The organism is Clostridiales bacterium (assembly GCA_014799665.1).
Taxonomy (GTDB): Bacteria; Bacillota; Clostridia; order Christensenellales; family Pumilibacteraceae; genus Anaerocaecibacter.
Genome location: JAAVHP010000010.1, coordinates 1 through 57,671 on the forward strand (window position 1 = coordinate 1; position 57,671 = coordinate 57,671).

The following is a 57,671-nucleotide window of genomic DNA, read 5'->3' on the forward strand; positions in this document are numbered from 1 at the left end:
CTCGTCGATTTTGAGTAGCGACGGGAACCGCTCGCCCGTTTCGTTGACTTGCTCTTGCTCGTCCGCTTCCTCATCCCCGTCTTTCAATAGATCTTCGGGCGCGCTGTCGGGCTTGTCGGTAGCTTCCGCATCGCCCACTTTCTTATCGATAATGATTTTAGACCGACTGTCCGCCACGAGCACGGACACAATCAAAAGCGCCACTAGCGCGATAATAACTATGGCGTAGATAAGAATGGCTATACCCGAGGTGATATACTCCCAAATCTCGTTTATGCCGTTCAAATATTCGTTTGTAACAAACCCGTAAGGCATATCCACCTCTAACCGTTAAATACGTTAAGCACCGTCAAGCAATGCCCGATATTATCGTCTCCGAAGCAGCTACCGAAGACCGCGGCAAGCTCGGGATCGTCCGCCGAAAGCTTACCTTTAAGCGCGTACGCGATATGCGGCGCAAGCTTCATGGCGACTGCGGTATCGAGCGCTTCCACACCGTCCGCGCCGCACTCCAAGCACACCGAGATTATCTTTTCCATCTGAACGCAAGCCTTGTTGCCGAGATTCAACGCAGTCCGCGCCGAAACGAAGCTTTCGAGCTTGTCGAGCCGCTTCCAAAGCTGCTCGTCTATATCGAACGCATTTTCGGTCGCCGCGCACGCCGCGCCGAACTGGTAATAGTTGGGCGAAGTCACCATGCCGCCCGCGGGCGCAACGCGCGAAACCTTGGGAATTATCACCGCCGCCATATCTGCTATGTACGCGGGATAACGCTTGTACGCGCGCTCGTCCAACCGCATGATAAACCAAAGATTAGGAGAAACGTTAAGCGCGCGCTTGTTCCTGCCGAATGTCACCGTCATGCTATCGGGCGCGGTCGCGTACCTAATGAACGGCACGAACACCTCGCCGAGAATATCTGTACTTACGTTGTCGAGCGAAACGAGCGTCATCACGTCGCGGTGCGTTTCGGCAAACCCGATCGCCGACGTGAGCGCCGTGTCGTTGCCGTTGATAAAAAGATTATCGCTGTTTACGTAGCTTGCGCTGTCGTCCTTACTCAGCGCGCATCCGCAAAACGCGCTTAGCGCTTCCGATAGCATAGCAAACTCGCTTTGCGAGCATTTAAAGAGCACCGCACGCGACGCCGAGAACGCGCCGACTATCTCACGCGCGGTTTTTTGGTCGATACCCACACCCTTGCTCTTGCCCGCCGATATAAGCCACCCGACGAGCGTTTTGGCGGTAACGCCGTCGTCGATATACATGGAGTAGTCATCCTGCCCGTCGTCCTCGAACTCGTCGTCCGCAATGTCGGGACTGTCGTCCTCGAACTCATCGGCGAACAGCTTTTCGAACGAGAACGATTCTGCGGGGCGCGCCGAGTTAAAGCCTTTTTTGTCGACGGCGGAAAAGTCAGGTGCTTCGTCGAAGCCCTCCAAATAGTCGCTCATATTTCCGCGTTTAGTGAATGTCGCGCCCGACACCTCAACCGCGCCGCGCAAACGAATATCGGTACACGACGCACCTACGTAAATTTCGTATCTGCCGCCCTCGGTCTTGCGCGTTCCCGTAGCCTCATCGAACGTGTCAAGCATAGCGGCGTTAATGGGGAAAGTTATGTGCACGGATGAGTTGGGCTGAATAAGCGTTTTGGCAAATCCCTTAAGCTCCTTAACGGGGCGCGGCACCGCCGAATCGGTCTTGCCCACATAGAGCTGCGCAACCTCGTACGCGGGAACGGAACCCACGTTCTTAACTGTCACCTCGATATTCTCTGGCGTAATGACAAGGTTGGAGTACTCGAACTTGGCGTACGAAAGCCCGTACCCGAAGGGATACTTGATCCTGCGGTTTTCGGTCGTGTACCGTCTGTACCCGACGAACTCGCCCATCTTGAACTTATTGTTCCTAACGCAATTTCTAAGATACGCCATAGCCTCGTCGGTATCGTCGTAAGCCGAGCACGCAAGCTTGCCCGACGGTGAAGCGCCGAAAATAATATCGAACAACGCATTAAGCGTACCCGAGCCGCCGAGCGGAACGGACAGCGATGCGTGGACGTTATTATCGAATTTCATATCGACTATCGCGCCGCAAACTACGGCTATTACCTTTTTCCCCGAACGCAAAAGCGTATCCAAAAGAACGAGCTGGTTTGCGGGCAGCTTGACCGACCGCGTATCTTGAAGCTTTTGCTCGCGCCGCGCGCCGAGCCCCAAAAACGCGACCACTATATCGCAATCCTTTGCAAGACTCGCCGCGCCCTGTAAAAGCTCGTCACTTCGGTCCTGGTCCAAGCGGTAGCCGTCGGCGTACCCGACGAAAGTCGAGCCGCTCGCTTCTACGGAAGATTTGATCGACTTTACGTGATCGGGGTAAGCGGAAAGGATCTCGCCCACCGCGCCGATACGAACATTCCTAACGGGCAGCACGTTATCGGCGTTTTTCAAAAGAACAATACTTTCGAGCGCCGCGCCATAAACCTGACGCTTGGAATAATCGCTTTGACCGTTGCCCGCCGCGTAATGTTTGCGCGCACGCTGTAATTTTTTACCGAACTCTATAACATTATCTACGGCGGTATCGAGCGTTTCGGTAGAGATCGCCGTACCGCGCTCGATCGCGGTTTTCAATTCTTCAAGAGATATAGAGCCGCGCTCCACGTCCTCTTTCATGCGCTTATAATTTTTGAGCGCAGACCGCACTGCAGCGGGCGACGACCCGATAAACAAAAGCTTATCCTTGCCTATGCCGCTGCGCAAGGCTTCTTCGTACGCGCCATCCACAATCACCGTTTTGGTAACGTTCTTTTCGAGGTTTCTGTTTACTATATTATCGTTTACTTCCTTGTAGCTTCCTTTCAGCTTGCCATACGAAAGCCTTACCGCGCTCGGCTCGCGGTTGCGCATGACCATGTCGAACGCTTTACCGTAAAGCTCATTGATTGCTCGTGGGTCGGGCTTTAAGTCGGAGTAGTCTGCGTCGATTTGTCTTACGCTTCCGCCGATAACGCACGCCGCCGCGCCCGTATCCTCGATAGCAGTCACCGCCGCCCCGCCGATTTTTGCCGAAAGGAAGGGATCCTCGGACAGTCCGCTTGAATACGCACTACTCTTAAAACTCACATCGGGCGCGAACACGAGGTTGTATTTCTCGGCGCCGCTGCGTTGCATAATATCGCTTACCACCTGCGTAATAAGCTTGGGGTTCCACGAGGAAGCGAGCGAGGACAGCGCGGGATAAACCGCGTCGCCGCCGAACAGAGCGCATACGTTTTCGAGCGTGGTGCTTTCTATGCGCGGCACGCCGAGCGAAGTCAACGCGTCGCTCGCTGTGGCATTTATATCAGTGGCAAACGCGATCTTTTGATCGTCCGTCAGCTTACTTATAATATCTCTGTTTTTAAGCATCATTCCCCCCGTAGTAGAAGGTTAAGTTGATAATATTTGCGGTGATATACCCGTAATTACCGAACGTGGTAAACGTAATCGTGATTTCCGTGTCGGCGACCAGCTCGCTCGAAAAATAGGTATAATAATAGTTATAGCCATTGCAAGACGAATACTCGACGCCGTCGATACTCACCGTAATTCTATCGTTATAGTTGCCGTTCACCATAAAACCGAACTCGACCCTAGCGTCTCTTTTAAGCGTAATAGTAAGCGTAGAGGCGCTACATGCGGAAATCGTGCCGTCATCGCTCACGGCGAACGCACCGTCGTTATCTACCGAAGCGCATGACAGCGTGCCGAAATTATCCTCGGTCACGACCTCACGTTTAAGCTTACAAAACCTGCACTCGTCGTTTACAAAGTCGTGCGCAATCGGCTCGATTTCTTCTGTAAGCTTCCTATTGCATTCGGGGCAAATTATTTCTTTCTCGCCCGCCGTCAAGCATGTCGGTTCTTTGGTTACTGTGTAATCACTCTCGTCAAAGCGGGTGAGCGAAACGGTAGGCTGACCATACTCGTACCGCCACAACCGCGTTCCGCTTTCATGAATACACGCCGAGTAAAGGTACGCGTAATAGTTTTCATTCCCCGCTACGCCGCCCCACTCTGCCTCGGTACCGAGGAAGAAAACGGTAGGCGCATAATATCCGAACGCTCGGATTGCAACGGAGCTTACGCTCTTTCCGAAAACTACGGAAGACAGCGAGCCGCCGTTCATTAAAGCATAGCCGCGCACCGCATAGCTTGTTACCTCGCTCCCGTTGAGCGTTGGTTTTTCGGGTAGCTTAGCCGAATCGTACGCGCTTTCTATATCGTAAAGAGTCCACGCCTTGCCGTCGCCGACAAACGAATAGGTAACGCCGTCCTCGGTAACCTTGTCGTATGTAAGCGATATTTCTTTATCACCCAAAACGACAGGCGCGACCGTGAAATGCTCAGCTGTGATTTGTCCGCTCTTGTCGACCACAGACAAAATACGGTAGTTATTGGAAAACGCCGTCGCGCTCACTCTTACAACGGTAGAAGGAAAGGAAACGAAGCCGAGCGACTGGCACGCCTCGAACGCGCTTTCGCCTATCGTCGTAAGCCCTTCTGGAAGAACAACACTTTCGAGCGTATAGCAGTTATAGAACGCATACCGCTCTATCTGTTGCACAGCGCCACCGAACGAAAGCGACTCTATAGCGTTGTTAAATGCGAATGCATACGCCCCGATCGTGCCGATATCGCCGTTGAATTGCAACGAAGCACGCAAATTTACAAACGCAAATCCGCCTATCTCGTCGACCCTACCGAGCGACAGACTCTTTAAACCGCTGCCGCTGAACGCATATTCGCCTATCGATCCGATATATCCGTCGTTGTCGAAACTTTCGAGATTGACGCACTCGCCGAACGCGTTATCGCCAATGCTTCCGACAGTCCCGAAATCGACGGCGGTCAGCTGACCGCAACCCTTAAACGCGTAATCGCCGACAGTCCCCACATCGCTTGCGACGAAGCTTTTAATAGAACTGTTCGAAAACGCGTTATCCCCGATAACGCCGACTTTGCCCGCATTAAAGGTAAACTCGCCGCTGTTCGAAAAAGCACTCTCGCCGATTTCGGTAATTGTTGCCGTCGCCGTAAACGATTTTAACCGCCACTTGCCGCTGAACGCTCTATCGCCTATGCGAATACCGTCATAGCCGCCCGAGGAAATCTCTACGCTTTCGAGCTGAGTGAACGTAGAAAACTCGTCGGTGATTTCTTCCGTGACCGCACCGAGGCGTAGCGCCGTTACTTCTCTCATGCCGTCGAATATACTCTCGTGCCAATAGGAAATGGGATTGCGGTAAATGCCGAACTTATCCACCCTTTCGCCGCCGTACGTAAACGGCAGGAGCGTAAGCGACGTCGCGTTCTCGTCTACGACGTCGACAGCCCACCACGACGTTTCGTCCATATTAAGCTTATAATACTCTACGCCGCTGACCGTGGTCTTATCGAGCCCGTCATTCGTATTTGCAAACACTGCGGAAGCGTACCGCGCAACGCCGCCGTTGTCGGTCGCACCCACCGTAATATCAAGCGAACCGAGGTCGTACACCTCGAAAAGCCTGTAACACCCGTAAAACGCGCTGTCCTGTATTTCGGTAACGGAGGACGGCAATGTAAAGCTTTTAAGCCTGTCGCACGAGCCGAACGCGTATTCGTAAATCGTATTCACTCCGTTTGCGAGGTTCGCGTTTTTCAAATTAGCGCAACCGTCGAACGCGTGCCCGCCGATAGCCGTAACGTTTTTCGGTATAGTCACCGACCTTAAATTACGGTTGCCGTACAAAAGCCCGCTGAACAGCGAATATCGGGTAAACTCGTGCTCGCCTACGCTGACGCTTGATTCGAAAACCAAATCTTCTTTATCCGTCGCACAGTCGATAAGGTAATACTCGCCGTCGGCAAGCACGTATTTATTGTCACCGCTTACGATCGTAGTAAGCGCTTTTTCATCTCTATCGGTATGTACGGCAAGGATATTATAGCCGTCTATCGCGAGCGAATTACCCGAATAGTCGAACACCTCGTAAAGCTTGTAGCTCCCGTCGAACGCGCTAGCATCGATACCCTTGATCTCGCAGTCCAATACGATTTGCTCCAAGTATCGGCAGTTCATAAATGCGGACGCCTGGATATACTCACTATCGGTAACGGTAACCTTTTTAAGCTCCGTAAGCTCGCGCGCACCGAGATAGTACATATCCATATTCCAATAATATTCGGTACCGATCGGGCGCTCCGTGCCCACAAACGGAACAGACAAGCTTTCGAGCGACGAACATCCGAAAAAAACATTCGTGCCGAAATAAGTAACGCTGTTTGGAATAACAAGCGAAGTAAGCGACGAACAGTCGTAAAACGCATAGTTACCGACGGAGGTAATACCCTTCTCGGGCAACGTTATATTCTCAACGCTCTCGCACCCGTAGAACGCGTCTTCGGGTAAGCTTGTTCCACCCGTCACCGTAATGTTTTTAAGCGCGGACGGTACGGCCTCGCTCGCGTTTCCGTTCCACCCGAACAAGTACCCGATCGTACCGTTCCCGTCGCTCATGCCGACGAACGGCAAAGTGAGCGAGGTTAGGTTATCACAAGCCGAAAACACGCCCCTGCCGAGCGATTTTATATTATCTTCGACTACGAACTCGGTAAAGCCCGTGCACCCGACGAACGCGTAATCGCCTATCGCCGTGACCGTGCTCGGTATATCGAGTTCGGTAATGCCGGTACAGCCGCCGAATGCGTGTTCGCCTATCGACGTAAGCCCGTCGGAAAGAACGAAGTCGGTTATGCTATCACATCCATAAAACGCGCCGTCACACAAAACCTCGCTGTCGGTAACGACCACGAGTTTGAGCGTGTCGGGCACCGTATCGTAGCCGATATGGCTAGGCTCGTCAAAGATATGCGAGAGCCCGCCGTCACCATCGCGCGACTCGCCTACGAACGGCGCGGTAAAGCTTATGAGCGGACAGCCCGCAAACGCACCCATACCGACCGACTTCACGGAATCGGGCAGCGTGATATCTACGACCGCGGTTTTTGCAAACGCGCAATCGCCTATATCGACTACGCCATCGGGCAAGTTGATACTTGTAACATTTTCGCAATTTTCAAACGCCGAGTCGCCTATCTCGATAAGCCGATTACAATCGAGTTCGATTTCGCTCAACCCCGAGCAATCGGTAAATGCGCCTTGCTGTATACGTACAAGCTCGGAACCTTGCTCGAAGTTCAATAATTTAAGTCCGCCGCAACCTTTAAAAGCATCTTGCTCAATCGACAAAACGGCAGAAGGTATCGTCACCCTTTCGAGCGCGGAACACTCGTAAAAAGCCGCCTCACCGATCGCCGTCAAAACGTCGTTATCGGTAAAGTCCACGGAAGCGAGCTTACCGTTTGCAGCAAAGCATTTTGTTCCCAGCCCTTCAACGGCGGTCAGATCGAACTCGGTAAGCGAGCTGTTCATAAACGCGCAATTGCCGATAGAGGTTATTGGCGTAGGGCTGACGAACTCAGCAAGGTTTATGCACCCGTTGAACGCGCTCTCGCCCACGGTAGCGCTTTCGAGCGAACCCACCTCGAACTTTTCTATATCGAGCGACGCGCAGAAATTATCGGGAATAAATTGCAGAGAATCGATAGTAAGCGAGCCGACCTTGCCGCTCGCACCGAACACATTGAAAATGTTTATTTCGCTCGCCCTACCCGAAACGTCGAAAGACAGTAAATGCAGTTCGTCGACAACGGAGCTCTCGAAATAATTACGCATGCCGTTACAGAACGAGAAATCGATCGGTCTGGCGAAATCCACACTATCGATAACACACTGTGAAAAAACGAGCCGACCTAGCTTTAACGGTGTTTCGCTTTCCTCGACTACAACCGATTTAAGATTTACGCAACCGTAAAACGCTCCGAGCGAAATGACGTCAATCTTATCGGTGATCGTCACGTTTTCAAGACTGATGCAGCTTCGGAACGCGCCCTCGCCTATCTGCGTGATATTGCCGAAGCCGACCGATTTCAAATTTTTGCACCCGTCGAACGCGTATTCGGAGATAGCAATCTCGCCCTCGAAATCAATACACGTAACCGCGGTGTTGCCCGCAAACGCACGCGCATCGAGGCTCTTAACCTCGTGTCCGTCTATATCGGCGGGAATAACCACACGCGCGGACTTGCCTCGATAGCCGACCACTTTTACATCGCCGTCCCTCGCTTCTTGATCAATAAACGCATACTCCACCCCTGCGTGAAGAAAGGTTTTTTCGGTCGCCTTAAAGTATACGAGAAAACCGAAAATCGCCGCTACGGCAAAAATAAGCGCCAATATGAGGACGACGGTAATCGCAACGGGCGTTTTATCTCGGCGCGCCGTTACAGAAATAACGTCCTTATCTGTTTTGTTATCCGTCGAAATCTGCTTTTGATTTACCTCTTTTTTCTCAGCAAAATCAACGGCAACCTTACCACCGCTCATTCGGTACGTATATTCTCCGTATGTTGCGGAAGAAACGGTAACCTTGCAATCGACCGTACCACTCGGCACAGGCAAACGCTTATCGCAAACGACAGTATTATTGGGAGGACAGATCGCGTCCGCTTTTTCTTTGGACTTGCCTATAACTCTCCCCGCCTCGTCGTACGCGACGATACCGAAAGTAACCGAATTAAGACGCTCGCCCCGCCCGTTGCACAGTTTAACAATGACAAACCGCTCGCCGTTTTCTTCAACGATCACGAGCTGTTTAACGTGGGCTATATCGGTCGGCTGAGAATAAGCGCACGACTTTTTGTTGATTACGCTTACGCTCATTTCTTCACCCCGTTCCTTTTACGCCGTACGGCAAATGTCGATACTACCGTGATAATATCAACAAGCACAAGCGCGGCGGCGACCAGGCCGGAAACAAGATTACTGCGCGAAACGTGCCAAAAACTTTCGGCGTACAGCCCGCCGAAGATATACCCCATGCACACGCGAATACCGTAAACTGCCGCGGCAAGAAGCACAGCGTTCACAATGCAAAATCCAAAGATGCGTTTTCCCGAAACATTTTCAACTATATTATGATCAAACTTAACGCCGTCCGCCTCGTTGATTACGAGAGACACGTTCACCGTGTCGAACGGTAGCTCTACGGCGTGCGTATAGTCGCCGCCGCCCACGTCGTCCTTAACGTTGAATACGCGCCTTACGTTGCTCTTGCCGTCGAACACGACCACGTCGTAGTCCAAACGGTCGATAGGCTTATTAAGCTTGCAAACTAGCACGCGCTTGCCGTCACGGTCGGATAAAGCGTAGCGGCTTATGTACTCGCTCGTTTCTTCCGTCGGATAAAACACCATGCCGCGATTATCTTTGCCATCGCCTGATTTTACGAAACGGTCGGAAGAAGCGGACACGGAATAGCGCGTGGAAAAAAACAGCTTTGGGAAAGCTCCCAAGGCAAGCGCTAAGTACGCGGCTATTATAACTATAAGTAAAGCAACAAAGCCCGCCATAAGAACCTCTTCACTGTTTTTTCGCAACAAAAAATTACGACGAAGGTCTCGTCGTAATTATAACATATATACGGTTAAATATCAAGTAATTTAAGAAATTAGGATACAGGTCATGAAAGCACTCTAATTATCCTTAATTCACAATTCACAAGTCTCAATTAAACCACAATATTCACAAGTCTATCGGGAATAACGATAACCTTTTTAGGCATAGCGCCGGCAAGTGCTGCTTTAACCTCATCGTTATCGAGCGCGAACGCCGAAACCTCGTCGCGGCTCATGCCCTGCGGCACGACTATCTTGCAGCGGATACGCGAATTGATCTGTACGGCGTATTCGGTCGTGGCTTTTACAAGCTTGCTCTCGTCGAACGTCGGGTAGCTTTCGAGGAACACCGATTTTTTGCCGCCCATCATCTGATTGAGTTCTTCGCAGAAATGCGGTGCGAGCGGCGCCATAAGCTTTACGAGCACCTGCAAAACGTATTTAAGATACGCGGGGCTGTAACCGCTCTCGCCTCGATACTTGTATGCGGCGTTCACAAGCTCCATGAGCCGAGCCACGGCGGTGTTAAACCCGAACTCGGGAATGTCTTGGAGCAGCTCTTTAATGCAGTAGTTAAGCTCGTAATCGAGCGCGCCCGCCTTTCCGTCCGCCTTTTCGTCCTTGACTTCCAAAACGAGCCGCTCTATCCTATCCATGAACTTGGCGCACGATACGATACCGCCGTCCGACCACGGACCGCCTTCCACGTAATCGAATCCGAACATCAAGTAAAGCCTGAGCGCGTCCGAGCCGTACTTTTCTATAAGCGGATCGGCGGACACAACGTTGCCGCGCGTCTTGCTCATGCGGTAGCCGTCGGGACCCAGGATAACGCCCTGGTGAACGAGCCTTTTAAACGGCTCGTCGAAATCGAGATATTTAAGGTCGTGCAAGACCTTGTTTATAAACCGAGAATACAACAAGTGCGTGCAAGCGTGCTCGGGTCCGCCCACGTAGCAGTCCACGGGCAGCATGGCGTTGACCGTTTTCTTATTGAACGGCTCGCGGTCGTTATGCGCGTCGGGATAGCGCAGATAGTACCAGCTCGAACAAACGAAGGTATCGAGCGTGTCCGTTTCGCGCTTGGCTTTTTTGCCGCAAACGGGGCAAACGGTTTCGACGAACTCGGGGCACTTTGTTAGCGGCGACTTTCCGTCGGGCGTAAAGTTCACGTCGTACGGCAGCGTTACGGGCAGATCCTTTTCGGGAACGGGCACCGCGCCGCAATGCTCGCAGTAAATAATGGGAATGGGCGCGCCCCAGTACCGCTGACGGGATACCGACCAGTCACGCATACGGTAATTGACCTTGCGCCCGCCGTGCCCGATCTTAGAAAGCTCGTCCAGAACGGCGAGCTTACCGTCCGCCGACTTCATACCGTCGAACTTGCCGCTGTTTACCATAACGCCGTACTCGGTATACGGTAATTCACACTCGCCCTTTTCGGCTTTGATGACCTGCTTAATGGGCATATTATTCTTTATAGCGAACCCGTAGTCGCGCGTGTCGTGCGCGGCAACGCCCATGACCGCACCCGTGCCGTAAGTGCCTATGCAGTAATCGGCAATATATACGGGCACTTTCTCGCCGTTAATGGGATTAATGCAGTAGCAACCGAGGAACACGCCCGTCTTTTCCTTGCTGGTGGACGAACGCTCGATCTCGGACTGTTTGGCTGTTGCAAGCTTGTACGCTTCGACCGCCGCGCGCTGCTCATCGCTTACCAGAATATCCACGTACTTATGCTCGGGCGCAAGCACCACGTAGCTTACGCCGAACAACGTATCGGCGCGAGTTGTGAACACGGTGATGCTCTTAACGTCGCCGATCGGCTTTTCTAGGTCGAAAACTACTTCACCGCCCACCGACTTACCTATCCAGTTGCGTTGCATGGTCTTGGTCTTTTCGGGCCAATCGAGCGCGTCGATACCCTCCAAAAGCTTTTCGGCGTAATCGGTAATCTTAAAGAACCACTGGGTCATTTCCTTATGAACGACCTCTGTCTTGCAACGCTCGCACTTGCCGTCCACTACCTGCTCGTTGGCTATTACCGTTTGGCAGGACGGACAATAATTGACAGGCGCTTTCTTTTGGTAAGCGAGCCCGTTCTTGTAAAGCTGTAAAAACAGCCACTGCGTCCACTTGTAGTAATCGGGCGCGCAGGTACGGAACTCATGCGCCCAATCGACCATCGTGCCCATGTCGGCGAGCTGACGCTCCATCGTGGAGATATTGACGTCCGTCGAGTCCTTGGGGTGAACGCCCGTCTTAATGGCGTAGTTCTCTGCGGGAAGCCCGAACGCGTCGAACCCCATCGGCTGAAAAACGTTATAGCCGCGCATACGCATAAACCGCGCGTACGAATCGGCAATGCCGTAGTTATACCAATGCCCCATGTGAAGCTTTGCGCCCGACGGGTACGGAAGCATTTCGAGAACGTATTGCTTTTCGCCCTTCGCCTTGGGATCGAACGTGTTTATACCCGTTTCGTTCCAAATGCCTTGCCATTTCTTTTCGATTTCGTTATGGTTCATTGTATCTCCGATTAATGCGTAATTCGTAATGCGTAATTCGTAATTACGGACCGCTTCGCGGTTAATTAATTATTTTGTGTCTTAGTTATTGCCATAAGTATTTTTATTAACTCTTGACATTCTGAATAAATGCCATTAAAAGCGCCGTCATCGACATAATCACATTCATGTAAAAGTTCCAACCAATACTCGGTTTCGCTTGCCTCTTTCAAAGAAATATTCAGTTTATTATAAAAATCCGATTTGCTTACGGCACGTATCGCTTCTTTTGCATTTGCACCGATACTTGTACCGCTACGCAAAAGCTGTTTTGACATTATAAATTCATGTTTTTCGTTTTGAATATCTTTAACGAAATTTACAATGTGTATTGCAAAAATTTTGCTCTTATCGACTATGGCGTTTCCCATACTCTAAAACCTCGATCATTGAATAATTCGCAATTACGCATTAACTTTAAATTGACCTTAATTACGCATTACGAATTACGCATTACGAATTATTATAAATACTGCCACGACGGACGCGTAAAGAAGTCTGTTTTAGGTTCGAGGAATTTAAGCGCGTGCGCTTTACCTACCAGCTCGCCCACGGGCTTGAATACGTTATCCCACGAATACAGCTGCGCGCTCGTAAGCCCCAAATATTCCCGCACCTTTTCGGTAGATACGGGCGCGATCGGGTGCGACAGCGCAGTAGCCGTTTTAATAAGGTGCAGCCCGTCGATTATCGTTTGCTTGAACTCCGCCTCGTTGAAGTCGTTTTGGAGTTTACTCATTCGCTCGGACAGCGTCTTATTAATATACTTGAAGAATTCTTCGAGCTCGATCATGACGTCCGCAAACTCGAATCTGTACATACGGTTTTCGTACCGAACGATTTGATCTTCGCACTTTTGCAAGATCTCGGCAGATACGGCGCCCTGCGGCACGGTATTGTCGCCGTTGTTGTATTTCTGGAACGAATAGAACAGCGTGCGCCCCGCGCGGTTGAGGAAGTTGGTGAACATCGACCATTCTTTATATACGGGGTCTCCCTGGTTGGTCGGGTTGGGGTTATACGGCTTGGGCTGGAACGGAACGCTCGCGTTGCCCAGACCCAACCCGAAAAAGTGCGCACGCAACTGCTCCGCCGAATAGTGCGTCAACAGCTCCTGCGCCATGGGCGGTTTTATCTTGCCGCTGCTGCTCGCCTTGGCGTTAAAGAACAGGATATGTTTATTGGGCACTATCGTCGGCATCTTGATATTCCAGTCGTTATCTGAGTTCAACGCCTCGAACAGCGCGCCCTCGGCGAGCGCATAGAAGTAAATATTATCCTCGCCGATAAACTGATAAACGCCCGCGTCGTCGCTGCACCAGTAATCGCGCCACGCGTCTTTCGGCTTGCCCACGCTTTCGAGATAGGCTTGCGTGAACGAAATAGGCGCCCACAGCGATTCGGGCCACACCCAGAACGTGAGGTCTTTCATATCGCCCTCGTCGGGAATTTTCACGCCCCACTCGATATTTCCCGAAATACGGAAAGGCACGAGCGTTTTCCCCGTGCGGAAGCGAATGCCGTTTTGAGCGAGCAACGTGCACGCGCTCTCGCGGTCTTTAAGTTTCTCGAATTCTACTTTGCAATTGTTCTTTTGCTCGTCCGCTTCGCAGGTATATTTAAGCTTGGACTTCGCCAAAATTTTCTCGACGGCTTCTTTGTTTTCGGTTTTGGTATACAGTGTCGGTTTATTAAGCGACTCTTTGCATACGTTGGTCAAGAACGCGCGGACCTTGGGATCGCCTTCCCATTTCTCTACAAGCTTTTTGAGGTACGGCGCGAATTTTTCTATATCCAAATACCAGTTTTTAACGTCTTTAAGCACGGGCGGTTTCCCGGAAAGCGTGCTGACCGGCGCTATCAATTCCTCGGGGAAATACTGATGCCCGAGCGAGCATTCGTCGGCGTAAGCCTGTTCGGACTTACAGCCGTTTATGGGGCACCTGCCCACCACTTGTCTGCCGTTGAGGAAGGTGCCGCGCTCCTCGTCGTAGAACTGCTTGGTGGAGAGCACGGACAACGCGCCGCTTTTGAGTAGCTTTTTAAACACCTCGCGCGACAGCTCGGCGTGCTTTCCGCCGCCTATCCCGAACGCCGAAGCGCCGAACAGCGACAAGCCTATAAGATAGTTATTGAGCGTATCGTTCTGGCTGTCGTGATTCTTTTTGACGAAATCTATTATCGATCCGTCGAACTCGCCCGCAGCCGTAAGCGTGCGGTATTTTTCCACTATCGGCGAGCCGTAGCAATCTGTGCCCGAAACGAATATTACGTTCTCCTCGCCTATCCTGTCCTTCATGAACCGCGCAAAGACATCGGCGTGAACGAACACACCGCCTATATGCCCGAAATGCAGTTCCTTACTGCCGTAAGGCATACCGCCGGTTATAACTACGCGTTTGGGAAATTTCGGTCTTTCCATAAGACTCCACCTTTTTATTACTGCTTTATTCCAGTACAGCTTTGATTCTTCTTACACCCGCACTGCTCGACTGTTCTTTAACTATTCTGAAATGCCCGAGCTCGCCCGTGTGCGAGGCGTGCGGTCCGCCGCATATCTCCATGGAATACTTGCCCATGGTGTACACCTTGACTTTCTCGCCGTACTTGGACGTGAACAAGCCGACCGCGCCTTTCGCCTTGGCTTCGTCGACCGTCATCTCGTCGCAGGTGATAGTAACGTCGGCTTTGATCGCCGCGTTGACTTTATCCTCTACCGCCTTGACTTCTTCGGGGGTCATTGCCCGACCGAACGAGAAGTCGAACCTCAGCCGCTCGGGCGTAATATTACTGCCGCGCTGGTTGACTGTGGGATCGTTGAGCACTTCTTTAAGCGCTTGATGCATAAGGTGGGTCGCGGTATGCAGCCGCGCCGTAAGCTCTCCCGTATCTGCAAGCCCGCCTTTAAAGCGCTGTTCCGCACCCGCGTGTGAAAGATTGCGGTGCTCCTCGAACCGAGCGTTGAACCCGTCCACGTCCACCTTGAACCCGCGCTCTTTTGCAAGCTCGACCGTCATTTCGAGCGGGAAGCCGTACGTGTCGTAAAGCCTGAACGCCGACTTGCCGGGAATGGTGTCCGTTTGAAGGAACTTGACGAGCTTTTCGAACTCCTTCATGCCGTTTTCGAGGGTGCGCTCGAACCGCGCCTGTTCCTCGTCGATTTCGTGCTTTATCTTGTCGCGCGAAGCCACTAGCTCGGGATAGACCTCGGCGTAAATATCAACTACCACTTCGGCGATCTTTGAGTAATCGCCCGCTTTAAGCCCGATGCCCGAGCCGAACCGAATAGCGCGGCGCAGAAGCCTGCGGAGAATATAGCCCTGGTCGACGTTGGACGGCGTAACGCCGCGCTCGTCGCCAATGATAAACGTGGAAGTTCTTATATGGTCGGCGACGACGCGAATGGCCTTTACTTTCGTTTCGTCGTTCACGCTCGCGCCCGAAAGCTCCTCTATCTTTTTGACGATAGGCACGAACACGTCGGTGTCGTATACCGACTTCAAGCCCTGAACGTTCATTATAGCGCGTTCCAAGCCCATGCCCGTATCTACGTTCTTTTGTTTGAGCGGAGTGAAGCTGCCGTCGGCGTTCTTGTTGAACTCCATGAACACGTCGTTCCAAACCTCGATATACTTGCCGCAATCGCACGCGGGCGAGCAGGTATCGCTGCACTTGGGCTTACCCGTGTCGAAGAACATTTCGGTGTCCGAGCCGCATGGACCGGTCTGACCTGCAGGGCCCCACCAGTTATGCTTTTTGCCGAGGAAGAAGATATTTTCTTTCTTGATCCCGCATTTTTCCCACAATGCTGCGGTCTTTTCGTCGCGCGGGCAGTCTTTATCGCCCTCGAACACAGTGACGGCGAGCCGATCGGGATCGAGCTTTAACACCTTAGTCAAGAACTCGTAGCTCCACGGCACCATCTCGTCCTTAAAGTAATCGCCGAGCGACCAGTTGCCGAGCATTTCGAAGAACGTGCAGTGCGCCGCGTCGCCTACCTCGTCGATATCGCCCGTGCGCACGCATTTCTGCGAATCGCAAAGCCTTTTACCCGCAGGGTGCGGCTGACCCAAAAGGTACGGAACGAGCGGGTGCATTCCCGCCGTCGTGAACAGAACGGTGGGGTCGTTTTCGGGAATGAGCGACGCCGACGAAATGGGCGTGTGTCCGCGCTCGATGAAAAAGTCCATCCATTTTTTTCTGAGCTCTTTGCTTGTAAGTTTCATGATTATTCTCCGAACTATTTTCTTCCTTCTTTGAAAAGAAGGAAGCGAAGAAACTTTTAAGTTGGGGTTAATGTGGTTTACGTTGCTTTTTCTTCCTGTCATTCTGAACGTTAGCGAAGAATCTCTGCCGCTTTTGAAAAGAAGTAAGCAAGAAAACTTTAAGTTATAATATTTTCAAAAAATTCGACCGCAACGTTCGGCAAAGCCGAACATATCACGCGGCGAACGCCGCATTTCACAACCGCAAACGGTTATATCATATACGCCTTAGCGTATATATCACTGCGCAACGCAACATTGCGCTTTACCACTTTCTCGAAGCGAAGTACAAACTCTTAACGCCGTTCTGTACGGGCGTGAGCTTCAAGTTAGGAAGAACGGACAAAAGTTTCTGATTGCTGCCGCTGTATTCGGCGAGCGGCTCGTCGTTCTTCACCACTATCTCAATATCGCCGTCGTCCTTGCGCACCAAACGCTTGACCTGTTTGGCAATTTCGAGATAGCTCGTTTTCTCGTTCGATACAAGGTTATAATCGCCACGCGGCAAATCCTTTTGCAGGAACTCGGCGAATACACGCAATGCGTCATCGATAGCAATCGTGCTGACAACGCGGTCGCGCTGAATAACGATCTGCTTCTTGCCGCGCGCACCCGCCTGCACGATCTTGTCGATAATACCCTTGCCGCCGTCCGCGCCGTAAACGGTAAAAAGTCTTAAAACGGTCGTGATCTTATCCTTGCCCGCGAGCATGGTTATAAGATACCGCCCCAAACCGTACGCGTCGTGCGGAATATGCTTACCTAACATTTCCTCGGTAAAGTCGACTATCGGCGTGCTCGAATCGAACTCCACGCCCTCGCCTACCGTGATAAGCTTTTTAACGCCGTACGCAATTGCCATGTACTGAACGTTCTTGAACATTATAAGGTTATCCGCTTCGAGCGTCGCGTTCGCGCCCCTATCGGGCAAGCACGCAAGGTGCAATACCGCATCAAACTTATTCTCTTGAAAAACCTTAGCGACCGAGCGCGCGTCCGTAAGATCCATTTGCTCGTGCGTAGGCGCGACTATGTCAAAAGTCTTTTTGTATTTCTTGACGAACGCCTTGCCGATAGAGCCGCTTCCGCCCGTAACGAGAATTTTCATACTATCCTCCAAATAACAATTAGGAATTAAGAATGATTGACCGCTTCGCAGTGATTCAATTATCCTTATTAATTCCTAATTACTAATTACTAATTCCTAATTAAAACAGTCCGCTTATCTTGCCGTCGTTATCTATCTTCATGCCGACGGCGTTGGGAACTCTCGGCAGTCCCGGCATGAGCAGTATATCGCCCGCAACGGCCACAACGAAGCCCGCGCCCGCGCGGTACTGTACGTCGCGTACCGTAATGGTAAAGCCCTCGGGACGGCCCAGCTTCTTGGCGTCGTCGGACAAAGAGTATTGCGTTTTTGCAATACACACGGGAAGCTTATCAACGCCGAGCGGCAGCATCTTTTCGAGGTTCTTCTTGGCTTTCGCCGTCCAAACCACGTTAGCCGCGCCGTATATCTTGGTCGCGACCTTTTGCACTTTTTCGACTATCGTGTCGTTATCGTCGTAAGTAAAGGTGAGCTTGGCTTTGCCGCTCGCCGCCTTGACGACGGCTTCGGCAAGCTCGGTCGAGCCCGTGCCGCCCTTAGCCCAGCACTCGCAGAGCACGGCGACCGCGCCAGCGGCGGCTACCGCTTTCTTTACGGTATCGATTTCTTCCGCCGTGTCGTCGGTGAACCTATTGATAGCAACGACAACGTTCTGCCCGAATACTTTGGTAAGGTTTTCTATATGCTTGATAAGATTGCCCATGCCGCCGACGAGATCTCCGCCGCCGCCGTATTTGAGCGCACGAACGGTCGCGACGAGCACGGTCGCCGACGGTACGATTCCCGACATACGGCACTTGATATCGTAGAACTTCTCCGCGCCGAGGTCTGCGCCGAAGCCCGCCTCGGTAACTACGTAATCGGCGTAGCTTGCCGCCGTCTTTGTCGCAATGACCGAGTTACAACCGTGCGCGATATTGGCGAACGGTCCGCCGTGAACGAACGCAGGCGTGCCTTCGAGCGTCTGTACGAGATTGGGTTTGGCTGCGTCCTTCAAAAGAACAGCCATAGCCTCGTTGGCTTGGAGATCGCCCGCCGTAACGGGTTTGCCCTCGTAATCGTAGCCTATGATAATGCGCCCGAGCCGAACTTTGAGATCGTCGAAGTTCGCGGCAAGACAGAGCGTAGCCATTACCTCGCTCGCGGCGGTGATGTTGAACCCGTCGTCGCGCGCGCCCGAGCCGGCGTTGACCACGATAGAACGAAGCGCGCGGTCGTTGCAGTCCATGCAGCGGTTAAAAGTGACCTTGGCGATCTTTAACGGATTGCCGAAGTACAGGCTATTATCTATCATCGCGCACAAAAGATTGTTCGCCGCGGTGATGGCGTGAAGGTCGCCCGTAAAATGCAGGTTGATATCGTCCATGGGCAGAATCTGCGCCATGCCGCCGCCCGTCGCACCGCCTTTCATACCGAAAACGGGTCCGAGCGACGGTTCGCGGAGCGCGAGCGCCGTCTTTTTGCCTATCTTGTTGAGCCCGTCCGCAAGCCCTATGGAAACGGTGGACTTGCCCTCGCCCGCGGGCGTCGGGTTGATAGCGGTAACGAGAATTATCTTCGCCTTGGGCTCGAACTTAGGCGTTACCTTGGCTACGTAATCGCCGTAACGGTAAACGTTATCGATACCGAGCTTTTTCGCTATCTTCTCGATAGGCTGAGGTTTAGCTTCGTAAGCTATTTCAATATCCGTTTTCATGTATTTCTCCTTGTCGCATTACTGCGAAAATGTAGTCGAATAATTTTATTCCTCGGTCTCGCTGCCTTCGTCGCCGTCCGCCTGTTCGTAGGCTTCGTTCGGCTCGCCTTCTGTGAATTCTTCGGCTTCCCTGTCTTGTTCCGTTTCTTCGGCTTCGCCGTCCGCTTGCGGGGGCGCGTCCAATTGCTCCTCGCCGAGTTCGAGTTCGGCGGGCTGCTCGTCGTCGCCGCTCGAAATCTTTTTAACGCTTATGGCAAGCGCGATCGTCGCGAGCACCGCCGCGACCGCAAACCCGCAAATGAACGAAGTCAGGTCGAACCAAATGGTAACGACGATCGCCGCGGCAAGGAGCGCAACGGCAAACGCCAAAAGCGTGACGAGCTCTGTCAGGATATACACAACCCCGCTAGTAATGTGCGGCTTGATCGCAACTACTCTAAGCTTGGTCAGCCGCACGCAAAGCGCGCCGCACGCGCCGACAATGACCGAGGTAACTATCACTATTGCGGTGAACCCCGCGATATTCATGGGAACGACGGAAGCTATTATCAGCAGCGCGGACGAAACCGCGAACCCGCCCGTCAGCACACCGAGCAAAACGTTATTGCACTTGGTAACGTATTTGGCGGACACCGACTGCATCGCGCCGTAGCCGCAAACAACGGCGAGCGCCACGAACACGGTCGTGTAGATCCAAATTCCGCGCACCGCCGTAAAAAACAATAACAGCGCCGCAATACACGCAAACGCCGCTTGGAACAGGAACGACGAAACAAACAGCCGAATATCGAGCCCCGTATAGAAAGTGCGGTACACGCTCTTAACGGTGAGCGCACGCCGCCCGACCAGCTTGGGAATGCCGTAGTGAGTAACAAGGTACTGCACCATGGCGAGCACCACGCAGGTAAGCGAGATCACGTACGCGCAGTTGATATACATAGTTTCGGGATCGGCGTACATAAAGCCTGCGTAGGACGCAAGCGCGCCGACGGCTCCCAGCACCGAGAAAACGCCCGACCACAACGAGTGCGAGGTAATGCCAAAGCCGCCCAACCTCGCGCGAACGGAGAAAGCGCAATACCGATATAGCGTAATGGAAACGGCAAACACGAGCGCGCCGATAAATACGAGCGCGATCGAGTTTTGATTGGTGAACATCATAACGAACGAAATCGCCGACACGAACGCCGAAATAGGCATAACGAGGTGATACCGCCCGAAGAGTAGCATATCCACGCGGTGAACGAGCAAATAGAACAGCGGCATTACCGCAAGCGGGATAAGGCAGCACAGCGGCAAAAACCATGTTATTATGCTCGCCTGGCTCGTCGCAATGAACGGCACGAACATCAACAAACACATGACGAAATAGCCCGTCGTGAACGAGTCGCTCGACAGCGCTATTGCCTGCAATTTTGTTTCGTATTTGTTCTTTATTTCCACCCGCCGCTCCAGTTAAATGGGTATATCGAAATTATATAGCAAACCCGAAGATTTGTCAATTATATTGGTTCAGAATTATCCTGCGGTTTAGCAAACAACTCGATAGATAGCGCGCCGTCATCCTGCACGCCGTCCACGGTAACACGTTTAAGCCTCTTGGATAGAGCGATTTTCTTTTCTATCTCGCGGTACTCGTCCATGCTCGAAAAGTCGGCAGTCGAGCGTATGACCGCGACCGATCCGCTCGACACTAAGTTGGAAAGCCGCAACGCCGCCGCGTTGCCGTCGCCGCCCGCAAGCAGTAACGCCTTGTACGCATTGTCGAGCGTTTTCACATTGGGAAGAGCCTGTGCGACGGTATCTACGCGCTCATCGAAAAGGCTGTCTACCGTCAAAAGATATCCACGGTTAAACTTTATGGGCATCGCCTTTTCCTCATCCTCGGCTAGGAATCGTGTAAACCCGTAACAGCACAGCGCGGCAAACACTATATACACGAGCACGCCGATAAGAATACGCACCGCCAAAATATCGTATACGGCTTTTATCATGACGTCGACGACGAACGCGAAAACACCCGCCGTCACGAGCCCGAGCACGACCGCCGCTACGCCCTTGCCGCCGAGCGCGGACAACTCAGAACCGACCACGCCGCGCACGCTAACGAACAGATTATAAAGCGGCTTAGCCGATAAGCCCAGGAGCGCCGCCAGGGCGAGCGCAGAAACTATTATAACGATTATGCGAAACTCCTCGCGCATCACCTGCGGATAGAAAACGAAATACTGCCATACCGCAGTACCGCCTACCGCCGCACCGAGCGCAATGAGCGCCGCGCGCAGGATTATCAGTTTCTTTTTGTCGTATTTATTGTCGGATTTCATATATCTCCTTTTTCGCCTTCCCCAATTGGGGAAGGTGCCCGAAGGGCGTCGGGCATTATTTAATTACGAGCGGAGCGAGTCCGTAATTCTTAATTCACATCTCCGTACAGCTTAGTCATTCCCGCCTTAGCGTCGTCTATAAACACATTAAGCGCGGAGAACCGCTCGGCTACGTAGTTATTATCGACCATGCGCTTGACCGCATACTCGTCGCCGACGAGTACCGCCATTTTCTTGGCGCGAGTGATAGCCGTGTACAAAAGATTGCGCGTCATAATTACGGGCGCCCCCACGATGACCGGCATTACCACCGCGTCGAACTCACAGCCCTGACTCTTATGCACAGTCACCGCGTAGGATAAAATAAGCTGACGGCGGTTTTCGCCCGCGTACAGTACGCGCCGCCCGTCCTCGAACTCAACTTCGATCTCGCCGGTATCGAACACATGCACCACTATTCCTATATCGCCGTTAAAAACGCCCACGCCGCTCGCGCTACCGCGCGACCATTCGAGCTCGTAGTTGTTCACGGTATGCATAACGCGGTCGCCTTCAATAAACGTGCAGTCGCCGACAACCACCTTTTTCTTCGCGCCGGCGTTGAGCGCGGCTTGAAGCCGAGTGTTAAGAGTATGCACGCCGCACACGCCGTTTTTGAGCGCCGCTATCACTTGGATACGGTGCGGCTCTATTCCGCAGAACCCCGTTATGCGCGTCGTGGCGAGCTGAACCGTCATGTCCGCAATCTCCTGCGCCGACCGCATACGGAAGAAAAAGAAATCGCCGTCGCGCGCCGTAAGGTCGGGGACCTTGCCGTCGTTTATCTCGTGCGCGCTTACCGCTATTCGGCTCGTGTTCGACTGACGGTAAATAAAGCTAAGCCGCGTTACGGGCACGAGCCCGCTCGCTATAAGATCGCGAAGCACATTGCCTGCCCCTACCGACGGGAGCTGATCGGCGTCGCCGACCACGATAAGTTTTGTTGCGTCGCTCATGTGGTCGAGCAAGTTTTTGTAGAGGAAAATATCGACCATGGAAAACTCGTCTACAATTACCGCGTTCGCGTCGAACTTGGCGCCGTCTTCGAGCATAAGCACCGCGCGGTGAATTGTAGATGCGTCTCTGCCGCAACCCTCTGTAATACGCTTGGCGGCTCTACCCGTCGGCGCGAGCAAAGTCGCAGTAAGAGAGAGCGCGTCGAGCACGAAAAGTATACAGTTGATAATAGTGGTCTTGCCCGTGCCCGGTCCGCCCGTAATCACGGACGCGCCGTGGGTCACGGCGTTAACGACCGCTTCGCGTTGCGCCGCATGCAGCGTTATATTCTCCGTCTTTTCGAACCTATCTATTACATCATTCACGTCGACGGGAACTATACCCGACGCATCCACGCGCCTGACCGTCTTAACCGCCGCCGCGCGTTCGGTGCGGTAATACAGCTCGCCCATAACGGCGCCCTCGAACGGAATAACGACCTTACGCGCGATCATGAGCGAATCGAGCGCACGCACAAGCCCGTCCTCGTCGTAGCGCACGAGCAGTTTTTTTGCCTCGTCGAACAGCTTATCTTTCGGCAGATAAGTATTGCCCTCTTTCTCGCACGACGAGCCCAGCGCGTGAACTATCCCCGCGCGCATACGGAAATCGCTAAGCGGGTCAATACCCATCGACTGCGCGATCTTATCGGCGGTGAGAAAGCCCACGCCGTCCACGTCCTCGACGAGAACGTACGGATTGCTCTTGACGGTGGAAACGGTAGAAGCGCCGTACACCGAATACAGTTTGAGCGCAAGATTGACCGACACGCCGTAGCCCGCGAGAAACATAATCGCCTCGCGCTGAGCACGGAGCGCGCCGAAGCTCTCCGCTATTTTGACCGCCTTCTTAGGGCTTATGCCGCGGATCTCGGAAAGTCTTTCGGGCGTTTTTTCTATTATTTCGATAGCGTCCACGCCGAACTTATCGACGATACGCGCAGCCGTTTTTTCGCCCACGCCCTCGATAAGCCCCGAGCCGAGAAACCGTATGATCCCGTACTCGCTGCGCGGCGCGGCAATGGACGCGCGTTCGGCTTTGAACTGCGTGCCGAACTTGGGATGAATGACAAACTCGCCTTCAAGCTCGATAAAATCGCCCGGCGTGACAGGCGGAAGCGTGCCCGCCACTGTAACGGGATCGCCGTCACTGTCGAGCACAAGCACTGTCCAGCCGTTTTCATCGTTGCGAAAACGTATTTCTTCAACCGAACCCGAAAGCCTGTCCAAAATCAATACACCGCTTTGATCTTCTGAACGCTGTCGAGCTGTTCCCAGGGCAAGTCGCGTTTGCCGAAATGCCCGTAGTTAGTCGTCTTTCTGTAAATGGGGTTCCTAAGCCCGAGCTTCTCTATGAACGCCGCTGGACGGAAGTCGAACACCTTTTCGACCGCCGCTTTTATCTTAGAGTCGTCGCCCGTGCCGAACGTGTCGACGAACAGCGAAACGGGCCGAGCCTTACCTATCGCGTACCCGACCTGGATCATCACGCGCGAGCACAACCCCGCCGCAACGAGGTTTTTGCACACGTACCGCGCGTAGTAGGACGCCGAGCGGTCGACCTTAGAAGCGTCCTTACCGCTGAACGCGCCGCCGCCGTGCGGGATCGCGCCGCCGTAGGTATCGACGATTATCTTTCTGCCGGTAACGCCGGTATCGCCCGCGGGCCCGCCCACTACGAACCGCCCCGTCGGGTTGATAAGTATCTCCGCGCCCTTCAACATTTTTTCGGGCACGACCTTTTTTATAACGCTTTCGTAAATGCCGTCTTTGAGCTTTTTATCGCTTACGTCGGGCGAATGCTGCGCCGACACGACTACCGTTTTTACGCCGACGGGAACGTTATCCTCGTAGGCAAGCGAAACCATCGCCTTGCCGTCAGGGCGCAGAAAATCAAGCTCGCCGCTCTTTCTCACCTCGGCGAGCCTACGGGTGAGCGAGTGCGCGAGCGTGAGCGGCATGGGCATGAGCTCGTCGGTCTCAGAGCACGCGTAGCCGAACATCATACCCTGATCGCCCGCGCCTACCGCGTCGTAGGGATCGGCGGAGCTGAGCGTTCGGGTTTCGAGCGAGTTTATAACGCCCTGCGCAATGTCGGGCGACTGACCGTTGATGCAGTTAAGCACGGCGCAGGTCGTAGCGTCGAAGCCAAGCTCGGGATGAGTATACCCCACCTCGGCAATGGTCGAGCGCGCTATCTTTTGCACGTCGATAAAATCGGTCTGAGTATCGAACTCGCCGAGTACTACGGCAAGCCCCGTCGCACAGCACACCTCGCACGCAATGCGGCTGTTCGCGTCCTTTTCGAGCGCCGCGTCGAGCACGGAGTCCGCTATATAATCGCAAACTTTATCGGGATGTCCTTCGGTCACGCTTTCCGACGATACTATTCTTTGCATAAGTAAACACTTCCTAAAATATTATTAACTATCATATAATACAATAATGCTATCCCTTTGTCAAGTCCGGAGCAAAGATACACGCTCTGAACCTAAATTAATTAAAGAATAGCTATTGACAAATACAATATAAAATGATATAATATCAAACAGCAAATAAAAACCACGGAGGAATTTGAAACAAACATGGAAGCATTTTTGGAAGCGCTCGATAATTTTTTCGGCAAGCTTTTTAAAAGCGGCGAAGCAGACCCCGCAAAGGCTTGGCGCGATTGGGGTTACGACTACATATCGGTAGTCATGCTCATTCTTGTCGTCGTCGCAGTCGTGCTTATTCTGACTATCATTATCGCGGCTATTGTCGGCGTTAAGAACAAGAAGAAGCGAAAAGCGTTGCAAGAGCAAAACGACAAGCTGTCGGCTGTCGAACCGCTACGCGACAGCGGCGAGCTTCGCGCCGAGATCCGTGCCGAAATGGAACCCATTATCCGCGAACAGGTCGACAGAGAGTACAGGGAACGCTACGCCAAGGAAGAACCCAAGGCTAAGGAAGTTAAAAAAGAACAGTCGAAAGAGCAACCCAAGGAGCAGCCGAAAGAGGATAAACAAACGGAAGAGCTTCGCTCTATGATAGTCGATATTCACTCGACCACTCAGGACCTTAAAGAACAGATCGAAACGCTCACCGCCGAAAACACCGCGCTCAAAAACGAGGTCGCGGCGCAAAACGAGCAAGCGGCAGAGGACGAAAAGCCCGCTAAAAAGACGGCTAAAAAGCCCGCACCCGCTCCTGTCGAAGACGAGGACGATTACGGCGAAGACGAATACGACAATGAGTACGGCGACGAAAATTCGGCATTGCAGGTATCCGTCCAGTACGACAGAATGAAAATGAACTGGGTGGTATTGCGCTCCGACTCGCCGAGAACGTACCGCCGTTGCGACACCAAGCAGGAAGCGCTGCCGCTCGCAAAAGACCTTGCAAAACGCCTTCACGCACAGCTCGTCGTCCACAAAAAAGACGGAAAGTTCCAAAAGATTTAATTCAATTAGGAATTGTGAATTAGGAATTAGAAATTATCACAAAACAAAAATTAGGAGTTCAATCGAGCTCCTAATTTTTTGTTTATTGACTTATTTAAATGAACGTATTATTGAGTGCGTAGTCGCGGCGCAGACGGGCAACAGTTAGCGAGCCGCCGACGGGAGTGTAGACCCACCTACATGACCAAGGCGGCGAGCTAAGCGTAGCCCGTATCCGCCGATGAATACGCGCTCAATACGCGCGCGCAAAGTAAATGCGCTTTTTCGCTTTCTTCCCGCAGCAAACGCATTTATGCTTTTCCACACCCGATTGATCGGCGTGCATAACGCGGCTTGTCGCAGAATAGGTCTGTTTGATTTTCTCCTCGCATTCCCTATCGCCGCACCAGTACGCGTCGGTAAAGTTGCCGCCGTCGAGCGCCGCGCCCATCTCGTCGAGGTTATTGACCTTTACGATATGATCTTGCGTGAATTTAGCCGCCTTGTCGAGCATATTCTTTCTTATGGTCTCTAAAAGCTCGGTCGCGCCATTAACCACGCCGTCCAAAGGCATAGTGAACTTCTCAGCAGTATCGCGGCGGCAAACGGTAACGACGCCTGCTTCTATATCTCGCCCGCCGAGTTCCATTCTTACGGGCACGCCGCGAAGCTCCCAATGGTTGAACTTAAACCCGGGCGACTGGTCGCGGTTATCCACCGTAACGCGCACGCCAGCCTTAACCAGATCGGCTTTAATCGCTTCTGCTTTATCGGCAACTGCGTGGTTCTTTACCGCGCCGATAGGAATAATAACGACCTGAACGGGCGCAACGGGCGGCGGCAGGCACAGTCCGCGCTCGTCGCCGTGCGCCATAATGATAGCGCCTATAAGCCGCGTGGAAATGCCCCAGCTCGCCTGGTACGCGTACTTATGCGTGCCGTCCTTGTCCAAGAACTTAATATCGAACGCCTTGGCGAAATTCTCGCCGAGGTAGTGCGTAGTGCCGGCTTGAAGGCTTTTGCCGTCTTTCATCATCGCTTCCATACCGTACGTAGCGACCGCACCCGCAAACTTCTCTTTTTCGGACTTCTGCCCGACAAGCACGGGCAAGCACAGAACGTCGTTGGCAAGCTCCTTGTACACGCCGAGCATAGTGAGCGCGTCGGCGTTCGCTTCCTCGGCGGAAGCAAACACGGTATGACCTTCCTGCCACAAAAACTCGCTCGTTCTGAGGAACGGGCGTGTGGTTTTCTCCCACCGCACAACGTTCGCCCACTGATTGAGTTTAAGCGGAAGATCGCGGTACGAGCTTATCCACTTAGAATACATATTGCCGATGATCGTCTCAGACGTAGGACGAAGCACGAGCTTTTCGCCGAGCTCGGTATCGCCTACGTGCGTGACAGTCGCAACCTCTGGCGCGAACCCTTCCACGTGCTCGGCTTCGCGCATAAGGAATGTTTGCGGTATGAGCATGGGGAAATACGCGTTCTCGACGCCCTGCGCCTTGAACCGTTTATCCGCTTCGGCTTGAATACGCTCCCAGATCGCGTAACCGTACGGGCGAAAAACCATAGTGCCCTTAACGGGACCGTAATCGCACAGCTCCGATTTAAGGCAAACGTCGGTATACCACTTAGTGTAGTCGGTATTGATGTCGGCTATCTGATTGACAAATCTGTCGTTCTTTTCTGCCATGATAAGCTCCGTATAATTTAATTATATAAGAGTTTATCACAATAATCGAAAACAGTCAAGCAATATAATTAATTAGGAATTGTGAATTAGGAATTAGAAATGATTGACCCCTACGGGGTAATTTTCTTAATTGTATCCTTATTTGCCTTCCCCAATTGGGGAAGGTGGCACGGCGTAAGCCGTGACGGATGAGGGCATAATTCATAATTACTAATTCCTAATTACAACAGCATCGCCGCGGCTACTACCACTCCCGCACCGGGCAAGCCCAAAACGCCGACCAAAAGCGCATTGAACGCATTGAACGGCAACACGATAATATTAAACGCCGAAAGGAACGCAATGAGCGCCCCGCCCGCGAATGAATTGATAAGCACGCGCATCACTCCGCGCGTTTTCAATCTCGTAACCCATGCAACGACGGCTACGAGCGCCGCCGCAGCAACGAATATGAGCACCGTTTCCCAACTGAATTCCATGCTACATTATATGCGCATAAAACAAAAAAATACGGACAAGCTATCCGTATTTTCATAAAACCTAATACAATTCGATAGTGAACGTACTGCCCTCGCCGAGCTCGCTGTCCACACGTATCTTGCCGCCCATCATCTCGACGATCTGCTTGCAAATGGTAAGCCCGAGCCCGCTCGACCCCGCTGCGCGACTACGCACCTTGTCGCAGCGGTAGAACCGCTCGAATATATGCTCTCTGTCCTCTTTGGCAATGCCAATGCCGTTATCGGCGACGGCTATCTCTATATGCTCGTCAACGTTATTGACGGATATGGCTATCTCGCCCGCTTCGGGCGGCGTGTACTTTATGGCGTTGTCCACGAGCGTGCGCACCGCTTCGGTTATAAGGTTCTTATCGGCGTTGAGCGTGATCGACGGATCGCCCGAAAGGCTGAGCGCGTGGCGGAGATTAACCATTTTGTACCCGTCCACTATGCCGTCTACCGTTTCGTAAAGATTGAACTCGGTATTGTTGAGCGTAAACTTGCCGAGCTTGGCGAGCCACAAAAGCTGTTCGACGATACGCTTCATATTCTCGGCTTCGCGCGAGATCGCTTCCACACTCTCGTCCAAAATCTTGGGATCGTCCTTGCCCCAACGCCGCAAAAGATTGGCGTAGCCCGCAATAACGGACAACGGCGTTTTGAGCTCGTGCGACGCGTCAGACACGAAGTTCTCCTGCCGCTCGAACGCTTCCTGCAAGCTGTCAAGCATGGCGTTAATTTGGTTTGTAAGCTCCATCAACTCGTCCTGCGTATCGACGGGCTCTAACCGTGCCGAGCTTATATTCTCGTCCGAAATCTGTTTAACGCGCTTTGTTATCTTGCGCACGGGATTGATCATGTACTGGCTCGAAAAACCACCTAGCGTCGCGCCGAGCACTATAAACAGCGCAACGAGCACCGTCGAGGTAATTACGAGCCGCCGCATATAATCGGCTGTCACCGTGCCGTCCACAAGGCTATCAAGGCTCGCAAGGATAAACGCGGCGTACCCGATTATCATAACGCCGAACACGACTGTGAACACCACCGTGGTCTTTACGGTGATGCCCACTCGAAACTTTTTAAAAAGAAACCTAACGCCCATTACAATGAGCGTTATCGGGAAAAACAAGATTTTAACGAGCAGAAGAATGCTGTCCTTGACCTCGCGTTTGGTCGGGGCTTTCTCGGCGTTCTGTGCGCTCTTGATTTCGGCGAGCGTTTGGCGCACCGCCTCTTTATTTTCGGGAAGCGCGTCCGCACGCACGGGCACGGTCAGCGTTTCGCTCTCGCCGACAGGACCGTCCACAGCCGCGTCGCCGCGCACGGGACCGAATTCCTCGCGTTCGTCGCGCTCGCTCATCTTATAACGTATCCCGAGCCGCGCACCGTCTCGATGAGCGTAACGCCGTAAACGTCGTCTATCTTAGACCGCAAGTACCGCACGTACACGTCGACGACGTTGGTACTGCCGTAAAAATCAAACCCCCAAACCGCGTCCAACAGCTGCTCGCGGCTGACTACAATATTGCGGTTCTGAATGAGATACAGCAAGAGATCGAATTCTTTTTTGGTAAGGTCAATGGTATGTCCGTCGTACGACGCGACGCGCGCTTCGGGATTGACGGACAGTTTGTTGCAAACGATATCCGCGCTCGCGTGCGCGCCGGAATGCTTTATGTGCAGGCGGATACGCGCAAGTAGCTCCTCTATTGCGAACGGCTTGGTCATGTAATCGTTGGCGCCGATGTCGAGCCCCGTCACCTTGTCCACGACCTGATCGCGCGCCGTAAGAATTATTACGGGCGTTTGCTTTTGCTGGCGCAGCCTGCGCAAAACTTCTATGCCGTTGAGCGAGGGCAGCATAACGTCGAGAACAATAAGATCGAAGTCACGCGCGAGCGCGAGATCGAGCGCTTCCCTGCCGTCCGCGCTGATAGTGCAGCCGTAGTTCTCGTGTTCGAGTTCGAGCTGCAAAAACCGTGAAATCTGTGCCTCGTCCTCGACTATAAGGATTTCTTTTTTATCGGACATGATAAAACCTTTTACTAGTGCTTTTTAACGTATTCTATCCGCATATTATTGGTGTTACCCGAAACGCCCACGGGCACGCCCGCGGCGATAACAACGAGATCGCCCTCTTGAACCATACCGGTCGACAGCGCACAGTTGATAACGTGACGGAACAAATCGTCGCTCGACTCCTGCATCTTGCTGAGCGTAGGCAGAACGCCCCAGTTCATGGCGAGCTGGTTATACGCCTTGACCGAGGTCGTGGGCGCGATAATAGGCGCGGACGGACGGAACCGCGAAATCTTGCGCGCGGTATAGCCCGACTGCGACACTGCGATTATCGCTTTCGCGTCGAGGTCGAACGCCGCCGCGCAGGTCGAGTGCGACACCGCGTCGGTTATCGACTTAATATCCGCTTCGAGCGAATTGAACCGTTTCTTGTAGTTTATACCGCTCTCGGCGCACTCGGCAATGCTCGCCATGGTGCGCACCGCTTCGACGGGATAATTGCCCGCGGCGGTCTCGCCCGAAAGCATGATAGCCGACGAACCGTCGTAAACGGCGTTGGCTACGTCCGATATCTCGGCACGCGTGGGGCGCGGATTAGTAATCATGGACTCCAACATCTGCGTAGCGGTGATAACCTTTTTGCCGCTACGGTAGCATCTGGAAATCATATCCTTTTGTATGCCGGGCAGCTCCTCGAACGGGATCTCAACGCCCATATCGCCGCGCGCGACCATAACGCCGTCGCACTCGGCAAGGATCGCGGGCATATTGTCAACGCCCTGACGGTTCTCGATTTTAGCAATAAGCTGAACGTTATCGGCGTCGTGCTCGGTAAGCAAACGCTTAATAATGCGCACGTCGTCAACAGTCCGCACAAACGACATAGCGATATAGTCCACGTCGTTCTCTATGCCGAACACTATATCCGCACGGTCGCTCTCGCTGAGGTACGGCATATCGATAAAGGTGTCGGGCATATTAATGCTCTTACGGTTGGACAGCACACCGTCGTTCATGACGGTAGTCACTATATCGGTCGAGCTGATCGACTGAACGCTGAGCTCGATAAGCCCGTCGTTCACGAGTATGCGCGCACCCTTTTTAACATAGCTGGGAAGCTCGGCGTACGAAACGGAAACGCATGTCTCGTCGCCTTCTACCTCGCGCGTGGTGAGCGTAAAGCTGTTCCCCTTTTTAAGATCGACCTTGCCGTCCTTGAACGTTTTGATACGGATCTCGGGACCCTTGGTATCGAGAAGAATAGCCACGGGCACGCCGAGCTCTTTACGCGCGCGCTTGACCGCGTCTATGCGCTTACGGTGTTCGTCGTGCGTGCCGTGCGAAAAGTTGAGCCGCGCCACGTTCATGCCCGCGCGTACCATGTTTTTAAGAACGGCGTAATCGTCGGTAGCCGGTCCGAGTGTGCAAACGATCTTTGTTCTGCGCATAGTTTACTCCCTATTAAGCAATTTTATAGCGATATTTTAGCTTAAAGAACTTCCTTGACCCTCTGAACAAGCATAGCCTTCTCGTCACCCTTCACCTTCTGAACGTAAGTCATAAGGAGATTAGCCTGCTTGCGGTTAAGCTCGACGCGGTGCGTCGAATTCTTCTTCATCATCTCGATAAAGTACTTATCGAGGAACTTGATCATGTACCCGCCGTACGAAACCTTCATAGCCTCGTTCTTGATAAGGTTCTTGAAAATACTCTCGACGGTATCGACCTTGCCAGCCACCAAAAGATTGACCGCAAGATCGAACAGCGCGCCTTCCGCCGCCGACGGAGCGAACGAGAACACTGCGCGGTGAATAACGGGCTTATCGATAACCGTTTTAAGCGCCTTGGCTTCTGCCGCGTTCAAGAACAGCGCGACCGCGCGGTCGAGATAGAGTTTAGCGACCGCGGGATTTTTAAGGTCGGCGTCGTTACGAATGAGCATATATTCCCAAAGATCCTCGGCGTAAGTGTAATCGAGTTTGAGCATTGCGCCGAAATACTTATCGACCGCCGCCTGTTTGAGAATGTCGGACGAGAAAAATTCGCTTAAAATTTCGTACTGTTTTACCTGTTTTGCGTTCATGAAAGGTCCTCTTTAAAACGTTTGTATTACATGAAAATTATACAACACAAAACCGCCAAAATCAAGTGTTTTGGCGATTTTAATATTAAAGTATGATTAAATTTAACGGAACGCTATATTTAATTCCGCTTTATCCCTTTATACCCCGTATTCGGTCTGCGGGTCGACGGGCGCGGCTCGGTCGGTTCGACCTTCTCGTCCTTGCTTTCGACGGCTTCGATCGGTCCTTCCTCTTTCTTTTCGGGAGCGGTCGGCTCGGGCGTTTTCTCGGGTTCACCCGTATCGCCCGCTTCGTCCTCGCGCTTAGCCATCGCCGAAAGCACTACCGCGAGTTCTTCACGCGCCGCAGTCACGTCGGCATCGGCTTTTTTCGGCTCGGGCTCTTTGGGATCGTCGGGCAAGCCCCAACGCTTTTCGTATTCTTCGGCGCGCTTTTGCAATTCTTCCATGCGCGCGTTCGCCTCGTCGCGCATGATCTCGTAATCGTCGAGCGGCTCGTCCTCGCCGTCGTCTATGATCTTGACCGTATCGAGCCGTTTATGCACGAGCAATTTTACCTTGTCGCCCTCGTCGTAGTACTCGCGGCTGTACGCGTTACGAAGCTTGCCGTCGACCTCGACCTGCACGCGATACACGATAGACGATATACGCGAGGTACTCCCGCTACCCGCCCCCACAGAGCTCGACAGCGTGCAATTTTTGACAATGCCCGTTTTGCGGTCGTAGTCCGCCCTATCGTAGTTGCCCGACATGGAGCGGTGCTCTATAATCTTAGTTATAATAAGCGCGCCGAAAATAATAAGGAACGCACAGCCGAAAACGATACCGCCCGCCAAATTGTAGCCGAGTCCAAACAATATCATTGCGCCGAACAGACACGAAATAAAGCATATAACGAACAGGCAGCCCTTTACCTTGTCGCCCCTGCTCGCTCCCTTCCAGGTCTTTGCGGCGTGCGACAGCTGATACTCCGCGTTCGCCATCTTATTGGCTTCCCCGCGCGTAGAATTGATCTTTTCGATCATCTCGCGCTCTTTGTCGCTCCCGCTCTTTTCTTTAACGGCTTCGTCTTTTACGATGCCTATATCTTCCTCGTCTATATCTTCCTCGTCAATATCTTCGTCGTCTATATCATCGTCGATTTCATCGTCGATATCCGTATCGTCGTCGACGCTCGAAGAAGTCGAACTACTCGTATCGCTTGTACCGCTTCCGCGCACCGCCCTGACTATAACGACTATTGCGGTGATCATCGCAACGAGAAAGCTACCGCCGAACAGCACTGCGATACCGGCATACGTCATGATCGACGAACCCGTCACCATGCCGATGATCAAAAGCGCGATACCGATAACTATCGGTAAAAAAACAATCAACTTAAACTTATTTTCCGTTTTCATCGTCTTAGCATAACCTCTTATATAATAAGTATATACCGCACGTATAACTTTGTCAACACCTATTCGCCCTTATAGCTCAGCGGGCGCACGCAAACGGTTATGATCTCGCAAATAAAAAGAATATCGTCCTCGCAATCGTTTCTCACCCACTCGTTTATAATAGCGTCGATACCTTTGAGAAAGAACTTTTGCATATAGTAAATAAGCTTCTTATCGGTCACGCCGTGCTTGAATAATATAGGCACGAAAATATTTTCGATAAGCATATCGTCCGCCTTATTCACTTCGAACGAATGAGCGTTTTCGGCATAGATCCTAAAAAGCCGTTTATGGTTTTTTATGTATTTCAAGTACGGCAATAAATATTTGGGCGAAATCAAATTAAGATCGTCTTTGCTTAGATTACTCATATTCGACAGATCGACGGGGTTATCGAACTCGCACTCGTTAAAGAAATCGCCTACCATGCCCGCGTGCGCTTCTCTCAAAAGCTCGTACGTGTTGTCGTAGTGCGCGTAAAAAGTCGAACGGTTCACGCCCGCCGCCACGCAAATATCCATAATGCTTATATCGCCGAACTCCTTGGTTTCGAGCAACGTAACGAGCGCCCGCCGCATCTTGCCCGCCGTATTATTGAACTTCGATTCCGACCTATTCATATCCACCGCCTAAAAAATCGCACTTGTATTGTAGCAGAACAATTTAAAAAAATCAATCAGAAACCGACACTTTTCGGTTTTTGTGTTGTGGTGTTTTACCGAAAAAGAATTTAAAATATACGTGTAACCGAACGGTTACAAATTTTCAGAGGAAGACGAAAACATGGAACAAGACGAAACCAAGCAAGACGAAACGCTCGATTTGACCGAGGACGACTTCAACGAATTTTTGGCGGCTACTGGCGAAGCGCAGTGGAAGATATTGCTCGCCCACGCCGAAAGAAACAATAAAACAATTCAAATAAGGAGATTACAAACCATGGAACAACACGCAATCAACCAAGAGGAAATCGCTAAGCAGTTCGAGGAATTCTGCCACACCAAAGGCATAGCGGCAAAATTCAAAGTCGCATTTGCGAACATAGCGGAGAACACCCGCAAGCAAAAGGAAGCCGATAAAGCTCAACTCGAAGAAGTCAAGCGTCGCTCGGCGGAGAACAACCCCGAGTTCACCGAGCTTCTGCACACCAAGGGCTTTAAAGCAAAAGTCAAGCTTATAATCGAAAATATCAAAAAAGGCGCGAAAGAAAGCAACAAAAAAGTGCGCAAGCAAATAGAGCAATCCAAGCACGGCGTGCCGCACGTATCGCCCGCCGCCTACTCCGTCGAAACGCTCACGCGCGAATTCAACGCATTTCTCAAAGCCAAAGGTCTCGACGATAAATACGCAGTAGAAATAACAGATAAAAAAGAAACCGAATAACGAGGTTACAATGAACGCAATAGAAATAAGAAACCTATCCAAAAGCTTCCGCGGAATGTACGCAGTGGATAATCTCGATATGACAGTTCCCGTAGGCAGTATATACGGCTTTATCGGCGAGAACGGCTCGGGCAAGTCCACTACCGAAAAGCTTATCTGCGGGCACCTCGTTCCCGACGGCGGCGAGATAAAGCTGTTCGGCAAGGACTATACCGACGCAGGCGTTCGCGCCAAGGTGGGTGCGCTTATAGAGAGCGCGGGGTGCTTCCCCAATTCGAGCGTATGGGCGAACCTCATGATGCAAGCGCTCAATCTCGGAATAGTAAACCGCGCCGAAGAAATCAACCGCGTACTTAAAATCGTGCGTATGGAAGACAACGCCAAGATCAAGTTCAAGAGCTGCTCGCTCGGCATGAAACAGCGTATCGGCATCGCAATGGCGCTTCTCGGCGACCCTGCCCTGCTCATTCTCGACGAGCCTATAAACGGCTTGGATACCGACGGTATGCGCATCATGCGCGACATTCTCGTCGACATTACGCAAAACCTCGGTTGCACCGTTCTCATCTCGTCGCATATCCTCGGCGAGCTCGAAAAGATAGCCACGCACTACGGCATCATCCGTCAAGGCAAAATGATACAAGAGCTATCCGCCGCCGAAATGGACGCACGCTCCCGTACGTTCGTATCGATAAAGACGAGGGATATGCCGAGCGCGGCGACGATGCTCAAAAGCAGCTTTACGGACGTTCGGTGCGAGGACGGATATATCCGCGTTTACGACGTTGACTATACCGAGCAAATAGTCAAGCGCCTTTTGGATAAGGGGCACGCCGTGACCGAGATAACGAAGAACAAGGTCGGGCTCGAAGAATACTATATCGAGCTTATGAGCAAAAAGGAGGAGGCTTAACCATGGAAGCGACGCAATTGACCTTCGAACAGCCGAGCTTTTTCAAACGGTTAAAGGGTATGCTCGGCGTGGACTTTTACAGGCTGTTCCACACCCCGCTGTTCTATATCTTTTTGGGCATATCCGCTATCATTCCCGCGCTCGTGTCGATGGGCGCAATGGGCGACGACGGCGCGACCGCTTCCCTATTCACCAACGCGTGGCAGATAATCGCCGCCGACAGCCCGCTGTACGTAGTAAACAATATCGGCGAGTACGCGAATATGAACATGGTGTTCATCTTCGGCGGCATAATGATTTCCATATTCATCGGTCACGACTACAAGAGCGGATACGTCAAACAGCTGTTCACAACCCACCCGAAGAAGCAAGACTACATGATGAGTAAAAGCCTTCTCGGCGCGTTCTCTATGGCGTGTATGTGCGTGACCTATCTTATCGGCGGGCTCGCTTCGGGCGTGTTTACGGGCTTATCCTTCGCCGTCAACGCAGACTCGCTTATATGCGCCATACTCGGCAAAATGATCATGAGCCTCGGCTGGGCGAGCCTTTACACGTTTATAAACGTGATCTTCCGCTCCAAGTTCGGTATATCGATCGCGCTGTGCTTCATACTCGGCACGGGCATTCCCGTCATAGGCGCGGCGGCGGTCGTGGGCAACTCCCCCGCACTAAATATTTTCCTGTACGGCTCGTCGGTGTACGCCTGCCTTAGCGCAAACTTCGTATCGGTCATTATCTGTCTTGTCGTTTCGATAGCGTGGGCGGTCATCTACAACGTTCTCGGCTCGTGGATACTGAATAAGCGCGACTGCTATTAAGAGGTGAAAAATGAACGCAATAGAAATAAGAAATCTATCCAAAAACTTCGGGCAAAAGCAAGCGCTGAACGGCTTGAACATGACCGTGCCGGCAGGTTCGATTTACGGCTTTATCGGCGAGAACGGCTCGGGCAAGTCGACTACCGAAAAGCTCGTTTGCGGACTGCTCGTGCCGAGCGGCGGAGAGATCAAGCTGTTCGGCAAGGACTACCGCGATCCCGACGTGAGAGCGAAAATAGGCGTGCTTATCGAAGCACCGGGGTGCTTTCCCAATTACAGCGTGTGGAATAACATGATGCTGCAAGCGGCTAACCTCGGCATAAAGAACGCCGAAGAAGAAGTGCGAAAAGTGCTCAAAACTGTGCGCATGGAAGGCTCGGCTTCCAACAAATTCAAGAACTGCTCGCTCGGCATGAAACAGCGCATAGGCATCGCTTTCGCACTCTTGGGCAGTCCCGCTCTGCTCGTCCTCGACGAACCCATAAACGGTCTCGACGCCGACGGCATGAGGATAATGCGCGAGGTGTTCGTCGATATAACGACGAACTATAATTGCACGGTAGTCATTTCGTCGCATATCCTCGGCGAGCTCGAAAAAATAGCAACGCACTACGGCATCGTGCGCGGCGGCAAGATGATAAAGGAAATGACCGCCGAGGAGCTCAACGCCGATTACCCTACCTTCATCGCGCTCAAAGCAAAGGATACGGCGGCGACGAAAGCTGTTCTCGAACGCAAGTATTCACGTGTCGAAACGGACGAGCAAGAATATATCCGCGTTTACGACAATGCAAAGCCCGAGGATATAGTTTCGTTCCTGTATGGTCAAAATATCATAGTCACCGAAATAAAAACGGACAAAATAAACCTCGAAGAATACTATATCGACTTAATGAAGGAGGCGCGGTAAATGGAAGCAACGTTTGAAAAATCGACCTTTACGAAAAGGCTGAAAACAATGCTCAAAGTTGACTTTAAGCGAATGTTCACAATGCCGCTCGTGTACATTATGGCAGGCGTGAGTTTGGTCATTCCCATACTCATGCTAGTAATGACTTCCATGATGAGCGGCACTACGATCGATCCCGCAACGGGCGTGGAAACGACGATAGAAACGTTCACAAACGTTTGGCAATCGATAGGTGCTATGAGCGGCAGCGGCGCGGGCATGAGCATGGATATAACGGGAATGTGCAATATCAATCTTATGTACTTCTTGATAGCCGTCCTCGTCTGTCTTTTCGTCGCACAGGATTTCAGGAGCGGCTACGCCAAAAACCTGTTCACCGTCCGCGCCAAGAAAAGCGACTACGTAATATCCAAAAGTCTTGTGTGCTACGCAAGCGGCGTGATAATGATACTCGCCTACTTTATCGGCGCAATGATAGGCGGCGCGATCGCGGGGCTCCCGTTCACCGCCGAAGCGGGCGCAGGCGGGATAATCGCCTGTATGTTCTGCAAGGTGTTCCTGGTCGCGATATACGTCGGCATTGCTCTTACGTTAGCGACCGTCGCCAAACAAAAGACCTGGCTGTCGATAGTCTGCTCGATCGCCGCGGGCGCGCTGTTATTCACCATGCTTCCCATGATCTCCCCGCTCGACGCAAGCGCGCTCAACGTAATAATGTGCCTTGCCGGCGGCATCCTGTTCGCTGCGGGTCTCGGCGCAGTAAGCAACGTAATACTCAATATGACAAGCTTGGTGTAAACGGATTAAACCAAAAAGCCGATAACGCAATAATCTTGCGCCGTCGGCTTTTTATTTTTTCGAACGGGACAAAATACGAACTTACGTTGTTGTTATTATATGAGGTGCGCTATGAAAATGAAAAAGTATTTAATCATGCCGCTGTTGCTTTACATAGCCCTTTCCGTCATTGTGGGATGTACGCCTAAAACGGAGTACGACGATTTGGAAATAATCAAAATCGAAACGTCGTGGCACGAAGGGTTCGCACCGTTTTCGGGCGAATACGTGCGCACATTCGACTTCAAAAACGGGAGCGTTTACGACACCTTGGCAACCGATGCGGATATTTCCGAAATTCTCGAACATACGCCTGGGCTCACCGCCGAAGACCTCAATACTCCCAAGCTTGTATCAACGTTCACCGAAGAACAAGCGTCAAAGCTGTATGATAAAATCAAGTCGTTGGGCTTCCTCGCATGGAAGGACAAATACATTTCCGACGATCAAATATGCGACGGCGGAAGCGAAAGCGTGACCGTATACTTCGCCGACGGCACGGAAAAGCATACGAGAATATATTTTAAAGATCCCCCGAAGTACGATAAGATCCGCGAAGCCTTCGAGGAGTACCTCGGCGTGAGCTTCTATTCGGGACGGTAATATAAAAACAAAAAAAATTTATAATTCCTATACCGCTTAGTTAATAATAATTTTCTTCGCCGCGCTACTCACTCATGGAGTGCACCACCACAAAACCCCGCTACTATTGTAGCGGGGTTTTGTGGTGGTGCACCGCTTTGCCGATAAAAAGAACATAGTAATCTACAAGGTAAACAGACGGGAATATTATTGCAGTGTTGACTTGCCGCTGTCGGACTATTTGTTATTAGGTAAACAGTCAGTCGTGCGGAGTTGACGGCTCACGGCTTGCAAGGGCTGTCATAGCGTTTTTATAGATACGCTTTGACAGCTTTTTTGCTTGCTCTTTATCGGGCGGCAGTTCGGCGTAAATGTTTTTGTTTTCGTTGTTGAAATAGATAACGCTTATTCCGAGCGGAATTTTCTTTTCCATATTTGATACTCCTTAAATTTTTGATAAGCCCACCCATACCCACCCTAAATGGTACAACAAGGCATAAAGAGCATTTTGTCATTTTTTATTAGATAATAGCCGATTTTATAATAATCGCCACTAAATGTGTTACACGTTACGGGGTGGCGTGGTAATACTATACGCCACAGTGCGGGCGGCTTCGCCGCCCGCACATATTGCCGTTTACATCAAAAGTGTGACAGTGTGACATAGTGGCGTATAAAGTAATACTAATAATTATTTATTATCGTTTGCCTTTTGCACGATAACTTTACCGTCTTTTACAGCTATTAACATTTTGCCCTTACATTTCGGGCAATAGATTTCTATTGTAGAGCCGTCGCCAGCCTTTAATAGTTTATACCCACATTCGGGGCATACAACGTAATAAGTCATTGATGTGTTACCTTTATTTTTGTTGTAACGGTATCATTCCGAATAACGATATGAATATATTCGCCACATTTAGAGCATTTCGTATAGCCCTCTAAACCGTTCTTTGCTTGTAACAATACACTTTTGCAGTTAGGACAGCAAGCATAAAAGTACGGCACTTTTTCTTTTTTAATTTCGTCCACTTATTTTTCTTTTATGTCCTCTTGTTGTATTTCTTGTAAATGCTTATTCATTTTCTTTATTTTTGCTTTGATTGAAAAAAATATGGAGCACCACATAATTACGTATACCGCAATAAATCCGCCAACGTAACCCAATGCGCCGTATAAGTAATGCGGCATCCAATTCATTATATAGCCTATTCCGAAGAACGGAACGGAAATAATAGCCAAATGCACTAATGTTTGCTTTAATAAACTCCATTTTTCGATTTCCCAAATCACGGACGAGCCGCCGCCGATAGCACCAATAAGAAGCGAACAAATCATTTGTACGATTACTGCGGTTGTTTCGTTGCCGCCACACCAATCTATAAGTTCGTGTGGAGCAGGAAAATATTCGCCGTGCCCCATACAAAGCGAAAAAATAATTGTTATAATTAAACTGACTAATACGCCGATAGGCGCACCCATAAGACTGCGAAATAAAATTTTCTTTTTCATAGTATCACCTCATATACCTAATGTTTTTTTGATTTTTGTAACGTATCGCCTCGAAACAAAACTAACATTTCCGTTTGACAACGATACGCAAATTGTTCCGACTGTGCTTAAATCGAATTTCTTTGCTTTTTTAATATTGATTATTTCCGAATTTGAAATACGCACAAAGCCCTTACTACTTAACCTTTCTTCAATTTCATATAAGCGTAAACGTAAGACAAACTCTTTTTTTTCTGTAACAGCAAATACTTTTCCGACCGCTGCGTATATTCTGACTATATCTGTCGGTTCTAAAATCTGAACGACATCACCGTCAAAACCAACAATTCCTTGCGGAGCTTCTTCCGATAGGCGTTGCATTAAAGCAGTAATTTCATCCGTCATTTTTTCGGTAATGATTATTACCTTTGTTTCCGAACAGTTTTCGTCAAGTTTGATTTCAACTTTCAAATTAAAACCTCCTTATGTAAAGCGCGCTTTTACGAATAAAGTATACTAAATTTATAGATACATTTCAATTCTTTTACAATAGTCGGTCGATTTGAACATACAAGTGGTATTCGCCAAATAATAGGCGGCAATATTGCTTTTTAGTCGATTACAGTATTAGACATAATTTACTATATAATGATAAATTTAGTTGTTCTATTTTTGATAAAATCATTGTGAGCTATTATTTATTTTTCGGTAAGAATTTTATAGTTTTTGTGTCGCTTGTGCTTACCGTCTGGGGACGGAATACGCCGCCTTGCCAAATTGTAAAGGGCGACGATTTATCTCCCGTTAGGCATAAAATCGTCGTCCCCTACGGGGCAAACCCTTGACAATTTGACTGCGACGGCATTTTTTGCTGGTTAAGACGGTAAGCACCAAAGCGAACACAAAATTTTTAAGCCGCAGTCCACAACGGACGGCGCAAAGGAGCAAACACTATGAAAAACGCAGTAATCTACGCACGTTTTAGCTGTCATGGACAAAACGAACAGTCTATCGAGGGACAATTAGCCGAGTGCCACGCATTTGCACAGCGGAGCGAATTGCGCATAGTCCACGAGTACATAGACCGCGCTTTGACGGGTACAACGGACAAACGCCCCGAATTTTTACAAATGATTGAGGACAGCAAGCGCAAAGGCTTTCAGTACGTTATCGTTTACCAGCTTGACCGCTTTGCCCGTAACCGCTACGACAGCGCAACGTACAAAGCAAAGCTGAAAAAGAACGGCGTGCGCGTGCTATCGGCAAAAGAGAATATCACGGACGACGCGAGCGGTATTTTAATCGAGGGCGTTTTGGAAAGTATGGCGGAATACTATTCGGCGGAGCTATCGCAAAAGATAAAACGCGGTATGGCTTTAACCGCGTCAAAGTGCAAGTTTTTCGGCGGGTTTATTCCCTACGGCTACAAGGTGGACGAGAACAAGCATTTTGCAATAAATGAGGGCACCGCGCCCGTAGTCAAGAAAATGTTTGAAATGCTTGCCAGCGGCTACAATTACGCCGATATTGCGCGCTATTTGAACGGGCGAGGAATACCGCCAGTGAGGGGCGAAAAGTGGAACAAAAACAGCTTTCACAGCATATTTGCAAACCGCAAATATTTGGGCAAATACATTTATCACGGCGAGGAAATAGACGGCGGTATGCCGCGCATTATCGACGACAAACTGTTTGACGAGGTGCAAGAGGTGTTGCGGAAATACGCCGCCGCTCCGTCGAGGGGCAAAGCCGTTGAGGAATACATATTATCGGAAAAATTGATATGCGGCAAGTGCGGCAATAAAATGACGGGTGTAAGCGGTAAAAGCAAGAATAAAGAATTGTATTTTTATTATGCTTGTAACGGACACGTTAAAGGCAAATGCGACAAAAAAGCCGTCCGCAAACAGTTTATCGAGGACGAGGTTATTGCCGCCATAGTGGGCGAAAAAGGCATATTAAACGACGAGTATATAGACCTAATCGCCGCCGAAACTTATTTACTGATACAAGCCGAGCGGAACGACAGCGAGATAAAACGGCTTGAAAAGGTTATTGCGGAAAATCAAGCGGCTATCAATAACTTAATGCAAGCACTAATGCGCGGTAAGATTGCCGACACGATTTTAGCGCAAATCGAAAAGTTAGAGAACGAGAACGCCGAGCTGAACGCAACTATTGAGAGCGAAAAGGCTTTACAAATCAATTACAGCTATGAAGACATACGCAAGTGGTTATTACATTTCAGAACGCTGGACTATTCCAAGAACAAAAACCGCAAAGCCCTTGTCGATACGTTCATTTATAGAGTTGTGCTTTACGACGATAAAATGAAAGTATTATTCCACTTAAAAGACGGGCAAAAGAACGAGTTGCTTATGAACTTGATTTTCCCCGATTACCCCGACGGCAACGGCGAAAGCGGGAGCGAGGACGAAAACGGCGCAAAAGAAAAAGAAACCGATAAATCGGTTTCTTTTTCGGGGTGTTCTTATACCCCCGTAATGGTGCACCCAAAGAGACTCGAACTCCCAACCTTCTGGTCCGTAGCCAGACGCTCTATCCAATTGCGCTATGAGTGCATATTATCTTCAAGCGTATTACCGCTTGCAACAAGTATTATATATTAAAAGGTTTGTTTTGTCAAGCAATTACGCCGCGTAAATTTCAAAAACCCGAAATGTTTTACAAAGCAGGAATTTCTTGGCTTGTTCAATCGTTTGCTCCCCAACTTCACCGTCATCGCTTTTGGGCGGTATATTCTTTTTAACCGCTTTCCTGAATATTACGAAGTACGCTATAAGCATTGCTCCGCCCGTTATCGTCCACGACAACGGATAAACGACGAGCAGCACCCAATACAGCGGGTACGCCGCGAACACGGTGTATATCCAAATAAGCCGCAGCACGCACGACCCGACTATGGTAAACACGGCGGGCAAAAGCGAATGCCCCATGCCGCGCAACGCGCCGCCCGCGATTTCGTAAAGGCACGGGATCATAGAGCCTATGCAAACACACCAAAGCCGCATGACCGCATACTCGATCGCGACCTCGTCAGTCGTATAAATTCTTATAAACAATCTGCCGCCCGCAACGAATACCACGCTTAGCACGGTGGACACGACAAGTCCCGACAGCATATTTATCTTGAACGCTCGCCTACACCTATCGAACTCGCCCGCCGCGTAGTTCTGCCCAAAGAATGTAACAGTCGTTTGCGCAAACGCATTGACGAAGAAATACACGTAGCTTTCGAAGTTCACCGCGTCGCCGCTGCCCGCCACCGCCTGCGCGCCGAACCCGTTTATAGAGGTCTGAATAAACACGTTGGCAATGGAAAATACCACGCCTTGGAGTCCCGCGGGCAAGCCGATCACGCAAATGCGGATAAGGTATTCCTTGCGGAACTTCGCACCGCGCTTCACTTTAAGCGATTCGTCCTTCATAATAAAAACAATGACGATAGCCGCGCTCAAATAGTTGGCTATGACGGTCGCCGTCGCAACGCCTGCAACGCTCATCTTGAACGCCGCCACAAACAGAATGTTACACCCCACGTTGACTATACCCGTCACGACGAGGATAAACAACGGCTTGCGCGTATCGCCCACACTGCGAAGTATCGCCGCGCCGAAGTTATACACCATTAGCGCAGGCATACCGATAAAGTAAATCCGTAGATACTCAATAGCAAGCGGCAACGCCTCGGGCGGAGTGTCCATGATCTTCAACAGCGGCGCGGAAACACCGATACCCAGCCCCACAAGTATTACCCCGCTCACGAGCGCAATGATAAACGAAGTGAACACAACGCTATGAAGATCGTCGGTACTGCTCTTGCCGACAAGCTCGGCGATAACGACCGTCGCACCGACCGACAGCCCCGTAAAAAGATTTATAATAAGATTGACGAGCGCGCCGTTGCTGTTCACCGCGCTCTGCGCCACACTGCCCTCGAACCAGAAAATTACAGCCATATCCGCGGAAGTAAAAAGCTGCTGTAAAATTCCCGCGAGCGCGAGCGGCAACGCGAACAACAGCACGTTCTTAAACATAGGACCGTGCAGCATATCCATTTGCTTGCCCGCTGCGGCGCGATTGTGTTTTTTAAAGCCGAATAACATGGTTAATATTACCGAAATATGGTATAGCACTTTACGCAAATAAAAGCAATCGAATAAAGGCGGTTTATGCAGAAATATCAAATGTTTTTATTGAACCGACAAATACCGTTTCACTTTAAAAACAAACGTAAGGTTTTCTTGCCCACTTCTATCCAAAAAGAAGTGTGGGTTATGTAAAAAATCCAATGTTTTTATTCAACCAACGAATACTGTTCCCCCGAAAAAATAAACGTAAGGTTTTCTTGCCTACTTCTTTCCAAAAAGAAGTAGGTGGTAAAAATTTTCAAATATCGATTGACAAAGATGTCGAATTATGCTATAAATATTTTAACCACAAAACACTACAAAAAGAGAGGTAAAAAACTATGAAAAGATGTGCAGTTTGCGGCGAGATCTTAGAGGACGGCGTTGACGTTTGCCCCGTATGCGGCGCTAAGAAATTCGAACCAGTAGGCGAAGCGAAATTCGCTTGCGAACACCATGTCGGCGACGGCAAGGTCGAAGATAAGGAAGTTACGGACGGGCTTAAAGCCAACTTCATGGGCGAATGCACCGAGGTCGGTATGTACCTTGCAATGGCGCGCGTCGCCGAGCGCGAGGGCTATCCCGAGATCGCCGAAGCATACAAGCGCTACGCTTACGAAGAAGCCGAGCACGCTTCCAAGTTCGCCGAGCTCTTGGGCGAAGTCGTGACCAATTCCACCAAAAAGAACCTCGAACTCCGTGCCGCCGCGGAAGCGGGCGCGTGCGAAGGCAAGCTCAAACTCGCTAAGCGCGCTAAGGAACTCGGCTACGACGCCATTCACGACACCGTTCACGAAATGGCTAAGGACGAGGCACGTCACGGCGCAGGCTTCGCGGGAATGCTCAAACGCTACTTCGGCAAATAAGTAGCCGAATGCTACGCGATTGTCATGTGTAGGCGTGAGTAAATAATCGAGCGTTTCACCCGAATAATTACAGCAAAGCAAAAGACGGTTCGAACTTAGAACCGTCTTTTTATTTTCCGTTATTTTAATTATTAGTTGTCGTCGCCGCCGACGTAATCTTTTTCGAGCGCATCTGCGGTGCGACCGACGAGTTCTACGATATTGCCGAGCGCCGACAGCGGAACGTAGTTCATATCGAGCGAAACTCTTACGTAGTAAAGGTCGCCCATTTTTTCAAGCGCGACGAAATACTTTTTGCCGATCAATTCAAGCGCCTTAGGCAAGCGGCTCGTCGCAATGTCGCCGACGCGCGAGAGAACCTCAACGACAAGGCGGTTTTGTTGTTGCTCGTGGTCGACGAGAACAAGCTGCGACCTCCGGTTGTCGTCGGGATAAACGAAAGTAATTTTAACTACGTCGCCGTTACCTCTATCGGTCTTGTACGTTGTGTCAAGATGTTTTTTTACGTCATCCCACGTGATTTTAGCCATTGTCATTCTCCTTGTATTTATATTTTAATATGTTGAAAGTATATCATACCACCACCCCGTTGTCAAGGGGGATAGCCGAAATAAACAAACAAAATGGACAGGTCTTATGTTGCCTGTCCATTTACCTAAATACTGTTAAGGATATCGTTGCGCTTAGCGTCGTATTCTTCCTGAGTGATCAAGCCCTCGTCGAGTAGCGCGCGGAGCTTTTTCATTCTTTCGAGCGCGCTCTCGCCCGTAGCGTCGTCGGACCGTTTTTCGCCGTCGGCGGCGCCGCTATCGTCCTTGGTCTTACCCGAATTTTCGAGCGCGGTGTTTGCGGTGATGATCAGCCTGCGCCTATCGGTGCGCCAGAACACTATGCCCGACAGCGACAGCGTAACTACGGCAATACCGAAGAACGCGGCTACCCAGCCGTTCGAAATGATATGCAACGCGTACGGCACGGATTCCATACCGTGCGGCGTAATAGTAAAAGCAGTGAGCAACAGCGAGATATAAAAATCGATATAGAATGAAGATACGCCCGACATGATTTGGTACGGCAAAAGCGTTTTGCGGTATTTAATGTAGTTCATCACTATATTCGATACCATGCCGAACTGTAACGAAACGATAAGCGACGCGCGAATAACGTTGAGCGAATTTATTACGCTCTGCTCCACCGCTTCCGCTTCACCGTAAACTACGTTATTGAAAATGCTTATAATTTGCCAGACGCAGGTTATCCACAAAACCGCGCATAGCCCGATTATCGCCAGGAACACTATCGCGATTATAAAGAACTTTTTGTCCTTGACCCGTTCGATAACACGCACCCACGGAAGCGCGGCAAGCGCGGTGAACCCGACTATACATATCGAAAAAACGATCCCGTAGCCCGTGGAATTAAGCTTGATCAATCGGAACGTCGAGAACATGAGAATTGCGGCGGATATGATAATAACGCAAATTCCGGCAAGCTGAACGTAACGGTACAGCCTGCCCTCGTTATTCTTCGCCCCGACGTCGAACTCGTCGTGACCTACGAAATTGAAATTGAAAAAACCCATGTTATTATCCCTACAATATATCTACGCCCGTCGATAATTTTTACTTCGATAATTTTTAATTATTAATTTTTAATTGTTAATTGGTCAAAACTCTATCTCTTTGATTTCGTCGGGAACGTAGATATCGAGCTCCTCGTCGATACTCGCGTCGGTTATTTTCTCGGCGGGAAGCACGAGGTATTTCGCGTCACCCTCGGCAAGCAGGTTGCCGTCCATATCGAAAATATCGCAGTGCGCAGAGTACGCGCGCGAAAGCTTTTTGGTGTAGTATCCCCTGCCTTTGAGCGGCGTATCGTACGGCACGGGCTTGTGGTACTTGACCGCTATATCCATAGTCACGCCAATCTTGGTCGGCTCGTCCACCCACAAAACTCTGCCCGCGAGCTCGTCGATCATGGTAGCTAACATACCGCCGTGGACGCGACCGGGATAGCTCTGGTGTTCGGGACGGAAAGTGAACAGTCCGCCGCACGAGCCGTCTTCCATATTATAGAACTGACCGCGAACGCCCGCCTCGTTGTTCATACCGCAAATAAGGCACATATGCGAATTGTTTTGCTTAGATACTACTTTCATATTCTCATCCTCTTGTTTTTCAATATTATATACCCGCCGAGAAATATTGTCAAATGCAAAATCGCTTCACTCTAATTCTAATCAAATTCTAATCAATATAATATCCTAATCTAATAATCGCGTACTATAATAAAACCATAAAATCGTTTGGAGGAACCCATGTCAAGCAAGGAAAGAAAAATCGACCAATTCTTATCGATCATCATACTGTTACTGTACGCAGTGATCATAGCGATCAAGTGGGCAATGGTCTATACCGACGTACCGGCAACGGCGATACAGGCGATCGACATCATACGCACGATCGTGCTGTGCCTGATATTCCTGGTCGTGCTGTACAACGCGTGCGGCTGGACGAACAACCTCATACTCAAACTGTTATTCCTCGTTATCGCGCTGTTCCTTATCGCGTCGGCGATAGCGGTGCAGGTCCCGGTGGTGCAGGAGTATTTCGTCGCCAACGGCATACCGCTCATACTGTAAACTGGCTTAGAACCCAAAAAACAGGGCAAAATCGGGTGCAAACTTAGTGTTTGCGCCCTTTTTTTATCAATAAAAATTGACAATCTCGCGGGGTTGTGGTACAATATTATGAGTACCCGATGTCAACCCTCGATAGGATACTTTTGAGGTGCTCGTTTTGGCTCTTTTCCGCCTTATCTCGCTCGAAGTAGCACATAGGCTACGACTTCGCTCGATAAGTCGACAAATAGCTCGAAACGAGCTACCGCAAAAGCGAGCATTTTTAGAATGCAAATCGTAGGCTTAGACAAGGAAACGCCCGCAGTATAAGCCTTATTTCGGCTATACAAGGGCGGTGACGCAGTATAAGTCACGATTTGCCTCTAAAAATGTGTTCAATCGGGGTTGGCATCGGGTAACAAACAAAAGGAAGTAGCTATGTCACAGGAACTTTGTTCTACTATGGAAAAAGCGCCGCAGCGCGCACTGTTCAAGGCGTTGGGCTTGACCGACAACGAACTCAAAAAACCTATCGTTGCCGTCGTGTCTGCGCAGTCGGGTATCGACCCCGCAACCGATAGGCTCTACGCCCTCACCGACGCCGTCAAGGCGGGTATCTACGCAGGAGGCTGCACGCCCGTAGTCATGCCGGTATCGGGCGTTTGCGACGGGCTTACCGCGGGCACGGGCGGTATGCGTTACAGCCTGCCCTCGCGCGAGCTCGTAGCCGACAGTGTGGAAACGCTGCTTACCGCGCACGCGTTCGACGCGGCGGTGTTCGTATCGAACAGCGATATGACAACGGCGGGTATGCTCATGGGCGCAATGCGCGTCAATATCCCCGCCATATTCCTGACGGGCGGAGCGCAGAACAGCGGCAGAGTCAACGGCAAAGCCGTCGGGCTGTCGGACGTTATAAGCGGCGTCGGCAAGGTCAAGGACGGCAGCGTCAATATCGACGAGCTGACCGCGCTCGAAAACTTCGCCTGCCCGAGCTATGGCAGTTACAGCGGGCTTTCGACCGCTAACGCGCTCGCCTGCGCGCTCGAAGCGGCGGGGCTTGCGCTTATAGGCAACGGCACGGTGCCCGCAACGCACAGCGAGCGCATAAGGCTTGCCAAGCGCACGGGTCTTACCGTGTGCGAGCTTGTGCGCGACGCGATCACGCCCAAGATGATACTGACAAAGCGCGCCATATCCAACGCGCTGACTTTGTGTTTTGCGATCGGCGCGTCGACCGATATTATTCTGCATATTCTCGCGGTTGCCGCCGAGTGCGGCGTATCGCTCGATCTCGACGGCGTGGCTGCGATCGCGGCTAAGACGCCCGTACTCGTCAAGCTCGCGCCGAACGGCGACAAGCTGATCGAGGATCTGTATACCGCAGGTGGGGTCATGGCTGTGCTTCACGAACTCGCAAAAGCTAAGATCATAGACGGCTCGGCGCACACCGTCGAGGGCAATGCGCTTGCCGACGGCTACGACCACGCGCACGTGCTCGATACCGAGGTCATTCACAAGATAGACGATCCGTACTCGCCTGCCGCGCTTGTTACCGTCGTGAAAGGCAATCTTGCCGAGGACGGCGCGGTCGCCAAGTACAATTTCGAAACCAAGCCCAATGCGTTCGTGGGCAAAGCCAAGTGCTTTAACTGCGAGGAGGACGCCGTTGCGGCTGTCGGCTCGGGCAAGATAAAGAAAGGCGACGTTATAGTCGTGCGCTACGAGGGACCTATGGGCGCGCCCGGAATGCGCGAAATGCAGTCCGTTATTTCCGCGCTTATCGGCGCGGGCTTGCAGTCGGACGTTGCGCTCGTTACCGATGGACGGCTGCCCGTGGCTACGCGGTGCATTGCGGTCGGGCACGTTGCGCCGGAAGCTGCCGAGGGCGGCAAGATCGCGCTCGTCAAGGACGGCGACAGCGTTAAGATCGATCTCGGCGCGGGGCGTATCGCGCTCGACGTGCCGGCAAAGGAGCTTCAAGCGCGCGCCAAAAAGCTTCGTCCCAAGGACGACAGTATCGGCGGCTGGCTGCTCAGATATCGCTATCTCACCACTTCCGCCGCGAACGGCTGCGTGCTCAAAAAGAAATTCTAGTTCCTACTTCTTTAAAAAGAAGTAGGCAAGAAATTTTTGCTGTCGTGTGTTTGCTTAGGTGGTTCGTTGGTTGTTACACCCGAATAGATTCGTGTCGTTATAAATTACTCCACGCCACTCTGTAATTCCAATCGTAAAAGCAAAATGTCTAACTTATCCTTATTCTCGCCTTTCCTAATTGGGGAAGGTGGCACGAGCGAAACGAGTGACGGATGAGGGCATTATTAAATTAATCTTTATTCCTATCTCCCCCGGAGGTCTTATGAACTTCAAGATAACCCTATTGCCGGGCGACGGCATAGGTCCGGAAGTAATCGACGCAGCGGCGACCGTACTCGGCGCAGTCGGGCAAAAGTACGGACACGATTTCAAAATGACGTCCATGCCCATAGGCGGCGCGGCGATCGACCAGACGGGCGTACCGCTGCCTAACGAAACGCTCGAAGAATGCAACAGCTCCGACGCCGTGCTTTTGGGCGCGGTCGGCGGCGCGCAGTGGGACGACCTCAAACCGCACCTGCGGCCCGAGCGCGGACTGCTGGGACTGCGCGCGGGGCTTAAACTGTTCGCAATGCTCTGCCCTATCGTCAGCCACGAAACGCTCGCGTCGTCGAGCGCGCTCAAACCCGCAACGCTCAAAAAGGGCGTCGACATTATGCTCGTTCGAGAAATCTCGGGCGGCACGTACTACGGCGAGCACGGCTACCGTGACGGCGTGTTCGGGCAAGAAGCGTTCGACAGCGAGGTGTACTCGATAAGCGAGGTCGAGCGCGTTGCCAAGATCGCGTTCGAGCTTGCCGCGGCGCGTAAGAAGAAGCTTGTAAGCGTCGATCATGCCGACCTGCTCACAACGGGCAAGCTGTGGCGCGCTACCGTCGAGAAAACGGCTAAGTCGTATCCCGACGTTAAGACCAGAAGTTTACTCATAAGCGACTGCACGGGGCGGATGCTCACCCATCCCGACGAGTACGACGTGGTGCTGTCCTCTAACGTTTACGGCGGGATACTCGCGGGCGCGTTCGCTGCGGTGTCTGGGTCTATCGGTATGCTGCCGAGCGCGGGCGTGGGCGCGGGAATCAATCTTTACGAACCCGTACACGGCGCGGCGCACGATATAGCGGGCAAGAATATAGCAAACCCGATCGGCGCGATACTGTCGGTTGCAATGATGCTGTCTATGTCGTTCGAGCTCGGTAAGGAAGCTGCGGCTGTCGATAAAGCGGTGCAGCGCGTTCTTTCCAGGGGCATACGCACGCGAGATATCGCCAAGGGCAAGAAGTTCGTGTCCTGCTCCAAGCTCGCCGAGGAAATCGCTTTGGCAATTATTGACGAATAGTATACTTCACACCACTTTATCAATTAAATAAAAAACACCTATTAAGGAGAATAAAAAATGTTCGAACAAATCAAACAACAGCTTGCGGAATACTTCGCAATCGATCCCGCGACTATCACCCGCGACACCTCGTTCGCAGACGACCTTAAAGCCGACTCGCTCGCTATCATGGAACTTGTGTTCAACCTTGAATCGGCGACAGGCAAAACGCTCGACGACGACGCTATGGAAAAGGTCAAGACCGTCGGCGATCTCTGCGACTATATGGAACAAGAATAACACAATTAAAAACGCCCCGAGGGGCGTTTTTAATTGTGTTAATTTTTATCCTTTTTAATTTTCTCTACCTATATATCAAAAACAAATACACACCGTTGGGATACCTAAAATACGGCAAAGAGTTGCCGTCGATTTTAAACTCCGCGTTTTTAACCTTGTCGTATGCCGCGCGTATCTCGGTTGCGTACATATCGGCAGCGTTGACCTGTGCCTTGCCGTCAAAATCAAGCATGACCTCTAACTTACCTATCTCGCCTTTCGCGGCGCTCACCGCCTTGAACAATTCGTTAAGCTCCTCCGCGCTTTCAATAACACGCGAGTATTCCTTGCCGCCTATAACAAGCTTATCGCCCGAAGTCGCATAATAATCGTAATCGCGCTCGGCAATATAAGGCTGCGCCTCGAACACGTGTCCATTCGGCGAGAACGCGCCGAGCGTTTTATCGCTTACCAAAAAATACCCGTGCGACAATTGCTTATCGTACCGCCCGCCCGCGCCCATGTAGTACGCGCTGTCCGCCGTCACGTCAACGTTAAACCACTCACCGCCAAGCCTGACCTTGTTCCAAGCGTGCGGACCCGCGCCGTACGAGCCCGTAACGCGTATCGAGCTTATCCCCTCGATAGCGCACAGAAAATCAAACGCGCGGCTCAGCCCGTCGCATACAGCTTTTTTGCCCAAAAACACGCCGTCCATATAGAACGCGGGATCGTTCATCAGATCGCTGTCGCCTTGCCAATACATGTCGTACAGTTCAAAGTCGTAATCGATATTGCACACGAGCCAATCGTGAATAACGTGAACTATTTCGTACTCGCCGTTTGGATCGGCGTGCCACTCGTTCAAAACGTATTTATCGAGTATCGCCCGCGCCGAAGCATATATCTCCGCTACGGGATCGTCGTCTTCGAAGATCGGGCGCTTGCCGTCGTACACGACCACCGAATACAGTTCGTCCACGCGCGCGCGGTACTGCTCGGTCGTGAGCTGCGCGCCGGAAGTAGCAGACAAAGCCACGCCTTCCGCTTCGTCTATCGGGCGCACGGGCGCAGCCGACGGCGAAGCGATCAAGTGCGGCGAAATATCGGGCGTGTCATAACCGCCGCCGCACCCTATAAAAGATAGGGGGGCACACACTGCCACCGCTACCGATAAAATTTGCTTTAAGTTAAATCGCATAAAACGTATTTTCAATAGTAACGGTTTGCGTTCCGCCACCGCTCTGCCGCACGGTGAACGTTAGCGCTTTGCCCGTACCGCTGCGGTGATAGCTTATGATCGCGCCGATAGTATCGCTTATGTTCGGCGTAACGGTGTAATCTCCTATCTTCTCGATAACGTCGCCAACCGAAATATTTTTTGCGGGAGAGTTTTGGTCGAGCGATGCAACGGTGAGCTTGCCGTTCCTGTATTCGCAATTGAACCCGAACGGAAGCCCCAGCCACCCGATAGCCGAGCTACTTGCGCTCTTGGCGGTCACTGAGATCATCGAAGCCTCGCCGCCGTTGGCGGTAGCCATAATGCGCTTGTAAACAGGATAAAGCACCGACATAGGCACAATGAATCCGGTATTCTCAACGTCGGTATCCGAGCCGCCGTCCACATCGACGCCAACTGAATTACTCATGCGGTACGTACCGAGTCCGACGAGCTTGCCGCTCATATCGAACACACCGCCGCCGCTCATACCGGCGTTGATGACCGCCGTCGTGCGCATTACGGGCACAAACTTCTTTCCACCCTCGTTAAACAGGTTATTGCACTCCAACAGCTCGTACTCGCGCGAAATAACGCCTTCGTACACGGCTACGCCCAAACCCATGGCGTTACCGATCGACACCACGTAATCGCCTTCTGCGACCTTAATATCGGGCGAGAAATACTCGCTGCCTTCGAGATCGTAAACGGTAAACTGCGTGTCGTGCGAAACAGTCAGCACCGCAACGTCGTTAAGACTGTCGTAGCCGACGACCGTCGACTCGTAGAAAGTATCCTCGCCGTAGAACCGCACCGCGGGCAGACGGTGCAGAGAAACGTAGTTTGCAAGCATATGCGCGTTAGTTAGAATATACACGTCGCTGCCGACGCGCTTCATAACGATACCGCTGCCCTTGGAAGTGCCGCACGATACCTCGACTATACCGCTTTTGCGCGCCGACACCACCGCCGAAACATTTTGCTGGACCTCGCCATTCACGTCGATAACGGGCGGAGTCTCGCCCTTGCGCATAAAGTGCGCGGTGATCACCGCCGAGCATATCCCGACGGCTATACACATAATGCACATAACGATGAGCACTATCCACACCATTCGGTTTTCGGTATAGCGTACCGGCTTACCATTGACCGACGCATACCCGCCGTGCATACTGTCATCGCGCGGCGTTTCGATAGTACGCACTTCGGGCGCTACTTCGGGAAGCTTGCTCGCCGTCTCTGCGGGCGAATAATTAATATCGCCGTCCGTCGGAACGATTTTATTTTCGTCGTCCGCGCTTACGGGCACGAGAACGTTGTTATCTTGAATATCACTCATACCGATTATTATACAACAATAAAACCGAATTGTCAACACCGACCTTTGTCGAATACGCTTAGTATTATAATTTTTCGCGTTGTTGTCGAAAACAACGACTATTATACCGTTTTCGCACTTTGTCGAAAATTTATAATACTCGCCTTTTTCGACGAAACTCACAAAATAAAAGCGGCTATGCCGATATCCTCGGCACAACCGCTATTTACTTATTCACCTTTTACCTATTAACTTTTCACTATTACTTCTTACTTCAATCTACGCTCTGTTTATTCTATGCACGTACTTATAATACTCGGCGGGCTCGTAACGGTCGGTGCACTGCCAATGCACAGGCGGCATACCGTTCTTTGATAGCCAATCGTTCACCTTGGAGAACGGCTTTGAGCCGAAGAACCCGCGGTACGCGGAGAGCGGACTGGGATGCGCCGAAGTGACTATAAAATTCCTATTGTCTATGAGCGGCATTTTTTGGCGCGCACTCATGCCCCAAAGGATATACGCGATCGGCTTCTTTCTGAGGTTTAGCGCGGAGATGACCGCGTCGGTAAGCGACTGCCAGCCGAGCGACGAATGAGACTGCGCCTCGCCCGCACGCACCGTCAACGACGCATTGAGCAGCAACACGCCCTGGTTCGCCCAACCGATAAGCGAAGTATCGTTATGCGGCTCAACGCCGAGGTCGGATTTGATCTCTGTAAATATATTGACAAGCGACGGCGGCGCGTCCACACCCTTATTGACGGCGAACGCCAAACCGTTTGCCTGACCCGCGCCGTGGTAGGGATCCTGACCGAGAATGACCACGCGAACTGCGTCGTAATCGACGAGTTTGAGCGCTGCGTATATTTTATCGCGCGGCGGATAAACCTCGTAGCGCGAATATTCGCGGTCTACGGCGGCCATAAGCTCGGCGAAGTACGGTTTATCGTATTCGGCGGCGAGCATTTCGTCCCATTTTTCGGTGATTATCATTATCGGTTTTTCCCCTTTAAATTTCGTAAAAATTATTCGCTGGGCGTCATGACCGCGCTTACGGCGGCGTTCATGATCCGCGGGATCGCGCGCTCGCTGAGCGAGTAAAACATGACCTTGCCTTGGCGCACGCTCTCAACGATATGAGCCGTGCGCAGTATGCGCAGTTGATGCGAAACAGTCGTTTGATTGAGCGCAGTGAGCGTAGAAAGATCGGTCACGCACATAGGCGACACGGACAGCGCGGACACTATTTTAAGCCGCGTAACGTCCGAGAGCGCGTCGAAAAACGCCGCAAGAAGCCCCAAGCTGTTGCCGCTCGGAATACTTTTTTCGACCTTATCCGCAGTGTAACTATCCAACAGCATTGTGTTCATATGTACAATATAACATATATTAAAACGATTGTCAACGGCGATATTTCAAGTAATCGAGCGCAGCTCTACGAAAAATGTCGAAAAGTTATAGCAGTCAAACGGTAAACTTTTCGGCATATTTCGCATATATTATTGTAATTGATTTTTACGGGTAAATTGCATTTAGATACCCGTATAAGCGAGGTCGGCCATGCAAGACGAAATTTTCAATCTGTTAATGATGATACTCATGCTCGAAAACGGCGGTAGCACCGGCAATATCAATCAGCTTGTGCTCATGTTCCTGCTCATGAACTCGCGCTCGCAAAACACCTCTTCACAGCAAAACTCGCGCCACGTATGCTCCTGCGACCGCGACGACGGTTTTACTTTTTAATGAATAAAAAGAACGGCTATACCGAAACATTCGATACAGCCGCCCTTAATTTTTAATTATTAATTGATTTACATTTTTTCGGGTGCGTCCAAAAGCAAAAGCTTCAACCCGTATTTGAGCGTATCCGCAACTCGGCTTGTAAGGAACAGCCGAGCGTTTTGCATTTCCCCGCCGCACATGATTCTGTCCGCGTTGTAGAACCTGTTAAACGCCTGACAGATCTTGACGAGCCTGCGCGACACGATCGACGGCTCGTATTTTTCCGCCGCCGACAGCACGACGTCGTTAAAGTCGGCAAGGAGCTTTACCACCTCGTACGCCGCGTCGTCGGTGAGCAGCTTATGATCGGGCTTGACCGCTTTATACTCGGCTTTACCGAGCACCGAGCGGCAGCGCGCGTGCGTATATTGAACGTACGGTCCGGTCTCGCCGTCGAAGTTGAGCGCGTCTTGTAACGAGAAATTCTTGTCTTTAAGCCGACCGTCGTAAAGCGCGTCGAACACGACCGCGCCCACACCCACACTTTCTGCGACCTGCGCTTTGTCTTTAAGATCGGGGTTGCGCTCGGCGATAATGCCGCTCGCCTTTTCGACCGCCGCATCGAGCACGTCGCTCAAATACAAAATGTTGCCGTGGCGGGTGGAGAGCGCCATGCCCTCGACGGACACCATGCCGTAGCTGACGTGGACCATGTTCTGCGCAAAGTCCTCGCCGGCAAGCTCTAACACCTTGAAAAGCTGTTTAAAGTGCAGCGCCTGATGGCTCGCCACTACGTATAAGCATTTATCGAAGTTATAATTTTCATGCCGATAGTACGCCGCGGCAAGGTCGCGCGCAATGTACAGCGACGCGCCGTCGCTGCGCCGAACGAGCGCGGGCGGCATATCGTCGCCGAGCTCGACCACTTCCGCGCCCTCGCTGATTTTGAGCAGGTTTTTGCTTTTGAGCCTTTCCTCTACGCCCGACACCTTGTCCACGTAAAAGCTTTCGCCGAGGTAGCTGTCGAACTCGATATTGAGCCGCTTATATACCTTTTTCGCCTGTTCGAGCGTGATCGCCTTGAACTTTTCGAACAGCCCGACCGCGTACTCGTCGCCGCTTTCTATCTTCTTCGACCATTCGAGCGCCTCGTTATGCAGGCTTGCGTCTTTTTCTTCCTCGTTGTGGAATTTAACGTACAATTCGAGTAGCTCGTCCAGTCCGCGCTCGTCGAGCTTTTCCGCGCTGCCCCATTTGCGGTACGCCGAGATCAGCTTGCCGAACTGTGTTCCCCAATCGCCGAGGTGATTTATACCGACCACGCTCGCGCCGCACGCCTTGTAAATATTATAGAGCGCGCCGCCTATGACAGTCGTCATCAAGTGCCCGATATGGAAGGGCTTGGCGATATTGACCGACGAGTAGTCT

General features: G+C 51.4%; 48 protein-coding genes, 1 tRNA gene and 2 pseudogenes (1 of these 51 running past the window's edge). 15 read left to right on the forward strand and 36 right to left on the reverse strand.

Going from position 1 to position 57,671, the window contains the following annotated elements; all coding sequences use genetic code 11:
• The 14 genes from HDT28_04305 to metK form a co-directional block, all read right to left on the reverse strand.
• Positions 1-315 (reverse strand): hypothetical protein (locus HDT28_04305; GenBank protein ID MBD5131800.1); only part of this gene is annotated, 315 nt, incomplete at its 3' end.
• 8 nt (positions 316-323) lie between these two features.
• Complete coding sequence (locus HDT28_04310) at positions 324-3,413, reverse strand: hypothetical protein (GenBank protein MBD5131801.1); 3,090 nt, start codon at positions 3,411-3,413, stop codon at positions 324-326.
• Positions 3,406-8,811: a leucine-rich repeat domain-containing protein gene (locus HDT28_04315; protein MBD5131802.1), complete on the reverse strand. Its 5,406-nt coding sequence runs from the start codon at positions 8,809-8,811 to the stop codon at positions 3,406-3,408. Before HDT28_04315 ends, HDT28_04310 begins: the two co-directional genes overlap by 8 nt.
• Positions 8,808-9,500, reverse strand: a complete 693-nt coding sequence (locus tag HDT28_04320; protein MBD5131803.1) for a hypothetical protein — start codon at positions 9,498-9,500, stop codon at positions 8,808-8,810. Before HDT28_04320 ends, HDT28_04315 begins: the two co-directional genes overlap by 4 nt.
• Before the next feature lie 158 nt (positions 9,501-9,658).
• Positions 9,659-12,079, reverse strand: coding sequence for a leucine--tRNA ligase (locus tag HDT28_04325; protein MBD5131804.1), 2,421 nt, complete (start codon positions 12,077-12,079; stop codon positions 9,659-9,661).
• A 65-nt stretch (positions 12,080-12,144) separates the two neighbouring features.
• Positions 12,145-12,489, reverse strand: a complete 345-nt coding sequence (locus HDT28_04330) for a four helix bundle protein (protein ID MBD5131805.1) — start codon at positions 12,487-12,489, stop codon at positions 12,145-12,147.
• A gap of 92 nt (positions 12,490-12,581) precedes the next feature.
• A complete protein-coding gene (locus HDT28_04335) occupies positions 12,582-14,540 on the reverse strand; it encodes a class I tRNA ligase family protein (GenBank protein ID MBD5131806.1) in 1,959 nt (652 codons plus the stop codon).
• Between the two features lie 25 nt (positions 14,541-14,565).
• On the reverse strand, positions 14,566-16,344 hold the full coding sequence (locus HDT28_04340) for an alanine--tRNA ligase (GenBank protein MBD5131807.1): 1,779 nt from the start codon (positions 16,342-16,344) through the stop codon (positions 14,566-14,568).
• A 304-nt stretch (positions 16,345-16,648) separates the two neighbouring features.
• Positions 16,649-17,491 (reverse strand): NAD(P)-dependent oxidoreductase, encoded by an 843-nt coding sequence (locus tag HDT28_04345; GenBank protein ID MBD5131808.1) that lies wholly within the window; start codon positions 17,489-17,491, stop codon positions 16,649-16,651.
• 100 nt (positions 17,492-17,591) lie between these two features.
• On the reverse strand, positions 17,592-19,187 hold the full coding sequence (locus tag HDT28_04350; protein ID MBD5131809.1) for a formate--tetrahydrofolate ligase: 1,596 nt from the start codon (positions 19,185-19,187) through the stop codon (positions 17,592-17,594).
• Between the two features lie 45 nt (positions 19,188-19,232).
• Positions 19,233-20,630, reverse strand: a complete 1,398-nt coding sequence (locus tag HDT28_04355; protein ID MBD5131810.1) for a hypothetical protein — start codon at positions 20,628-20,630, stop codon at positions 19,233-19,235.
• 59 nt (positions 20,631-20,689) lie between these two features.
• A complete protein-coding gene (locus HDT28_04360) occupies positions 20,690-21,514 on the reverse strand; it encodes a hypothetical protein (GenBank protein ID MBD5131811.1) in 825 nt (274 codons plus the stop codon).
• A gap of 89 nt (positions 21,515-21,603) precedes the next feature.
• Positions 21,604-23,778 (reverse strand): ATP-dependent RecD-like DNA helicase, encoded by a 2,175-nt coding sequence (locus HDT28_04365; GenBank protein MBD5131812.1) that lies wholly within the window; start codon positions 23,776-23,778, stop codon positions 21,604-21,606.
• A gap of 2 nt (positions 23,779-23,780) precedes the next feature.
• On the reverse strand, positions 23,781-24,947 hold the full coding sequence (gene metK / locus HDT28_04370) for a methionine adenosyltransferase (protein MBD5131813.1): 1,167 nt from the start codon (positions 24,945-24,947) through the stop codon (positions 23,781-23,783).
• A 186-nt stretch (positions 24,948-25,133) separates the two neighbouring features.
• Here metK and HDT28_04375 point away from each other — a divergent pair, with 186 nt between their 5' ends.
• Complete coding sequence (locus tag HDT28_04375) at positions 25,134-25,991, forward strand: DUF2188 domain-containing protein (protein ID MBD5131814.1); 858 nt, start codon at positions 25,134-25,136, stop codon at positions 25,989-25,991.
• Positions 25,992-26,223: 232 nt separating this feature from the next.
• Here the strand turns inward: HDT28_04375 and HDT28_04380 are convergent, their stop codons facing one another.
• From HDT28_04380 to HDT28_04415, 8 genes are all read right to left on the reverse strand, one after another.
• A complete protein-coding gene (locus tag HDT28_04380) occupies positions 26,224-27,669 on the reverse strand; it encodes a proline--tRNA ligase (protein ID MBD5131815.1) in 1,446 nt (481 codons plus the stop codon).
• Between the two features lie 221 nt (positions 27,670-27,890).
• Positions 27,891-28,148, reverse strand: coding sequence for a hypothetical protein (locus HDT28_04385; protein MBD5131816.1), 258 nt, complete (start codon positions 28,146-28,148; stop codon positions 27,891-27,893).
• A gap of 61 nt (positions 28,149-28,209) precedes the next feature.
• Positions 28,210-29,532 carry a HAMP domain-containing histidine kinase gene (locus HDT28_04390; protein ID MBD5131817.1) on the reverse strand — a complete coding sequence of 441 codons (1,323 nt, stop codon included), beginning with the start codon at positions 29,530-29,532 and terminating at the stop codon, positions 28,210-28,212.
• Positions 29,529-30,203 carry a response regulator transcription factor gene (locus HDT28_04395; GenBank protein MBD5131818.1) on the reverse strand — a complete coding sequence of 225 codons (675 nt, stop codon included), beginning with the start codon at positions 30,201-30,203 and terminating at the stop codon, positions 29,529-29,531. Before HDT28_04395 ends, HDT28_04390 begins: the two co-directional genes overlap by 4 nt.
• 14 nt (positions 30,204-30,217) lie before the next feature.
• The gene (pyk, locus tag HDT28_04400; GenBank protein MBD5131819.1) at positions 30,218-31,639 is read right to left on the reverse strand and encodes a pyruvate kinase; all 1,422 of its coding nucleotides are present in this window, start codon (positions 31,637-31,639) and stop codon (positions 30,218-30,220) included.
• Positions 31,640-31,680: 41 nt separating this feature from the next.
• Entirely contained in the window at positions 31,681-32,274 is a 594-nt protein-coding gene (locus HDT28_04405) for a hypothetical protein (GenBank protein MBD5131820.1), read from the reverse strand.
• Positions 32,275-32,393: 119 nt separating this feature from the next.
• Positions 32,394-33,674, reverse strand: a complete 1,281-nt coding sequence (locus tag HDT28_04410; protein MBD5131821.1) for a hypothetical protein — start codon at positions 33,672-33,674, stop codon at positions 32,394-32,396.
• A gap of 59 nt (positions 33,675-33,733) precedes the next feature.
• The gene (locus HDT28_04415) at positions 33,734-34,333 is read right to left on the reverse strand and encodes a TetR/AcrR family transcriptional regulator (protein ID MBD5131822.1); all 600 of its coding nucleotides are present in this window, start codon (positions 34,331-34,333) and stop codon (positions 33,734-33,736) included.
• 163 nt (positions 34,334-34,496) lie between these two features.
• Between HDT28_04415 and HDT28_04420 the strand changes: the two genes are divergently transcribed.
• From HDT28_04420 to HDT28_04445, 6 genes are all read left to right on the forward strand, one after another.
• Positions 34,497-35,096 carry a hypothetical protein gene (locus HDT28_04420; protein MBD5131823.1) on the forward strand — a complete coding sequence of 200 codons (600 nt, stop codon included), beginning with the start codon at positions 34,497-34,499 and terminating at the stop codon, positions 35,094-35,096.
• A 10-nt stretch (positions 35,097-35,106) separates the two neighbouring features.
• Positions 35,107-36,009 (forward strand): ATP-binding cassette domain-containing protein, encoded by a 903-nt coding sequence (locus HDT28_04425; GenBank protein ID MBD5131824.1) that lies wholly within the window; start codon positions 35,107-35,109, stop codon positions 36,007-36,009.
• Between the two features lie 2 nt (positions 36,010-36,011).
• Positions 36,012-36,830 (forward strand): ABC transporter permease subunit, encoded by an 819-nt coding sequence (locus HDT28_04430; GenBank protein ID MBD5131825.1) that lies wholly within the window; start codon positions 36,012-36,014, stop codon positions 36,828-36,830.
• A 10-nt stretch (positions 36,831-36,840) separates the two neighbouring features.
• Positions 36,841-37,740 (forward strand): ATP-binding cassette domain-containing protein, encoded by a 900-nt coding sequence (locus tag HDT28_04435; protein ID MBD5131826.1) that lies wholly within the window; start codon positions 36,841-36,843, stop codon positions 37,738-37,740.
• Complete coding sequence (locus tag HDT28_04440) at positions 37,741-38,538, forward strand: hypothetical protein (protein MBD5131827.1); 798 nt, start codon at positions 37,741-37,743, stop codon at positions 38,536-38,538.
• A gap of 117 nt (positions 38,539-38,655) precedes the next feature.
• Positions 38,656-39,180: a hypothetical protein gene (locus tag HDT28_04445; GenBank protein ID MBD5131828.1), complete on the forward strand. Its 525-nt coding sequence runs from the start codon at positions 38,656-38,658 to the stop codon at positions 39,178-39,180.
• 238 nt (positions 39,181-39,418) lie between these two features.
• On the opposite strand, the gene HDT28_04450 is transcribed toward HDT28_04445, so the two are convergent.
• The 4 genes from HDT28_04450 to HDT28_04465 all read right to left on the reverse strand — a co-directional run bounded on the left by HDT28_04450 (position 39,419) and on the right by HDT28_04465 (position 41,121).
• Positions 39,419-39,592, reverse strand: coding sequence for a hypothetical protein (locus HDT28_04450; protein MBD5131829.1), 174 nt, complete (start codon positions 39,590-39,592; stop codon positions 39,419-39,421).
• A 258-nt stretch (positions 39,593-39,850) separates the two neighbouring features.
• On the reverse strand, positions 39,851-40,009 hold the full coding sequence (locus HDT28_04455; protein ID MBD5131830.1) for a hypothetical protein: 159 nt from the start codon (positions 40,007-40,009) through the stop codon (positions 39,851-39,853).
• Between the two features lie 182 nt (positions 40,010-40,191).
• Positions 40,192-40,671: a DUF3021 domain-containing protein gene (locus HDT28_04460; GenBank protein MBD5131831.1), complete on the reverse strand. Its 480-nt coding sequence runs from the start codon at positions 40,669-40,671 to the stop codon at positions 40,192-40,194.
• A 9-nt stretch (positions 40,672-40,680) separates the two neighbouring features.
• Positions 40,681-41,121: a LytTR family transcriptional regulator gene (locus tag HDT28_04465; GenBank protein ID MBD5131832.1), complete on the reverse strand. Its 441-nt coding sequence runs from the start codon at positions 41,119-41,121 to the stop codon at positions 40,681-40,683.
• Between the two features lie 482 nt (positions 41,122-41,603).
• Between HDT28_04465 and HDT28_04470 the strand changes: the two are divergent.
• Positions 41,604-42,035, forward strand: a pseudogene (locus HDT28_04470) (recombinase family protein).
• A 279-nt stretch (positions 42,036-42,314) separates the two neighbouring features.
• Positions 42,315-42,590 (forward strand): annotated as a pseudogene (locus tag HDT28_04475) (recombinase family protein).
• 565 nt (positions 42,591-43,155) lie between these two features.
• On the opposite strand, the gene HDT28_04480 reads toward HDT28_04475, so the two are convergent.
• Together HDT28_04480 and HDT28_04485 are read right to left on the reverse strand one after the other, a co-directional pair.
• Positions 43,156-43,232 (reverse strand) — tRNA-Arg (locus tag HDT28_04480).
• Positions 43,233-43,301: 69 nt separating this feature from the next.
• Positions 43,302-44,777, reverse strand: a complete 1,476-nt coding sequence (locus HDT28_04485) for an MATE family efflux transporter (GenBank protein MBD5131833.1) — start codon at positions 44,775-44,777, stop codon at positions 43,302-43,304.
• A gap of 365 nt (positions 44,778-45,142) precedes the next feature.
• On the opposite strand from HDT28_04485, the gene HDT28_04490 reads away from it, so the two are divergent.
• On the forward strand, positions 45,143-45,667 hold the full coding sequence (locus tag HDT28_04490) for an NADH peroxidase (protein MBD5131834.1): 525 nt from the start codon (positions 45,143-45,145) through the stop codon (positions 45,665-45,667).
• Between the two features lie 131 nt (positions 45,668-45,798).
• On the opposite strand, the gene HDT28_04495 is transcribed toward HDT28_04490, so the two are convergent.
• The 3 genes from HDT28_04495 to HDT28_04505 all read right to left on the reverse strand — a co-directional run bounded on the left by HDT28_04495 (position 45,799) and on the right by HDT28_04505 (position 47,825).
• Positions 45,799-46,197: a hypothetical protein gene (locus tag HDT28_04495; protein MBD5131835.1), complete on the reverse strand. Its 399-nt coding sequence runs from the start codon at positions 46,195-46,197 to the stop codon at positions 45,799-45,801.
• A 125-nt stretch (positions 46,198-46,322) separates the two neighbouring features.
• On the reverse strand, positions 46,323-47,249 hold the full coding sequence (locus HDT28_04500; protein ID MBD5131836.1) for an SHOCT domain-containing protein: 927 nt from the start codon (positions 47,247-47,249) through the stop codon (positions 46,323-46,325).
• Positions 47,250-47,333: 84 nt separating this feature from the next.
• Complete coding sequence (locus tag HDT28_04505) at positions 47,334-47,825, reverse strand: PaaI family thioesterase (protein MBD5131837.1); 492 nt, start codon at positions 47,823-47,825, stop codon at positions 47,334-47,336.
• 159 nt (positions 47,826-47,984) lie between these two features.
• Here HDT28_04505 and HDT28_04510 point away from each other — a divergent pair, with 159 nt between their 5' ends.
• From HDT28_04510 to HDT28_04525, 4 genes are all read left to right on the forward strand, one after another.
• Positions 47,985-48,308 carry a hypothetical protein gene (locus HDT28_04510; protein MBD5131838.1) on the forward strand — a complete coding sequence of 108 codons (324 nt, stop codon included), beginning with the start codon at positions 47,985-47,987 and terminating at the stop codon, positions 48,306-48,308.
• 417 nt (positions 48,309-48,725) lie between these two features.
• On the forward strand, positions 48,726-50,384 hold the full coding sequence (locus HDT28_04515; GenBank protein MBD5131839.1) for a dihydroxy-acid dehydratase: 1,659 nt from the start codon (positions 48,726-48,728) through the stop codon (positions 50,382-50,384).
• Positions 50,385-50,646: 262 nt separating this feature from the next.
• Positions 50,647-51,720 carry a 3-isopropylmalate dehydrogenase gene (gene leuB, locus HDT28_04520; GenBank protein MBD5131840.1) on the forward strand — a complete coding sequence of 358 codons (1,074 nt, stop codon included), beginning with the start codon at positions 50,647-50,649 and terminating at the stop codon, positions 51,718-51,720.
• 57 nt (positions 51,721-51,777) lie between these two features.
• Positions 51,778-51,999 carry an acyl carrier protein gene (locus HDT28_04525; protein ID MBD5131841.1) on the forward strand — a complete coding sequence of 74 codons (222 nt, stop codon included), beginning with the start codon at positions 51,778-51,780 and terminating at the stop codon, positions 51,997-51,999.
• Positions 52,000-52,063: 64 nt separating this feature from the next.
• On the opposite strand, the gene HDT28_04530 is transcribed toward HDT28_04525, so the two are convergent.
• From HDT28_04530 to HDT28_04545, 4 genes are all read right to left on the reverse strand, one after another.
• On the reverse strand, positions 52,064-53,179 hold the full coding sequence (locus HDT28_04530) for a hypothetical protein (protein MBD5131842.1): 1,116 nt from the start codon (positions 53,177-53,179) through the stop codon (positions 52,064-52,066).
• Positions 53,169-54,536: a hypothetical protein gene (locus HDT28_04535; protein ID MBD5131843.1), complete on the reverse strand. Its 1,368-nt coding sequence runs from the start codon at positions 54,534-54,536 to the stop codon at positions 53,169-53,171. The genes HDT28_04530 and HDT28_04535 overlap by 11 nt, the downstream gene beginning before the upstream one ends.
• 258 nt (positions 54,537-54,794) lie before the next feature.
• On the reverse strand, positions 54,795-55,511 hold the full coding sequence (locus tag HDT28_04540) for a uracil-DNA glycosylase (GenBank protein ID MBD5131844.1): 717 nt from the start codon (positions 55,509-55,511) through the stop codon (positions 54,795-54,797).
• Between the two features lie 32 nt (positions 55,512-55,543).
• Positions 55,544-55,888: a winged helix-turn-helix transcriptional regulator gene (locus HDT28_04545; protein ID MBD5131845.1), complete on the reverse strand. Its 345-nt coding sequence runs from the start codon at positions 55,886-55,888 to the stop codon at positions 55,544-55,546.
• A 190-nt stretch (positions 55,889-56,078) separates the two neighbouring features.
• On the opposite strand from HDT28_04545, the gene HDT28_04550 reads away from it, so the two are divergent.
• Positions 56,079-56,264, forward strand: a complete 186-nt coding sequence (locus tag HDT28_04550) for a hypothetical protein (GenBank protein ID MBD5131846.1) — start codon at positions 56,079-56,081, stop codon at positions 56,262-56,264.
• 68 nt (positions 56,265-56,332) lie between these two features.
• Here HDT28_04550 and argS read toward each other — a convergent pair whose 3' ends face one another.
• Positions 56,333-57,671, reverse strand: partial view of an arginine--tRNA ligase gene (argS, locus tag HDT28_04555; protein MBD5131847.1) — the 3' portion only. It continues 311 nt past the right edge of the window; 1,339 of the gene's 1,650 nt are visible here — the last part of the coding sequence; its start codon lies off the right edge, out of view; its stop codon occupies positions 56,333-56,335.

Coding starts and splice junctions, on each gene's coding strand:
- HDT28_04345 (MBD5131808.1), bottom strand. CDS start 17,491: ATGAAAATTCTCGTTACGGGCGGAAGCGGCTCTATCGGCAAGGCGTTC.
- HDT28_04505 (MBD5131837.1), bottom strand. CDS start 47,825: ATGAAAGTAGTATCTAAGCAAAACAATTCGCATATGTGCCTTATTTGC.
- HDT28_04530 (MBD5131842.1), bottom strand. CDS start 53,179: ATGCGATTTAACTTAAAGCAAATTTTATCGGTAGCGGTGGCAGTGTGT.
- HDT28_04510 (MBD5131838.1), top strand. CDS start 47,985: ATGTCAAGCAAGGAAAGAAAAATCGACCAATTCTTATCGATCATCATA.
- HDT28_04375 (MBD5131814.1), top strand. CDS start 25,134: ATGGAAGCATTTTTGGAAGCGCTCGATAATTTTTTCGGCAAGCTTTTT.
- HDT28_04490 (MBD5131834.1), top strand. CDS start 45,143: ATGAAAAGATGTGCAGTTTGCGGCGAGATCTTAGAGGACGGCGTTGAC.
- HDT28_04540 (MBD5131844.1), bottom strand. CDS start 55,511: ATGATAATCACCGAAAAATGGGACGAAATGCTCGCCGCCGAATACGAT.
- HDT28_04445 (MBD5131828.1), top strand. CDS start 38,656: ATGAAAAAGTATTTAATCATGCCGCTGTTGCTTTACATAGCCCTTTCC.
- HDT28_04350 (MBD5131809.1), bottom strand. CDS start 19,187: ATGAAAACGGATATTGAAATAGCTTACGAAGCTAAACCTCAGCCTATC.
- HDT28_04495 (MBD5131835.1), bottom strand. CDS start 46,197: ATGGCTAAAATCACGTGGGATGACGTAAAAAAACATCTTGACACAACG.
- leuB (MBD5131840.1), top strand. CDS start 50,647: ATGAACTTCAAGATAACCCTATTGCCGGGCGACGGCATAGGTCCGGAA.
- HDT28_04525 (MBD5131841.1), top strand. CDS start 51,778: ATGTTCGAACAAATCAAACAACAGCTTGCGGAATACTTCGCAATCGAT.
- HDT28_04385 (MBD5131816.1), bottom strand. CDS start 28,148: ATGGAATTCAGTTGGGAAACGGTGCTCATATTCGTTGCTGCGGCGGCG.
- HDT28_04320 (MBD5131803.1), bottom strand. CDS start 9,500: ATGGCGGGCTTTGTTGCTTTACTTATAGTTATAATAGCCGCGTACTTA.
- HDT28_04405 (MBD5131820.1), bottom strand. CDS start 32,274: ATGAACGCAAAACAGGTAAAACAGTACGAAATTTTAAGCGAATTTTTC.
- HDT28_04325 (MBD5131804.1), bottom strand. CDS start 12,079: ATGAACCATAACGAAATCGAAAAGAAATGGCAAGGCATTTGGAACGAA.
- HDT28_04360 (MBD5131811.1), bottom strand. CDS start 21,514: ATGAAATCCGACAATAAATACGACAAAAAGAAACTGATAATCCTGCGC.
- HDT28_04425 (MBD5131824.1), top strand. CDS start 35,107: ATGAACGCAATAGAAATAAGAAACCTATCCAAAAGCTTCCGCGGAATG.
- HDT28_04460 (MBD5131831.1), bottom strand. CDS start 40,671: ATGAAAAAGAAAATTTTATTTCGCAGTCTTATGGGTGCGCCTATCGGC.
- HDT28_04485 (MBD5131833.1), bottom strand. CDS start 44,777: ATGTTATTCGGCTTTAAAAAACACAATCGCGCCGCAGCGGGCAAGCAA.
- pyk (MBD5131819.1), bottom strand. CDS start 31,639: ATGCGCAGAACAAAGATCGTTTGCACACTCGGACCGGCTACCGACGAT.
- HDT28_04410 (MBD5131821.1), bottom strand. CDS start 33,674: ATGAAAACGGAAAATAAGTTTAAGTTGATTGTTTTTTTACCGATAGTT.
- HDT28_04395 (MBD5131818.1), bottom strand. CDS start 30,203: ATGTCCGATAAAAAAGAAATCCTTATAGTCGAGGACGAGGCACAGATT.
- HDT28_04515 (MBD5131839.1), top strand. CDS start 48,726: ATGTCACAGGAACTTTGTTCTACTATGGAAAAAGCGCCGCAGCGCGCA.
- HDT28_04310 (MBD5131801.1), bottom strand. CDS start 3,413: ATGCTTAAAAACAGAGATATTATAAGTAAGCTGACGGACGATCAAAAG.
- HDT28_04550 (MBD5131846.1), top strand. CDS start 56,079: ATGCAAGACGAAATTTTCAATCTGTTAATGATGATACTCATGCTCGAA.
- HDT28_04420 (MBD5131823.1), top strand. CDS start 34,497: ATGGAACAAGACGAAACCAAGCAAGACGAAACGCTCGATTTGACCGAG.
- HDT28_04450 (MBD5131829.1), bottom strand. CDS start 39,592: ATGGAAAAGAAAATTCCGCTCGGAATAAGCGTTATCTATTTCAACAAC.
- HDT28_04340 (MBD5131807.1), bottom strand. CDS start 16,344: ATGAAACTTACAAGCAAAGAGCTCAGAAAAAAATGGATGGACTTTTTC.
- HDT28_04435 (MBD5131826.1), top strand. CDS start 36,841: ATGAACGCAATAGAAATAAGAAATCTATCCAAAAACTTCGGGCAAAAG.
- metK (MBD5131813.1), bottom strand. CDS start 24,947: ATGCAAAGAATAGTATCGTCGGAAAGCGTGACCGAAGGACATCCCGAT.
- HDT28_04500 (MBD5131836.1), bottom strand. CDS start 47,249: ATGGGTTTTTTCAATTTCAATTTCGTAGGTCACGACGAGTTCGACGTC.
- HDT28_04390 (MBD5131817.1), bottom strand. CDS start 29,532: ATGAGCGAGCGCGACGAACGCGAGGAATTCGGTCCCGTGCGCGGCGAC.
- HDT28_04380 (MBD5131815.1), bottom strand. CDS start 27,669: ATGGCAGAAAAGAACGACAGATTTGTCAATCAGATAGCCGACATCAAT.
- HDT28_04535 (MBD5131843.1), bottom strand. CDS start 54,536: ATGAGTGATATTCAAGATAACAACGTTCTCGTGCCCGTAAGCGCGGAC.
- HDT28_04545 (MBD5131845.1), bottom strand. CDS start 55,888: ATGAACACAATGCTGTTGGATAGTTACACTGCGGATAAGGTCGAAAAA.
- HDT28_04315 (MBD5131802.1), bottom strand. CDS start 8,811: ATGAGCGTAAGCGTAATCAACAAAAAGTCGTGCGCTTATTCTCAGCCG.
- HDT28_04455 (MBD5131830.1), bottom strand. CDS start 40,009: ATGACTTATTACGTTGTATGCCCCGAATGTGGGTATAAACTATTAAAG.
- HDT28_04335 (MBD5131806.1), bottom strand. CDS start 14,540: ATGGAAAGACCGAAATTTCCCAAACGCGTAGTTATAACCGGCGGTATG.
- HDT28_04330 (MBD5131805.1), bottom strand. CDS start 12,489: ATGGGAAACGCCATAGTCGATAAGAGCAAAATTTTTGCAATACACATT.
- HDT28_04440 (MBD5131827.1), top strand. CDS start 37,741: ATGGAAGCAACGTTTGAAAAATCGACCTTTACGAAAAGGCTGAAAACA.
- HDT28_04430 (MBD5131825.1), top strand. CDS start 36,012: ATGGAAGCGACGCAATTGACCTTCGAACAGCCGAGCTTTTTCAAACGG.
- HDT28_04415 (MBD5131822.1), bottom strand. CDS start 34,333: ATGAATAGGTCGGAATCGAAGTTCAATAATACGGCGGGCAAGATGCGG.